General features: G+C 49.8%; 42 protein-coding genes (2 of these 42 cut by a window edge). 22 read left to right on the top strand and 20 right to left on the bottom strand.

Features of this window, described 5'->3' with window-relative positions:
* The 4 genes from gltS to KU854_RS04370 all read right to left on the bottom strand — a co-directional run.
* Nucleotides 1-586 carry the 5' portion of a sodium/glutamate symporter gene (gene gltS / locus KU854_RS04385; RefSeq protein ID WP_218357240.1) on the bottom strand. Its footprint begins 641 nt before the window's first position, so only the first 586 of its 1,227 coding nucleotides appear in the window; the start codon lies at nucleotides 584-586; the stop codon falls past the left edge of the window.
* A gap of 346 nt (nucleotides 587-932) precedes the next feature.
* On the bottom strand, nucleotides 933-2,735 hold the full coding sequence (locus KU854_RS04380) for an amidohydrolase (protein ID WP_218357239.1): 1,803 nt from the start codon (nucleotides 2,733-2,735) through the stop codon (nucleotides 933-935).
* Nucleotides 2,736-2,777: 42 nt separating this feature from the next.
* A complete protein-coding gene (locus tag KU854_RS04375; protein WP_218357238.1) occupies nucleotides 2,778-3,791 on the bottom strand; it encodes an adenosine deaminase in 1,014 nt (337 codons plus the stop codon).
* 202 nt (nucleotides 3,792-3,993) lie between these two features.
* Nucleotides 3,994-5,208: an NRAMP family divalent metal transporter gene (locus KU854_RS04370; RefSeq protein WP_218357237.1), complete on the bottom strand. Its 1,215-nt coding sequence runs from the start codon at nucleotides 5,206-5,208 to the stop codon at nucleotides 3,994-3,996.
* Nucleotides 5,209-5,482: 274 nt separating this feature from the next.
* Between KU854_RS04370 and KU854_RS04365 the strand changes: the two genes are divergently transcribed.
* The 4 genes from KU854_RS04365 (at nucleotide 5,483) to KU854_RS04350 (ending at nucleotide 11,077) form a co-directional block, all read left to right on the top strand.
* Nucleotides 5,483-6,151 (top strand): ribonuclease T2 family protein, encoded by a 669-nt coding sequence (locus tag KU854_RS04365; RefSeq protein ID WP_218357236.1) that lies wholly within the window; start codon nucleotides 5,483-5,485, stop codon nucleotides 6,149-6,151.
* Between the two features lie 77 nt (nucleotides 6,152-6,228).
* On the top strand, nucleotides 6,229-6,711 hold the full coding sequence (locus KU854_RS04360) for a GNAT family N-acetyltransferase (protein WP_218357235.1): 483 nt from the start codon (nucleotides 6,229-6,231) through the stop codon (nucleotides 6,709-6,711).
* A gap of 312 nt (nucleotides 6,712-7,023) precedes the next feature.
* Nucleotides 7,024-8,838: a M28 family peptidase gene (locus KU854_RS04355; RefSeq protein WP_218357234.1), complete on the top strand. Its 1,815-nt coding sequence runs from the start codon at nucleotides 7,024-7,026 to the stop codon at nucleotides 8,836-8,838.
* A 172-nt stretch (nucleotides 8,839-9,010) separates the two neighbouring features.
* Complete coding sequence (locus KU854_RS04350; protein ID WP_218357233.1) at nucleotides 9,011-11,077, top strand: alpha-amylase; 2,067 nt, start codon at nucleotides 9,011-9,013, stop codon at nucleotides 11,075-11,077.
* A 69-nt stretch (nucleotides 11,078-11,146) separates the two neighbouring features.
* On the opposite strand, the gene KU854_RS25025 is transcribed toward KU854_RS04350, so the two are convergent.
* Entirely contained in the window at nucleotides 11,147-12,082 is a 936-nt protein-coding gene (locus tag KU854_RS25025) for an AraC family transcriptional regulator (RefSeq protein ID WP_218357232.1), read from the bottom strand.
* Between the two features lie 295 nt (nucleotides 12,083-12,377).
* On the opposite strand from KU854_RS25025, the gene KU854_RS04340 reads away from it, so the two are divergent.
* Nucleotides 12,378-12,920 (top strand): cytochrome P460 family protein, encoded by a 543-nt coding sequence (locus tag KU854_RS04340; protein WP_218357231.1) that lies wholly within the window; start codon nucleotides 12,378-12,380, stop codon nucleotides 12,918-12,920.
* A gap of 72 nt (nucleotides 12,921-12,992) precedes the next feature.
* On the opposite strand, the gene malT is transcribed toward KU854_RS04340, so the two are convergent.
* Nucleotides 12,993-15,701: an HTH-type transcriptional regulator MalT gene (gene malT, locus KU854_RS04335; RefSeq protein ID WP_218357230.1), complete on the bottom strand. Its 2,709-nt coding sequence runs from the start codon at nucleotides 15,699-15,701 to the stop codon at nucleotides 12,993-12,995.
* Nucleotides 15,702-16,256: 555 nt separating this feature from the next.
* On the opposite strand from malT, the gene malQ reads away from it, so the two are divergent.
* A complete protein-coding gene (gene malQ / locus KU854_RS04330) occupies nucleotides 16,257-18,437 on the top strand; it encodes a 4-alpha-glucanotransferase (protein WP_218357229.1) in 2,181 nt (726 codons plus the stop codon).
* 118 nt (nucleotides 18,438-18,555) lie between these two features.
* Here malQ and malK read toward each other — a convergent pair whose 3' ends face one another.
* Nucleotides 18,556-19,680, bottom strand: a complete 1,125-nt coding sequence (malK, locus tag KU854_RS04325) for a maltose/maltodextrin ABC transporter ATP-binding protein MalK (protein WP_218357228.1) — start codon at nucleotides 19,678-19,680, stop codon at nucleotides 18,556-18,558.
* A 436-nt stretch (nucleotides 19,681-20,116) separates the two neighbouring features.
* Between malK and malE the strand changes: the two genes are divergently transcribed.
* From malE to malG, 3 genes are all read left to right on the top strand, one after another.
* The gene (gene malE / locus KU854_RS04320) at nucleotides 20,117-21,298 is read left to right on the top strand and encodes a maltose/maltodextrin ABC transporter substrate-binding protein MalE (protein WP_218357227.1); all 1,182 of its coding nucleotides are present in this window, start codon (nucleotides 20,117-20,119) and stop codon (nucleotides 21,296-21,298) included.
* Between the two features lie 64 nt (nucleotides 21,299-21,362).
* Nucleotides 21,363-22,946 carry a maltose ABC transporter permease MalF gene (gene malF / locus KU854_RS04315; RefSeq protein ID WP_218357226.1) on the top strand — a complete coding sequence of 528 codons (1,584 nt, stop codon included), beginning with the start codon at nucleotides 21,363-21,365 and terminating at the stop codon, nucleotides 22,944-22,946.
* A 12-nt stretch (nucleotides 22,947-22,958) separates the two neighbouring features.
* Nucleotides 22,959-23,849: a maltose ABC transporter permease MalG gene (gene malG / locus KU854_RS04310; protein WP_218357225.1), complete on the top strand. Its 891-nt coding sequence runs from the start codon at nucleotides 22,959-22,961 to the stop codon at nucleotides 23,847-23,849.
* Nucleotides 23,850-23,916: 67 nt separating this feature from the next.
* Here the strand turns inward: malG and glgX are convergent, their stop codons facing one another.
* Entirely contained in the window at nucleotides 23,917-25,875 is a 1,959-nt protein-coding gene (glgX, locus tag KU854_RS04305; RefSeq protein ID WP_218357224.1) for a glycogen debranching protein GlgX, read from the bottom strand.
* Nucleotides 25,876-26,284: 409 nt separating this feature from the next.
* Here glgX and lamB point away from each other — a divergent pair, with 409 nt between their 5' ends.
* On the top strand, nucleotides 26,285-27,466 hold the full coding sequence (gene lamB / locus KU854_RS04300; RefSeq protein ID WP_218357223.1) for a maltoporin LamB: 1,182 nt from the start codon (nucleotides 26,285-26,287) through the stop codon (nucleotides 27,464-27,466).
* 91 nt (nucleotides 27,467-27,557) lie between these two features.
* Nucleotides 27,558-28,427 (top strand): MalM family protein, encoded by an 870-nt coding sequence (locus tag KU854_RS04295; protein ID WP_218357222.1) that lies wholly within the window; start codon nucleotides 27,558-27,560, stop codon nucleotides 28,425-28,427.
* Between the two features lie 53 nt (nucleotides 28,428-28,480).
* Here the strand turns inward: KU854_RS04295 and uraH are convergent, their stop codons facing one another.
* Together uraH and KU854_RS04285 are read right to left on the bottom strand one after the other, a co-directional pair.
* Entirely contained in the window at nucleotides 28,481-28,831 is a 351-nt protein-coding gene (gene uraH, locus KU854_RS04290) for a hydroxyisourate hydrolase (protein ID WP_218357221.1), read from the bottom strand.
* 177 nt (nucleotides 28,832-29,008) lie between these two features.
* The gene (locus KU854_RS04285) at nucleotides 29,009-30,220 is read right to left on the bottom strand and encodes an MFS transporter (RefSeq protein ID WP_218357220.1); all 1,212 of its coding nucleotides are present in this window, start codon (nucleotides 30,218-30,220) and stop codon (nucleotides 29,009-29,011) included.
* Nucleotides 30,221-31,216: 996 nt separating this feature from the next.
* Between KU854_RS04285 and potE the strand changes: the two genes are divergently transcribed.
* The gene (gene potE, locus KU854_RS04280) at nucleotides 31,217-32,557 is read left to right on the top strand and encodes a putrescine-ornithine antiporter (RefSeq protein WP_218357219.1); all 1,341 of its coding nucleotides are present in this window, start codon (nucleotides 31,217-31,219) and stop codon (nucleotides 32,555-32,557) included.
* Nucleotides 32,558-32,792: 235 nt separating this feature from the next.
* Nucleotides 32,793-35,090, top strand: coding sequence for an arginine decarboxylase (gene adiA / locus KU854_RS04275; protein ID WP_218357218.1), 2,298 nt, complete (start codon nucleotides 32,793-32,795; stop codon nucleotides 35,088-35,090).
* A 226-nt stretch (nucleotides 35,091-35,316) separates the two neighbouring features.
* Here the strand turns inward: adiA and KU854_RS04270 are convergent, their stop codons facing one another.
* Both KU854_RS04270 and KU854_RS04265 read right to left on the bottom strand, forming a co-directional pair.
* Nucleotides 35,317-36,201 (bottom strand): sulfotransferase, encoded by an 885-nt coding sequence (locus KU854_RS04270; protein WP_218357217.1) that lies wholly within the window; start codon nucleotides 36,199-36,201, stop codon nucleotides 35,317-35,319.
* Between the two features lie 133 nt (nucleotides 36,202-36,334).
* On the bottom strand, nucleotides 36,335-37,081 hold the full coding sequence (locus KU854_RS04265) for a glutamine amidotransferase-related protein (protein WP_218357216.1): 747 nt from the start codon (nucleotides 37,079-37,081) through the stop codon (nucleotides 36,335-36,337).
* Between the two features lie 400 nt (nucleotides 37,082-37,481).
* On the opposite strand from KU854_RS04265, the gene uvrY reads away from it, so the two are divergent.
* Genes uvrY through pgsA form a run of 3 tightly spaced genes read left to right on the top strand, consistent with a single transcriptional unit; the run spans nucleotide 37,482 to nucleotide 40,562 of the window.
* Complete coding sequence (gene uvrY / locus KU854_RS04260) at nucleotides 37,482-38,126, top strand: UvrY/SirA/GacA family response regulator transcription factor (RefSeq protein WP_054778984.1); 645 nt, start codon at nucleotides 37,482-37,484, stop codon at nucleotides 38,124-38,126.
* A 6-nt stretch (nucleotides 38,127-38,132) separates the two neighbouring features.
* Nucleotides 38,133-39,968: an excinuclease ABC subunit UvrC gene (gene uvrC / locus KU854_RS04255; protein ID WP_255555413.1), complete on the top strand. Its 1,836-nt coding sequence runs from the start codon at nucleotides 38,133-38,135 to the stop codon at nucleotides 39,966-39,968.
* 42 nt (nucleotides 39,969-40,010) lie between these two features.
* Entirely contained in the window at nucleotides 40,011-40,562 is a 552-nt protein-coding gene (pgsA, locus tag KU854_RS04250) for a CDP-diacylglycerol--glycerol-3-phosphate 3-phosphatidyltransferase (RefSeq protein WP_218357214.1), read from the top strand.
* Nucleotides 40,563-40,819: 257 nt separating this feature from the next.
* Here the strand turns inward: pgsA and KU854_RS04245 are convergent, their stop codons facing one another.
* The 4 genes from KU854_RS04245 to KU854_RS04230 form a co-directional block, all read right to left on the bottom strand.
* Nucleotides 40,820-42,163 carry an ATP-binding protein gene (locus KU854_RS04245; protein ID WP_218357213.1) on the bottom strand — a complete coding sequence of 448 codons (1,344 nt, stop codon included), beginning with the start codon at nucleotides 42,161-42,163 and terminating at the stop codon, nucleotides 40,820-40,822.
* A gap of 2 nt (nucleotides 42,164-42,165) precedes the next feature.
* Nucleotides 42,166-42,840, bottom strand: a complete 675-nt coding sequence (locus KU854_RS04240; protein WP_218357212.1) for a response regulator — start codon at nucleotides 42,838-42,840, stop codon at nucleotides 42,166-42,168.
* Nucleotides 42,841-43,041: 201 nt separating this feature from the next.
* Nucleotides 43,042-44,724 carry an aspartate:alanine antiporter gene (locus KU854_RS04235; RefSeq protein WP_218357211.1) on the bottom strand — a complete coding sequence of 561 codons (1,683 nt, stop codon included), beginning with the start codon at nucleotides 44,722-44,724 and terminating at the stop codon, nucleotides 43,042-43,044.
* Nucleotides 44,725-44,935: 211 nt separating this feature from the next.
* Complete coding sequence (locus KU854_RS04230; RefSeq protein ID WP_054778985.1) at nucleotides 44,936-45,202, bottom strand: GrxA family glutaredoxin; 267 nt, start codon at nucleotides 45,200-45,202, stop codon at nucleotides 44,936-44,938.
* A 334-nt stretch (nucleotides 45,203-45,536) separates the two neighbouring features.
* Between KU854_RS04230 and KU854_RS04225 the strand changes: the two genes are divergently transcribed.
* The 5 genes from KU854_RS04225 (at nucleotide 45,537) to KU854_RS04205 (ending at nucleotide 51,767) form a co-directional block, all read left to right on the top strand.
* A complete protein-coding gene (locus KU854_RS04225) occupies nucleotides 45,537-46,718 on the top strand; it encodes an iron-containing alcohol dehydrogenase (protein WP_218357210.1) in 1,182 nt (393 codons plus the stop codon).
* A gap of 108 nt (nucleotides 46,719-46,826) precedes the next feature.
* On the top strand, nucleotides 46,827-47,549 hold the full coding sequence (gene nfsA, locus KU854_RS04220; RefSeq protein WP_218357209.1) for an oxygen-insensitive NADPH nitroreductase: 723 nt from the start codon (nucleotides 46,827-46,829) through the stop codon (nucleotides 47,547-47,549).
* 679 nt (nucleotides 47,550-48,228) lie between these two features.
* Nucleotides 48,229-49,449, top strand: a complete 1,221-nt coding sequence (locus KU854_RS04215; protein WP_218357208.1) for an L-lactate MFS transporter — start codon at nucleotides 48,229-48,231, stop codon at nucleotides 49,447-49,449.
* Nucleotides 49,450-49,717: 268 nt separating this feature from the next.
* Nucleotides 49,718-50,878 (top strand): hypothetical protein, encoded by a 1,161-nt coding sequence (locus tag KU854_RS04210; RefSeq protein ID WP_218357207.1) that lies wholly within the window; start codon nucleotides 49,718-49,720, stop codon nucleotides 50,876-50,878.
* 307 nt (nucleotides 50,879-51,185) lie between these two features.
* Complete coding sequence (locus KU854_RS04205) at nucleotides 51,186-51,767, top strand: RNA polymerase sigma factor (protein ID WP_218357206.1); 582 nt, start codon at nucleotides 51,186-51,188, stop codon at nucleotides 51,765-51,767.
* Between the two features lie 72 nt (nucleotides 51,768-51,839).
* Here KU854_RS04205 and KU854_RS04200 read toward each other — a convergent pair whose 3' ends face one another.
* The 4 genes from KU854_RS04200 to pabB all read right to left on the bottom strand — a co-directional run bounded on the left by KU854_RS04200 (nucleotide 51,840) and on the right by pabB (nucleotide 56,927).
* Nucleotides 51,840-53,201: an L-serine ammonia-lyase gene (locus tag KU854_RS04200; protein ID WP_218357205.1), complete on the bottom strand. Its 1,362-nt coding sequence runs from the start codon at nucleotides 53,199-53,201 to the stop codon at nucleotides 51,840-51,842.
* 190 nt (nucleotides 53,202-53,391) lie between these two features.
* On the bottom strand, nucleotides 53,392-54,657 hold the full coding sequence (locus tag KU854_RS04195) for a serine/threonine transporter (protein ID WP_218357204.1): 1,266 nt from the start codon (nucleotides 54,655-54,657) through the stop codon (nucleotides 53,392-53,394).
* A 200-nt stretch (nucleotides 54,658-54,857) separates the two neighbouring features.
* A complete protein-coding gene (locus tag KU854_RS04190) occupies nucleotides 54,858-55,511 on the bottom strand; it encodes a CoA pyrophosphatase (protein WP_218357203.1) in 654 nt (217 codons plus the stop codon).
* Between the two features lie 63 nt (nucleotides 55,512-55,574).
* Nucleotides 55,575-56,927, bottom strand: coding sequence for an aminodeoxychorismate synthase component I (gene pabB / locus KU854_RS04185; protein ID WP_218357265.1), 1,353 nt, complete (start codon nucleotides 56,925-56,927; stop codon nucleotides 55,575-55,577).
* A 317-nt stretch (nucleotides 56,928-57,244) separates the two neighbouring features.
* On the opposite strand from pabB, the gene KU854_RS04180 reads away from it, so the two are divergent.
* Nucleotides 57,245-57,671, top strand: partial view of a fumarate hydratase gene (locus KU854_RS04180; RefSeq protein ID WP_218357202.1) — the start only. 1,088 nt of this gene lie beyond the right edge of the window; the window shows 427 of its 1,515 coding nt (coding positions 1-427); its start codon is at nucleotides 57,245-57,247; its stop codon lies off the right edge, out of view.

Genomic DNA, 57,671 nt, shown 5'->3' with positions numbered 1-57,671 from the left:
CGTAATCGGATTTAAGCTGGTGTTTTTCAATCAGGCGCTGCGCGACCGGACTGCCGATAATGCCGCCCATGATCAGACCGAAGGTGGCGGAAGCCATGGCAATTTCGAGCACGTTTTCAAGGCCGTAAACATCCTGGAATGTCTGCGACCACGCCGCGCCGGTGCCATGTCCGCCGGACAGGGTAATCGAGCCGGCAATCAGCCCCATCAGGGGGTCAAGACCCAGTGCACTCGCAAGGGCAATTCCCACGCCGTTTTGCAAGACGATGTAGAGTGATGCCACACCCAGGAAGATAAAGACTTTGGCGCCGCCTTTGACCAACTGGGTATAGTTGGCAGCCAGCCCCACGGTGGCGAAGAACATCAGCATAAAGGTATGCTGCATCGGGAGGCTGAAACTCAGCTCAATACCGTTCAGGTGGAGCAGGGTGATTACGGTCGCAACGACCAGTCCGCCCACAATGGGTTCGGGAATGTTGAATTGCTTGAGAATGGGGATCCGGGCATTGATGAAATGACCGAGAAAAAGCACAAAAATGGCGATCAGAAAGGACTCAAGTGTGCCGACAGAAATTAGTTGATTCATAAAGCCTCTGTTATCTCATCATCGTCCATGACAAGTGAGAGTCTTCATTCTTTCATGCCCCAGAGAACGGGAATGACAGGGCGTTATCCGTCGCCGCTTACGCACGTTCGCTGAAAACAGGAGCGACGTTATCTCATAGAGTTGAAGATAATGACAAGTAAATCAGCAAAAATATTCACTTTGATTGCTTGTTACTACGGTTTTGGGGCGATTTGATAAGTTTGCATTCTATTTTGTTGACCGGCCTGTTTTCCCCTGTCAGAAGGCGGCAAGGCATTCCTGCATGGACATTGCAAAAAAGCTGCGGGTAAGCGCAGCCTTTCTCTTTATCAACTATCCACCTGTATCAATGGCGATGAGGAATAATGCCTGCAACCATCATGGTTTCTGTTGCAAGTGTCTGACACTTCTTGGATTCCGCACAGCTTATCATGGCGTTTTCATCCGGCTTTTTGGTGTATATGACCTTGCCATCTTTGATGGTGGTCAGCACCTTGATATCTGCCAGTTTCAGCGGGTCGATTTCCAGTGGGTTGTCGGACAGCACCACGAGGTCGGCCACTTTTCCTGGTTCAATCGAGCCTTTGCTGTCTTCCTCGAAGTGTTGATAGGCCGCCCAGATAGTCTGTGCTTTCAGGGCTGTCATGGCTGAAACCCGTTGATCCCGTCCAAGTACACGCCCACTTCGGGTAATGCGGTTTACCGTTGCTGAGTAAACGCGCATGGAATCTGGGAAGGCAACCGGCGCATCATGGTGTGAGGTGAATATCATGCCGCGATCGAGCGCCCAGCCGGTGGGTGAAATGTTCTCTGCACGCTCGTCACCCAGCACAGACTGTGCATGCCAGTCACCCCAATAGAAGGTATGCATCGGGAAGAAGGAAGGCATGATGTTCAGCTCGTAAAAAGACTGCACCTGATCTTCACGGGCGGTCTGGGCATGGATTGCGACAAAGCGGCGTTCCTTCGCACCATACTTTTTAGTTGCACGGGCCACGGCACGGATATATTGGTCGATGGCTGCATCTCCGTTGGCATGGGTCAGCAACTGCCAGCCATTTTCCATTGCCTGCGACACGTATTTTTCCGCTTCTTCGTCAGACATAATGGGATAACCACGGTAACCCGGCTTCTGGCCTTCCGGCGGCACCAGGTAGGGTTGCGTCAGCCAGGCCGTTTTGCCTTGCGGTGATCCGTCCAGCGTCAGTTTTACCCCGCCCACGCGGAAACCATTGTGATAAGTACCGTCGTAGTAAGGCGGCTTCATGATTTCAGTGCCGAGCTGAATATCGGTGTAGGCCACCACATCCAGCAGTAGTTTTTCTTTTTGCGCAATGTCATACATGGTTTTGACACTGTCAGTCATGGTACGGCCTTCCTGCGCCGTGGTGTAACCGTACTTGGAGTACAGCTTCATCCCGGCCTGGAACAGCATCTCATTTTCTTCAGGGCTAATCTGGGTAAACAGCGGGATAAGTGCGCCAAAGAAAGCGGATTCTTCCAATACGCCATTGGGTTCCTGGCTATCTGGCAAGCGGCGGATAACGCCTCCCGGTGGATTTTTGCTCGCGGCAGTCAGGTTCATCATTTCCAGTGCTTTACTGTTCAGGACACCAATGTGGCCAGACTGGTGGATGATGAGAATCGGCACATCTTTCGAAACGGCATCCAAATCGTAGCGGGTAGGATGGATTTGCTCTTTGAGCTGGGAGTCGTCGTAACCAAAGCCGATGATAAATTTCTGGCCTTTGTTGCCAGGCACAGCCGCCCATTTACGCAGTGCGTCCTGCAGGGAGGCAATATCTGTGACTGGACCATCCGGTGGAGAGAGCAGATTGGCTGAAACCGCCTGAAGCCCGGTATTCATTACATGGCCGTGTGCATCAATAAAACCGGGAATCATGGTCAAACCTTGCAAATCGACGACTTTGGTACGCGGGTCTGCAAATCCCATGACTTCTTTGTCCGAGCCCACGGCCAGTATTTTACCGTCGCGGACAGCAACGGCCTGCGCCTCGGGCTGTCCATCATTCACGGTAATGACCTGCGCATTGTGGTAAACCACATCAGCCACTGGTTTCGCGGGGCTGGTGGCATAGGCATGTCCTGCTACGAGAGATAACAGACACGCGGGGACGATGGCTTTCATATTTTTTCCTTGTCTTTGGCTGGGCGGGACATCGACAGTCACTTAGTGTAGGTGGTTCACCACGGTGAAATCGTCCAGCTTTTGCATCATTGCCTGTTTGGCCTCCGGAGATACGAAGGCAGCTTCAATGGCATTGCGTGTAAACTGGGCAAACTGTGACCGGGTCGGTGCCATTGCATGATAGAGCGCGAGGAAATTATCCGTCATATAGCCGCCAAAGAAAGCAGGATCATCGGAATTTATGGTTACACAAAGACCTCTATCCAACAGCCTGATTATGTTGTGGTCTGTCATGGAATCGAACACGCGAAGCTTGATGTTTGACAGTGGGCAGACAGTCAGGGGCATCCGGGAAAGTGCCAGTTCACTGACCAGTTCATCGTCCTGAACACATTGAACACCATGGTCAACGCGGCTGACGTGCAGCAGGGAGATAGCATCACGGATATTCTGGGCAGGCCCTTCTTCACCCGCGTGGGCAACGGTTTTCAGCCCCAGCGAAAGTGCCTCGGCAAAGACACGGGCAAATTTTTCCGGCGGATTGCCAAGCTCTGAGGAGTCTAGTCCGACGCCAACAATTCGGTTAAGGTGCGGTTTGGCCTGCTCCAGGGTTTCAAATGCCGCTTCTTCAGAAAGGTGGCGCAGGAAGCACATGATGAGTTGGCTGGTGATCCCCAGCTCCTTTTCACCTTGTTTGAGTGCGTGGTAAATGCCGTTAATCACAGTATCAAACGCAATACCCCGCGCGGTGTGAGTTTGTGGGTCAAAGAAAATCTCGGTATGAATCACATTATCCGCTTTACAGCGCATCAGGTATGCCCAGGTTAAATCGAAGAAATCACGTTCAGTGATGAGAACATCCGCGCCCTGGTAATAGATATCCAGAAACGATTGCAGATCCTGGAAGTGGTAGGCATTGCGTGCTTCTTCGACCGAGGCATAGGGCAGTGAGACATTGTTTCGCTGTGCCAACTCAAACATTAATTCGGGCTCCATTGAGCCTTCAATGTGCAGGTGAAGCTCTACTTTGGGCAGGCGGCGAATAAAATCTTCCATAAACATCCCTCCAGATAGATGGTGAACAACCGGAAACGGGGAAAGGGAAACGACGGCGTGATGACGGGGTCGCTGATGGCTGCTCAGATACCCACATAATAGGCAGTGGGTGTGCAATCTGTGCTGCGTATCTTCTAAATTTTGGCAGAAAGTGGGTGGGATGAAGCAAAAAGGCCGCCAGAAAGGCGGCCCTAGGGAGAAATTAACCGATGAATTTGCCGATGAAGTTCTGGATGTTGCTGAAGCTTGATACCGCCATGACAATCACAATCGCAGCACCAATCAGCGAGAGGTAAATCGGGTGTTTATAGTCACCAACGATGTCCTTGCGGCGTGTTGCAGCCAGCACAAAACCCAGTACCACAGGCAGGATAATACTGTTCACCAGACCTGCCAGCATCAGCAGCAGAATTGGCATGTTCATCATCACGGTACCCACGCTGGTGATGATAATGAAGGCGACACACCAGGCTTTTTCATTGCGTGCAACGACCGGGAACAGGGTCTTGATGAGTGAAATCGCCATGTAGGAGTTGCCTACCACTGAGGTGATTGACGCCACAAACAGCACCAGACCGAAAATGAAGTAACCGATTTCACCTGTGCCCTGACGGAACGCATCCGCCGCCGGGTTGGCTGTATCCAGCACCGCGCCGGTTGCGATAACGCCGAAGACCGCCATAAACAGCAGGATACGGATAACCACAGCAATCGAGATACCAGCCCATGCCGCTTTGTTGATAAAGCCAATGTTGTCGCGGCCTTGCAGACCCACATCCACCAGACGCTGAGCACCCGTGTAGTAGCCACCTACCGCGCCACCCACAATGGTCAGGGTTGGCAGAAGCAGGCTGCCCATGTCTGTTGGCATCACCGCGGCTGACAGGGTTTCACCCATTGGAGGCAGGCTGGTCATCGCCACATAGGCAATCAGGACGATCATGAACAGGCCAAGGTAGCGCGCCATTTGGTCCATGCGCTTGGATGCGTTGTGAACCACAAACAGCAGACAACCAATCACACCGGTAAACAAGGCGCCCCAGGTTGTGTCTACGCCGGTCAGTACGTTGATACCCAGCGCAGCACCGCTCACGTTACCAAAGTTGAATGCCACCGCGCCCAGCGCCAGCAATACACCGATGAAGTAACCGGCTCCCGGTGCAATCTTGTTGGCAATGTCCTGAATACGCAGGCCGGAAACGCCCACAATGCGCCACAGGTTCATCACGATACCGAAAGTGATAAACATGGATGCGAACACAGGGAACGCCATGTCGACTTTGTAGATGTTAGTGAAAACAGCAGTTTGAGTCAGAAAGCCCGGGCCAACAGAAGTGGTAGCCATAAGGAAAGCGACGCTGAAAATGGCTTTGGATTGCCAGTCGGTCTTAAGATGTGTGTGTGCTTTGGTGGTCATGCCGAATCTCGATTTTTTGTTGTCTCTCTCTTTATAAAAAAAGAAAAACAACTGACCGGGATCAGCTGGTAGAGAGCCGTTAAGCTCTTGAAAAGTCGGGGCCCTTGCGGCTCCGTTTTTGCTGGGCGCGAATGTTAGTGACTCGCCGGAGGATTGTCAATCACTTAATTTGATAAAATTTCCAAGGTTGCCAGGCAGTTACATTTTTTTATTGGCAATGTTATCGGTGGCGTCTTACCCTTGCAGGCAAAAACTACAACCATGGAGAAATGGAATGACCGTTTTCTTTCGCGTCATAGCAAGCTTTATTCTGCTCTTTGCTGCAGCAGCGAATGCCGCACCGTTTTCGGCTGACAGTTGCGACATTGATGCTTCGCTACTTAACAAGCGGTATGACAACGATCTCGACTACAAAAACACCCGGGCAGAAACAGACTTCTTTCTGCTTGTGTATTCAAACTCGCCGCGCTTTTGCGACTACATGGAGCGAAAGGGGCGTGAAGACAGTGTGCGTTTCCAGTGCGAATCGGACAATGATTTTGGCTGGGTCGTCCACGGTTTGTGGGGAGAGTCCCGCAAAGCTTATACATCGGGCAACTTCGAGGGACATCCACGTTATTGCAAAGGTGATTTGAAACCGCTCCCGCTTAAAACCCTTGAGCCGTACCTTTGCATGAGTCCGGGCACCCGTTTACTGCAGGGGCAGTGGGAAAAACACGGAGCGTGTGATTTCAGCTCGCCAGAGCAGTACTTTGGGACGACACTTTCGCTGGCGCAGCGTTTCAAAGTGCCACCGGAAAATCTGAACCCCAAACAGGCGGTGCGGTGGATGCGGGACAATAACCCGGCGCTCAAACGGATTTGGTTGCACCAGACCCGGACAGAATTTGGTATTTGTTTTGATAAAAACTTTGATGTGATGTCTTGCCCGAGGAGAAGATAAGCATTTATTAAAACAAACGCCATACGCATTTATATTCATTTCGTTTGTTATAAAATTTATTAAGGAGTGGACTTAACATGGATGTTACTGTCAGGCGTTATGATGAAAAAGATGAAAATGCCGTGCTGGGAATCAGTTTGGATAAATCACAAACAGAGTTTACTGTCACGCCTGAAAGCTTTTCCCAGGAAGACAGTGAAGACATTGATCGATATGTCATTGTCGTAAATGGTGCCGTTTCGGGTTATTTCAAAATAGACAAAGCGTATTCAGCCGGAAAAGTTGATTGCGAACCAAAATCTATAGGGTTGAGAGGGTTGGCATTAGACTCACGCCTTCAGGGTAAAGGCTTTGGAAAAGCAGCATTACGGGTGTTATGCCTCCAATTGCCTAAAGACTACCGCCAACACAACTGGCTATATCTCACCGTGAACTGTCGCAATCTACCTGCGTACCGTTGCTATCTTGCCAGCGGCTTCGAAGACACGGAAAATCTCTATTTAGAAGGCCCCGTGGGCCCGCAATACATTATGCGTGCGAAACTGAGTGATGAAAGTTAACGCGAAATAATCGAATAATTATTCGTGTGACGTTTATTTTTTATGTTGAAAAGCACTGGCGGTGGAGATTATTTTCCTCTAAGTGTTTAAATAATTATCTATTATTTTTTCTGGCAGTATTTTTTACATGTGTAATTTGTGGCTGAGTGATTGTCTCTTTAATGAACCATTTAATTCTATTAAATGTCATGTATCTGCTTTATTTAAAACTGTGACGCTCAGTGGTGTAATCAAAAATAAATACTTACCAAAAGTGGCAGAATAAAGTTGTCGGTGTTTGACTGAATGGGTCAAATAAGAAGGACGACAACTATGAAAATATCCAACGTTAGTGCAAAGAAAGTAATTCTTGTGGCCATGAGTGCTGCATTGCTTACTGGCTTTGCAGGCTGTGAAGACCCGCGGTGGGTTGCGAACAAAGTCAGTAAGGCGATTAAAGAGAAGCGCTTGGTTGACCATCTTGAAGCGCTGGAAGTGGCGGCAGTCCCGACGGAAGATGGCAATGCCACCACCCGTGTTGCAGGCAGCGATGGCTATGCCAACTCTGCGGATTACATCAAACAAACGCTGGAGCGCAACGGGTTTGAGGTTACCCTTCAACCTTTCGATTTCAGAAGCTGGGTTGAGCTTGAAGGCACCGCGCTGTCTGTTGGTGGCGTAACTCTGGTTCACCAACATGATGCCACTGATGATATCCCAGCCGATTACGCCACCATGTCCTATTCGGGCAGCTCAGACGGTGACATCAACGCTGAAATCGCCTTTGTAACACCCGATTTTGATTTCGACTCAGCGGATTATGATGATACCGATGGCTGTGAAGCATCGGACTTTGACGGTGTTGATGTTTCCGGAAAAATTGCCGTGATCCAGCGGGGCGGCTGTACCTTTGATAGCAAAGTAGTCAATGCGGAGGCAGCAGGTGCCGTCGGCGTGATTGTGTTTAACCAGGGCAACAGTGAAGGACGCAAAGGGGTCATCAACGGCACGTTGGGCAGTGATACACAAGCCAGCATTCCAGCGTTTGGTGCCCGCTACGATCTGGGTAAGGAATGGTATGACACGCTACAAGCAGAAATGCTTTCTGCGGCACTGAATGTCGATGTGAAAGACGAAGTGGTAGTGACTCAGAACCTGTTGGCAGAAACCAAAGGGGGCGATCCGGATCAGATTGTCATGCTGGGGGCGCACCTCGACTCGGTTGCAGCAGGGCCAGGTATCAATGATAACGGCTCAGGTAGCGCAGGTATCCTTGAGTACGCTATCCGCCTGAACAAGAAAATGAAAACCCTGCCGGTTAAACAGAAAAACAAAGTCCGCTTCGCGTGGTGGGCGGCCGAGGAAGCGGGTCTGGTAGGCTCTGACTACTACACCAACGAAGTTTTCTCCGCATACTATGACGATGCTCAGGCACAAATCATGGACGAGCTGGGTGTGACGGATCCCAATGATCTCACTGATGAACAGTGGGACATGGTCGAAGCCCGTTATCTTGAAATCAACCCGGTGAAAATGTACCTGAACTTCGACATGATCGGCTCGCCAAACTATATCTTCGGCGTGATGGATGGTGACCTTTCCGATACCAAAGACAGCCCTGACAACGCCTACCCAGGTGACTTTGAGCCACCTGAAGGCACAGGCCACATCGAAGGGATGTTCGTTGAATTCTTCACCGACAAAGATGAGGCGACAGTACCGCAGGCATTGTCAAAACGCTCTGACTACTCTGGCTTTGCTGACTGGGGTATTGCCTTCGGTGGTTTGTTCACGGGTGCCGAGCGCGTGAAGTCGGCGGAGGAGGCCGATCAGTTTGGCGGTGAAGTAGATGTCGCCTATGACAAGTGTTATCACCAGTCGTGTGACGATCTGAATAACGTCAACTTCGGTGCCATGACCACCAATGCACAGGCGCTGGCTTATGTCGCCACTTACTACGCGATGAGTGAAGATCTCTATGCGGAAGAGCAGGAAAGCAAAGCGAAAGATGCCAAATTGATGCTGCGTTCCCTGGCGACAGACAACAAGCGCAATCAACACCGTATTGGCGAGAAAATCAAAGCCGCTGCGCGTGAAGTGTCTGATCACGGCCACTTCCACGGTGACTTTGATAAAGACCGTAATTAACCGCAAAACTGAAGCACTGACCGAAGGGAGCCGAATGGCTCCCTTTTCAGTTTGAAGTCAGACAGAGTCATGAGGGTTCAGAGATACATGCTTATGGGGCGTAGGGTAAAGGAGGATGTGCCTGACAGTTCCCCGCAATAGTATGTGCGTATGTTAACGAAGGGACTCCAATATGAAGCTCAATGCCATCTCTGCGTCATTGCTGTTGTTTTCCTCAATCGCAGCAGCATCGCCAACCCTGACAGTTGCAACCACCACCAACAGTCGTGACTTTCCCTTAAATGCTGAAACACCATTGGTCATCCCACTGGTGAAAAACAGCTACATCCTAACCGTGACTGGCCTTGAGAAAGGCGACTGTGCTGTGCCCAAGGAGCAGAAAGTCCGTTTCAGCCAACCACTGGCATTGAGTTGCGCAGAGCCTAATAAGTTGCCGCTGAACATTCGTTTCACCGGGGATTATGCGTTTACTTTTGACCCGGTCGCCAAAACGTTAATGATTAAGCGGGCACCCAAAGCGACGACCACCACCTTTAAACGCAAACTGCCCAATGTCACTTGCGAGGTTTATAACGGTGGAACGGTGACTATTCAGGTCGGCAATGCTTTTGCTGAAGGAACGTTGGTGCGAGATGCCTACAGTGGTGAAACTGCAATTGTAGAGAACCACTCTGTCACCCTTACGCCTTCGCCACTCGCTGGTGGTTTGTTATTGCTTGAGAAGGCAAAACTGCCCGAAAACGTAGCAGTTTTCGATTACCGAAACGCCAGTATCTACTTCATCATGGTCGACCGGTTTAACAACGGGGATCCCTCCAACGACAGCGCTTACGGGCGCAGGAAAGATGGAAATGAAGAGATTGGCACTTTCCACGGCGGCGATTTACGGGGTGTCGCGGAGAAGCTGGACTACATCAAAGAACTTGGTGTGGATGTCATTTGGCTTTCTCCCATTGTTGAACAGATACACGGCTTTGTTGGTGGTGGCGAAAGCGGTTCATTTCCGTTTTATGGATATCATGGCTACTGGACACGTGACTTCACTAAAATCGACGAGGCATTTGGAAAGGATGACGATCTAAAAACGCTGGTTGATGGGGCACACAAGCGGGGGATTAAAATCCTGCTGGATGTAGTGATTAATCACTCAGGCTATTCCACGCTGGCAGATTTGCAGTCAGACAAGTTATCGGTACTCAGAGAAAGCGCAGAGATGCCAAAGAAATGGGGAGATTGGCAACCTCAGCAAGGTCAGAACTGGCACCATTATCATAGGAACATTGATTACTCGAGTTCAGACTGGAAGTACTGGTGGGGAGCCGATTGGGTCAGAACAGGACTGCCCGGCTATGCCAAGCCGGGAAGCAGTGACATCAGAATGTCACTGGCGGGATTGCCGGACTTTAAGACTGAATCCAGTCACGCAGTTGTACCCCCGCAATGGTTGTTAAACAACCCCGGCACCCGAGTGGAGCCGAAAGAAGGCTTCACCGTGTCGGATTACCTGATTGAGTGGCAAACAGATTGGGTAAAACGCTTTGGCATTGATGGCTATCGCGTTGACACGGTGAAGCATGTGGAAGGCGAGGTGTGGAAGCGTCTTAAAGCAGCGGCGACGCAAAGTCTGGAAGCGTGGCGTGAGGCAAACGGGGAGAGTGGCTTACCGTTTTGGATGATGGGCGAAGTCTGGGGGCATGGCGCTTATCGCAGCCCGTACTTTGATGATGGCTTTGATGCATTGATTAACTTCGACATGCAGAAAAGGATGGATCGCGCTGCCGCTTGCTTTAGCCAAATCGCAGATACTTACCAGCGTTATTCGGAAGCAATGAGTGAAGCGGCAGACTTTCTGCCTGTCAGCTATATGTCTTCCCACGATACCGAATTGTTTTTTGGACGATTTAACAATGTGAATGCGCAAAGAAATGCGGCGAGCGCTTTGCTGTTGTCTCCAGGGGCTATCCAGATTTATTACGGAGATGAAGTTGGTCGTGAAAATGGTCCGTATGCGGATGACTTCCATCAGGGAACGCGATCAGACATGCTCTGGAAGCTTGATGAGGAGCGGAACGCCTTGTTGACCCATTGGCAGAAAGTCGGGAACTTCAGAAAACAACATCCCGCTATTGGCGCTGGAAAACACGCAGTCATCCCCCAGCCAGAGGCTTATGTCTTTTCCCGCATTTTGGGCGACGATTCGGTCGTGATTGCGTTTGTGGGTGAGAATAAAAATGACTAGAGATGGTATAGCAGCAAGGTAAGAACCTTTGCATCTGATTCACCCAGAGGGAGCCGAATGGCTCCCTTTTCAATTTTGGCTCAGTTGGCGTATTTCTGCTGGCGTCAGACCGAATTCCCTCACCAGTGCGCGGCTCAAGGTGCGGCCGGAAACAAACCCCAGCGACAGGGCAATCTGCTCCACGGAGTCTTCACCATAGCGCAGGGCGTTATAGGCTTTCAGCCGTCGCCAGTGGTTAAGGTAACTGATAGGCGCTACCCCCAACGCTTCCTGAAAGTGGCGCACAAGTGTGGCTTTAGACATGCCGATTTGCTTTCCCAGCTCTTCAAGCGTCCAGTCTTTTCCGGGTTCGTGGTGGATTAACTCAAGCGCCTGGCGAAGCTGCCTGTGGTGGACGGCACGGATGAAGCTGTACTTTTCATGATTTTCGTTTAGGAACTGGCAAAGAAGCGTTAAAAACAGTGCCTCCGCCAGTTTATCTACGATGGGATTTCGCTGGATCCCGCCGAGTTTGATGTATTCATGGATAAGGGTGATCAAGCGCCATGGCGTGCTGTCTTCCGCAATGTGTTTCAGGGTGATCACAGGCGGCAAAGCCTGGAGGATAGGGTGGCTCAAGCCTTGTTCGAACGTCACCAATCCACACATCAGCTCGTGTGTGGTTTCGCCGTGTTGGAACATTGGGGCAGATAGCTCGCAGGCTTCAATCACTTCCTCGCTGGCGTATTTCTTACTACCTGTTTGATCGGCAATCCAGTGGGAAGCACCGTTCGGCAGGATGAAAATGTCCATCTCAGAAATCTGTTGCGGTGAATGCCCCTGAACACCGAGGTAACAATCACCCCGCATGGCGATATGGAAGCGCGGAAAGTCCCTTTGTTTTAGCGAGACTCCCCAAGGCGCACTCAGTTCTGAGCTGAAAAATATCGTCCCCTTAAATCGCATTGTTTCAAAAACATCGGAGAGAAACTTGAGTGTTTCCTGGGCTTTGATTCCTTGAGGCACAGATTTGATTCCCTGAACAACATCAGCAGCGCTAACTCTAGCTTAGACTCATTGAGCGCGCCCAAAACTCGGGCGATCCCAATGTCACTGAGGTGAGAATTTGGAAGTAATAGCCAAGGGTAACAGCCAAACCTTTCCCGGATGCGGCCTGTAATACCTGTCATCAAGCCACTGCAGCCGACGACTTTGTATTTACCCAATATTACCCAGTGCTGCGCTATGGCAAAGCAAAGGGTGAAGAGGCATCTGGCGGTTTTGATTCGCAACTAAGTAAATAGAAAACAGGAGTAATAATGTGAAAAGGAACGCTTTTATGGTGACCGCAGCGCTGTTTTTATTGAGCCCTGCTGCGTCAGCGGGTGATTCATTTTCTGAGTACGTGGATGATAAGGGTGTTATCTCATTCCCTGAAGATTTCCGTACTGAGATGGTTCACCTCGGCTCGTGGTTTGTACCGGAAGGCGGTGCCAGCGGTTTTCATGACGTTTATACTGAAAAATCCACTGTGGAAGCCTACCGGAAAACCGGCAAGTTTCCTGATGGTGCTACTATCGTGAAGGAATTGCGTGCAGCGAATACTGGCGACTTCACCACGGGTCAAGGGGTGAGTCATGAAACCGGCGAATTGAAGCAATGGTTTGTCATGATCAAAGATACGGAAAACCGTTTTTCAGGGAATGATGTGTGGGGAGATGGATGGGGATGGGCGTTATTTATGCCAAAAGACAAATCCCAGAATGCATCGTCAAACTACAAAAATGATTGCCTTGGCTGCCATGTGCCGGCGAAAGAGACTGACTGGGTATACACCGAAGGCTACCCCGTACTCAGTGAGTAGTTTGCCAAGTGCTTCAAGATAGAAACGGCTCATTACGAGCCGTTTTTTATTGCGCCACATATCAGGCCTTGTTCAACGGTTGGCAATTTGAATGATGCTTTCTGCGGTCACAATCGCCTCTTTCCGGTTGGTAATATCAAGTTTCTGGTAAAGGTTGCGGATGTGGGTTTTGATAGTGGTGCCAGCTATGTCCAGCTCTTGAGCGATTTGCTCGTTGCTGAATCCAGAGTAGATCAAGCCCAGCACCTGCCACTCACGCTGTGTGAGGGCACTGTTGCGAACCAGTTCAGGTACGTTGGGGTCGCTGACGAGTTTGCTAACAAACTCTTCATCGAAGTGGACAGATCGGCTTCGCTCATTGCTTGTGATCACTTTAAGCATCTGCTGTGCACGATGGCGTTCAAGTGTACCGAGTGCCCGTTGGTGCAGTAAGTCCTGAAGGGTGGGAGACAGAAGTTCACCATCAATAAGGAAGTTTGCAATCATCCCGGTCTGGTTTGTCAAAATGAGTGCATCATGCAACAGCGTTTTGGCGAGTGCAGTATCCTGATCATGTTTTGCCAAAACGGCTTCAACGATAAGGTTGCGGTTTTGGTCTGTCACCAGTTGATATTCTTTTGCCTCTTCCTGCAGAAAGCTGAGGGTTTTTCTCGCCTCTTCAAATCGTCCCAATGCCAAATTGGCACGGGCGATATTCCGCCATTGAAGCTGGGTAAAATGACTACATGCTTTTTTGGGGCGGGCAGCGGTGCGCAGCCAATCTGCAATGGCGGTGTTGTTGTTTTTGGCTTGCCAGTAGAGCAGAAGTGAAAACGACGCATTTGCTGTCCAATCCACGTGGTAAACCGATTCCCGCAGTAGGTGTTCGATTTTTTCCACGTACTTTGAAGCCCTGTCCAGCTCGCCCCGTCCAACAGCGACTCTCGCCAGCATAGAATAACTGTGCAGGTGCTTGCTGGGGGGCTGGTTCTCTAACACCACCAACCCTTTTTGTGCCAGAGCTTCTGCTTCATCAAGACGGTTCCAGCACCACAAGATCTGGGCGCGAAGACGAAGGGCGAACTCATGCAAAGGCACCTGGTGCAGGCGTTGGTCTTCAATAAGCTTGTCAGCACAGTCGAGCGTTTCAAAGGCTGCCTGAACATACCCTTTGGCGATCAGGATTTCACATTGCTGGATGATGGCCCAAAGCGCGTGATGATAGACCTGATGCTGGCGGGCAAGTTTTTCTGTTTGCTGCATCATTGGAAGCGCGCGATCCAGCTTACCGAGAACATGGTTCACTTCCCCCACCACCGACGTTGCCACAATACGTCCGCGGTAATTCGCACTCTCCATTTGGCTCAATGCGAGCTCCGCCAGTGCCATCGCCTGTTCAGGGTCATTCCTGTTTATCGCGACTTGAGCGAGTAACGCGTTGGTACTGCCTTGATAATCAATATCCAACTCAATATTGCGCGACTGATGGGCTTTGGCCGCTTTGGCGAGTAAATCTCCCACCTCTTCAAAACGGTGCTGGCTCTGTGCCAGCCAGGCTTGGAGAAGGCTGAGTTTAGGGTAGTTATATCGGATATCTTCATCCAACTGCTCAATAGCCGCCTCCAGCGTGGAGAGCTCTCCACGGTTGAACATGCGCCAACCGAATTGATTGAGAATATCAGCAATCAGTATGTCATCTTCGGCTTTGGCTGCATGGCGCAGCGCTTGGTGCGGCGTATGGAGTTTCAGCCATGCGTGTGCAGCCTGACTATTCAGTTCTTGCTGCTGATGAGGAATTCTTGCCTGGCGCTGATGGGCGAGAAACTCGCTAAACAGGTGGTGGAAGCGGAACCAGTTATTGTCGCCTTCGAGGGGATGGATAAACAGGCCATAGTGGTTGAGCGCTTCGATCATCGCCAGCGCATCTCCCCGGTTTGTCAGTGCGTAGACCAACTCGTCGTTGAACATTTCCAATACGGACACTTGCATCAGAAACTGTCGGGTCTCGCTGTCTAACAGGTCAAAAACTTCTTCGATCAGATAGTCCCACAAATGGGCGTGGTTGAAATCAGCCCAGGACTGGGCGCTTTGAGCCAGTGTACGTTTATTTTGCTGTGCCTGAATCGCGAAAAGCTGGAGCGCCGAGGGCCAGCCTTCTACATAGGTTCGCAACGCCGACGCTGTGTTGTCATCGACACCGCCTTCAAGCCGTTGGTTGAAAAAGCGGGTGGTTTCTTCATCGTCAAATGCCAGCAATTCATTGCCAATTTCCAACATTTGATCGCGGACACGCAGGTTGGCTGTGCCCAGCAGGGGGTTGGAGCGCGACGTCACCACAAGCGTCATATTGTCCGGCATGTGTTTGATGAAAAAGCGCATTGCTTCGTGCAATTCGTCGTTGGTAATTAACTGGTAGTCGTCCAACACCAGATAGCAGGGTTCATCAAAGGTTGCGATTTCAGCAAAAAGGTCACTTAACAGGGTACGCAACGTTGAGAACTGGCTTTTTTCAGCCAAGGTTATGGTGTTTGGGCAGGACTCATTGGTCGCATTGTTTATCGCCTGAACCAGGTAATTGATAAAGCGGAAACTGTCATTGTCACTGTCATCGAGGCTGAACCAGCCCACATTGGTCTGTTCAGATAACCACTGCGCTGTCATGGTGGTTTTTCCATATCCAGCGGGTGATCTGAACAAAACCAGCTTGTACTGGTTTGCTTGTTCCAGGAGTTCCAGTACGCGTGGGCGGGCAATGGCGTTATGCAAGCGACCTGGTCGCGTAAGTTTAGACGGAATCCACATAGGCTTAATCCTCTATGACTGCTGGGTTGGCGGCGGTGCTTTCCTGTTTTGTTGTTGTGATGCATTCAGGGTGAAAATAGTTTGGATTTAATCTAGATGTGTTATTTATAACTTGATGAGTCTACGCCCCATAAACGTGAAGTTGATCACTTAAAATGCATGAAAGTGTCTCAGTCTGACGGTTGGGTGTACAAGAAGATTGTAGGAGAGCCGTTTTTTTGGGTACCAACAGGGACAAAAGTGATAGGGGACGGGTTGAGTAGGCGGCCAACTGGGCAGAAGTTCTACTGAACAAGGTTGAGCGCGACAAAAGTCGAGCAGAGCCTGCCCGCGTGGCTTTCATCACTACGCCTTTACCCCTCCTCCTTTTGCATTTGTGGTAAGGGAGGATGTGAGATGGATAAATATCCGGCAAGATGATTTTATGGGCACTTTTAAAAGTTACTTGGGTTCGCTGGCTTCCCAGCCTAACCACAAAGGCGAGGGTTGGCGTCGGCAAAGGAAGTTTTGATGCCGTTTCCAGAAATTAGAAGGGATAAATCCCCGGAGATATCAATGGAACATGAATCTGCACTGAAATGCGTCACAGAAATGGCCAACCTAGCGGAAAGTTATGTCAGCGCGTGGGGGACAGAAACCCAGGTATCGGATGCTTCTTTGTATCAGTTGCTTGCCGCCCTTGGCTACGACGTGCGAAATGAGCAGTCACTGCTAGCCTCAGCCAAAAAGAAACACAAAAAAAGTGTAATGCCACCCGTCACTGTTATTCGTGATGGAGAGTCGCTGGATATTGCTCTTCACCTTGGGGTCTCTGCACGAGAGAGTGAGTTCAGCTGGCAGGTTGATACAGAACAAGGGGATAGATTCGAAGGGCAACTGCTGTCCCACATCGTCAGTGACATGAGAAGTGACGGCGGTGCGTTAGTGTTTCGGTTACCACTGGAATTACCCTGGGGGTATCACCAGCTGACGTTACAAAGAAAACGTCGCAAAACACCGTATGTGATGACACTTATCATCGCTCCCAACCGCTGCTACGTGCAACCTGAGCTTGACCAGAATAGTAAACTTTGGGGGCCTAGCATCCAGCTTTACACTTTGCGAAGTCAGCACAATTGGGGCATCGGCGATTTTGGGGATCTGAAAGAACTGATTTGTGAGCTGGCCTCGCGTGGCGCTGGTTTCGTGGGGCTAAACCCCGTCCATTCACTTTTTCCGTCGAACCCGGAAGCGGCAAGCCCGTATAGCCCATCCTCCCGTCGCTGGTTAAACCTGCTTTATATTGACGTCTGCGCCGTACCTGAATTTGCACTCAATATTGACGCGCAGCAGCTCGTTGGCAGCTCAGACTTCCAGCGCCGCCTGCAGGAAGCCCGGGACACTCACTGGGTTGATTACACGAAAGTGGCCTCGCTGAAATTCTCTGTCCTGCCTTTGCTGTTTGAAGACTTCAAATCTCGCCATCTCAACAAGCGAACCCCCCGGGGTGCCAATTTTCTTACATTTGTTGAGCAGGGTGGGGAAAGCCTTCGCCAACAAGCCGCTTTTGATGCGTTGCACAGGAAACTGAGTGGCGAGCAGGAAAATGTCTGGGGTTGGCCGGTGTTTCCTGACGAATATAGACGTTATGAGAATGTGGCGACCCAAGCATTTATAGAGCAAAACCCGTATGACATAGCGTTCTTTATGTACCTGCAATGGGTCGCGGATGGACAGATAAACGAAGCCCAGAATCTTGCGAAGGAGAAGGGCATGGTACTCGGTTTATACCGCGACCTTGCGGTGGGTGTCTCTGATGCGGGGTGTGAAACCTGGTCTGACGATAGTCGACTGGTTAAAGAGGCCAGTATTGGTGCGCCCCCTGATGTCCTTGGGCCTCTGGGGCAAAACTGGGGTTTACCCCCCTTCGACCCACATGCGTTGCAACAGTCAGGCTACAACGATTACGTCGCATTGGTTCGTGCCAACATGAAGCACTGCGGAGCGCTGCGGATTGACCATGTGATGGGAATTCTTCGCCTTTGGTTGATCCCGAAAGGTAAGAATGCCAGTGAAGGGGCGTATCTTTACTATCCGGTTAATGATCTTCTGGCCATCCTTGCGCTTGAATCTCACCGGGCGCAATGCACAGTTATTGGTGAAGATTTGGGTACTGTGCCTGCGGAAATTGTTTCGTTGCTGCGTGATGCCGGCATTTTGTCGTACAAAGTGTTTTTCTTTGAAACGTCGTTTGAGGATGGGGGATACATATCGCCCGCGCATTATTCCCCGCAATCCATGGCGACCTTGTGTACTCACGACATGCCCACGATGCGAGGCTTCTGGCACTGTGATGACCTGAAAATGGGGCACGAACTGGGACTTTACCCTGATGAAGACCAACTCAAGCCCCTGTTTGATGAACGTCTGCGTCAAAAACAGGGGGTGCTTAACAGTGTACGTTGGCACGGCTTTTTGACGGATGGGGTGGGTGAAGATGCGCAGTTTGTACCAATGGATGGTTATTTAAGCCGCTCATTGCAGCTTCATGTCGCCTCGGGGCAGTCTGCGCTCTTTAGCGTTCAGCTGGAGGATTGGCTGGAGATGGATAAGCCTGTGAACATTCCCGGTACGGTGGATGAATACCCCAACTGGCGACGTAAGTTGTCCATGAACATCGAAGCGGTTTTCAGCCTGCCAGAAATCGGGCAACTGATGCGGGATCTGACAAGGGTAAGGCAAGCGGCCAGCCGTTAGCGCTGCCGCCACTCGCAACCGTGTTTCATTAATGGAAAAACATTGAGCCCACAGAGCGTTTCCTAAGACAAAAAGACCGCCAGTTGGCGGTCTTTCTGATCAAAGTGTCCGGTGCTTTTTAGTTGTCATCGAATTGGACACCATTTTCCCGGTGTAAACGCTGGCATGCCCTGCCATCTTGATGGAATAAGTGGCACCGGTGGGCGGGGATACCGATAGAGAAAGTTTCTCCGGGCTCAATTTCCAAGGTATCCAGTTGACGGTAAATGACGTCGGCATCCGTGCCTTTGAGGTGTATGTATACCTGAGTTTCATTTCCCAGCTTTTCGACAATCGTTGCTGTGCCACCAATGGCGGCTTCGCCTTCACTTTCCGCAACAAGGTGTTCGGGGCGGATGCCTATCGACATGCGGTCACCGCGTTTTACTGTGGAACCATCAACCGGAATCCAAAAGCTGTTGGCGTTTGTGAGTTTCACTTTTACCTGATCAGCTTGCACATCCTCAATCGAAACGCTGATGAAGTTCATTTTCGGAGAGCCAATGAATCCGGCGACAAAGCGGTTTTTTGGATAGTGATAAAGCTCCAGGGGCTTGCCTACCTGCGCAACCTTACCTTCATTTAAGACAACAATCTTGTCCGCCATGGTCATCGCTTCCACCTGATCGTGAGTCACGTAAATCATGGTGCAACCGAGCTGGCGTTGGAGTTTGGTGATTTGTGCTCGCATTTGTACGCGCAGTGCCGCATCAAGGTTGGAAAGTGGTTCGTCCAGCAAAAATACTTTGGGTTGGGATACCAGAGTCCGGCCAATGGCAACGCGTTGGCGCTGTCCGCCTGAAAGTGCTTTAGGTTGACGTTCCAGCAGGTGGGCGAGTTGAAGGATTTCAGCCGCGTGGTTGACCCGCTTGTCTATCTCTTCCTTGGGTGCTTTGGACAGCTTCATGCCAAATGACATGTTTTCATACAAGTTGAGATGTGGGTAAAGTGCGTACGACTGGAAAACCATGCCAACCCCGCGTTTGGAAGGCTCGACATCGTTGATACGTTCCTCATCTATATAAAGGTCGCCATCGGTGATCTCTTCCAAACCCGCCACACATCGCAGCAACGTTGACTTCCCGCAGCCTGAAGGGCCAACAAAAACGACGAATTCTCCATCTTTTATTTCTAAGTCAACGTTCTTTGAAATCACTACATCGCCATATGCTTTTGAAACATTTTTAAACGTGACGCTCGCCATATCCCTATTCCTCGCCGTTTGGTTTCATCCCAATATTCCAGGCGACGAAAGTTTCACCGCCTGAATACAACACGTATGAGCATCTTGGGGAATGCCATTTAAGTCAGTGTGCGGCTTGTAGCGGTAAAGAACATCATCCCGAAACACATTTATAAAGGGGGGAATGGTGTGGCGTAGGTCGTTGTGTGTGACAGGAGCGCGACAAAAATATTTCTTACAGTGCCTGTCGGTAACTCTCTGAAAACACGAATTCTAATTCAATTTCCACGATGTCCCTGCGTTCTGGCGGGTGATATACATCACGTTTTACACCTGTTTCTAACAAGGGCGTAGGGGTTGGGATGATGAATTTGGTCATTGATCGACCGACTATTGACCATGGAATAAGGCTAGTTCTAAAGGAATCGTACTCGTCTCAGGAAGAAGGAAAGAGAAGATGAAACTCAATACGACCGCACTTGCCATTGGTACCCTCATCTCGCTTAGCTCATTTGGTGCTAATGCTGCGATTGAGGAAGGGCAGCTGACAATCTGGATCAACGGTGACAAAGGCTATAACGGCTTGGCTGAAGTCGGGAAACGCTTTGAAGAAGAGACGGGGATTCCCGTAACCGTCGAACACCCGGATGGTCTACAGGATAAGTTTCCTCAAACAGCATCCACAGGCGATGGCCCGGATATCGTTTTTTGGGCTCACGACCGTTTCGGCGGCTATGCCGAAGCAGGTTTGTTGGCTGAGGTAAAACCGTCAAAGCGGCTAGAGGATGGCATCGTTAATTTTGCCTGGGATGCGGTCAAGTATAAGGGCAAATACGTCGGCTACCCTGTGGCGGTTGAATCACTCTCTCTCATCTACAACAAGGATCTGGTGCCTGAGCCGCCGCAGACTTGGAAAGACGTGGTTGAAATTAACAAAACGCTCGAGCCGCAAGGTGTCACGGCCATCATGTGGAACCTCAAGGAACCCTACTTCACTTGGCCGTTGATGGCAGCGGATGGTGGTTACGCATTCAAGAAAAATGACACGGGCTACGATGTGAAAGACGCAGGCATCAATAATGAAGGTGTCCACGATGCAATGACCTTCATGAAGAAGCTGGTGGAGGGGGGCGTTATTTCCCCTGACATGGATTACTCCGTCTCTGAATCTGCATTCAATCAGGGTAAAACAGCCATGACGATCAACGGCCCGTGGTCTTGGAGCAACATTGAAAAATCCGGGCTCAACTATGGCGTGGCAAAACTACCTTCGTTCCAAGGGCAGTCATCAAAGCCTTTTGTAGGCGTGTTGAGTGCCGGCATTAGCACAGCGTCACCCAATAAAGATCTGGCGGTTGAGTTTCTCGAAAACTATCTGTTGACCGATGAAGGCCTGGCGACGGTCAACGCTGACAAGCCGTTGGGGGCGGTCGCCCTGAATTCCTATCAGGAAAAACTGGAACAAGATGACCGCATCGCTGCAACGATGACAAATGCGCGTAATGGTGAAGTGATGCCCAACATTCCAGAGATGAACGCCTTCTGGTCTGCTGCCAAAAGCGCAATCGTGAATGTGATGGATAGCCGGCAGTCTGTTTCCGATGCCTTGGCAGACGCTGAAGGTCAAATGACCAAATAACGTGAAAACGACAGGGAGGCGCTCGCCTCCCTGACTTCCCCTCCAAAACATGGACAGTATCCCTATGCAGTCAGTTCGAAAGACAATCAGCATGCATCCATCACAACCACGGCAACGCATTCAACCTACTTTAACGACATCTTATTTTAAGTGGCTGGTGCTGGGACTCGTTGGCATCGTGAATGGCTATGCGACCATCGTTATGTACGCCCGCGGCGAGACAGCCTTTGCCTTGCTTACCGTTGTTCTGACCGCGCTCGCGCTATTCACCTTCGGCAAAAAATCGATGTATGCCCACCGCTATATCTACCCAGGTATCGCGGGGATGATCCTCTTTATTTTATTTCCTTTGGCATACACCGTTGGACTCTCGTTTACCAACTACAGTGGTAAAAACCAACTTTCCTTTGAGCGCGCACAATCTGTGCTGATGGCGCGTACTTTCCAGAGCGGTGAAAACTACCCATTCAGTGTCTACCAGACAGAGGAAGGGCAGCGCCTTGTTGTCGAAACGCCAGAAGGCCAATATATGACCGCGCCGGTTGACCTGAAGTCGCTGCGTGCCAGTGCATTGGATCTTGAGGTGGCCGAATCGATAACCGGTGAGAAGTTCACTATCAAGCAGGTTATTCAGTTGCGGGACAAGATAAGTGCATTATCACTGATGATTCCTGACGGTGAAGCCGTTCGCATGAGTGGTTTACGCCGAATGGCCGCGGTAGAGCCGCTTTATACGCTGGATGCTGATGGTGAGACCCTTATCAACAACAGCAACGGCGAGATTTTGAAACCAAACTATCAAGTAGGTTTTTACCAACCCGTTAACGCGCAAGGCGAGTTTACTGGCGATACGGTTTCTCCCGGTTTTATTGTTAATATCGGTTCAGATAATTTCGAGCGTGTTTGGGAAGATGAGGGAATTAAAGAACCATTTATTGATATCTTTATTTGGACAGTGATCTTCTCTGTTCTCACTGTGGTGTTTACACTGTTTATTGGGCTGATTCTAGCCAGTGTTGTTCAATGGGAAGAATTAAAGGGCCGCTCAGTTTATCGATTGCTTTTGATTCTTCCATACGCTGTGCCTGCATTTATTTCCATCCTGATCTTTCGTGGTTTATTTAACCAAAGCTTTGGTGAAATCAACATGGTATTGGAGGCCTTATTTGGCATTAGCCCAAGTTGGTTTTCCGACCCCTTTTTAGCCAGAACAATGGTGTTAATTGTGAATACCTGGCTCGGCTTTCCTTACATGATGATTCTTTGTATGGGGTTGTTAAAAGCCATCCCGGATGACTTATATGAAGCCTCTGCGATTGATGGTGCCAGCTTTATCGATAATTTCCGGTTAATCACTTTACCCATGATGATTAAACCCCTTACACCGTTATTGATTGCAGCATTTGCTTTTAATTTCAATAACTTTGTCATGATCATGCTGCTGACTGAGGGGGGGCCAAGCCGGATCGGAACGTCAGAGCCCGCCGGTTATACAGACCTTCTGGTGAGTTATACCTACCGGATTGCATTCGAGGGAAGTGGCGGTCAGGACTTTGGTCTGGCGAGTGCGATAGCGACACTTATCTTCCTGTTGGTGGGTGCACTGGCATTGCTGAACCTACGTCTTACCCAAAAAGCGGCACGGTAAAGGAGAGATACTATGGCAATGGTACAAGGAAAATCGTTGAAGTATCGCGTGTGGGCGACTCACATTGGCATGTGGCTTTTTCTGGCAATGATTCTGTTTCCTCTATTGATGATTGTTGCGATTTCCTTTCGTGAAGGGAACTTTGCAACGGGAAGCCTTATCCCGAAAAATCCCTCCCTCGAACATTGGAAGCTTGCTTTGGGATTTACGGTGACAAATGCAGATGGCTCAGTGACACCTCCGCCGTTTCCCGTGTTGCTCTGGCTTTGGAACTCAATCAAGGTCGCGGGTGTCTCCTCTGTTTTCATTGTGGCGCTGTCCACCACATCAGCCTATGCATTCGCCCGTTTGAGATTCAAAGGCAAAGAGCCAATTCTGAAGGCCATGATGATCTTTCAGATGTTCCCTGCCGTGTTGGCGCTGGTTGCAATTTATGCTTTGTTCGACAAGCTGGGTCAGTACATTCCGTTTCTGGGACTGAACACCCACGGTGGTCTGATCTTCGCGTATCTTGGTGGGATTGCCCTGCATGTTTGGACGATAAAAGGCTACTTTGAGAGCATCGATGGCTCGCTGGAAGAGGCAGCTGCGTTGGATGGCGCCACGCCATGGCAGGCGTTCCGGTTAGTCTTGCTGCCGTTGTCCGTGCCGATTCTGGCAGTGGTGTTTATCCTGTCTTTTATTATGGCTGTAGGGGAAGTGCCAGTGGCGTCGATCCTCCTTTCTGATGTTGATTCCTATACTCTGGCAGTGGGTATGCAGCAATATCTTTACCCTCAAAATTACCTATGGGGTGACTTTGCGGCAGCAGCAGTACTCTCTGCTGTTCCCATTACTGCGGTTTTCCTGTTGGCGCAACGTTGGTTGGTGGGGGGCTTAACCGCCGGCGGTGTAAAAGGATAGCTTTCCGAAAACGAAAAACAGAGGGCAGCTCATGAGCTGCCCTTTTTGTTTGCATCAGATGCTTGATTCAACGGCAGGTAAATATTTTCAGGGTGTAAGGTTGCAAAACCGTACTTTCGCCTGTGGTTTCGGTCTCTGGCGCGGGCATGGAGGTATCGCATATACACTGCCAACTGCTGGACTCCGGCAGTGAAAATTCGCAGGTTTCCTCACTCACATTCAAGCAGTAAATCAAAGAGGTACCTTTGTGTTCGCTGTGTTTCCCTATAGTGAGCTGAAGGCGGAGCTGCCGAATGGAATGCCAAGCCACCAACTCAATGGGAGTACCATTAGGATGTGTCCAAAGGGCATGGTTTTCATGACGGTGGCGTCCACTGTAGGCACGGATGAAGGCTGGCATGATTTCTTGTCGTCGACTAATCATCTCGCTGACCCAGTCTGCAAAAGCCAGTTTTCTGTCGGAAGATGTCCAATCCAGCCAGCTGATTTCGTTGTCCTGACAATACGCATTGTTGTTGCCTTGCTGGGAGTGGGAAAGCATGTCCGCGGTGAGCAGGTGAGGCATACCAAATGAAAAGAGAATACTCGCGACCATGTTGCGTTTCTGGCGTTCGCGTTTAGCCACAATGGCGGGATCATCTGTCGCACCTTCAACACCATAGTTTGCAGAGCGGTTGTCGCCGTGCCCGTCGCGGTTATTTTCGCCATTGGCATGATTGTGCCTTTGCTCATAACTGACTAAGTCTTCCAGCGTAAACCCGTCGTGGTAAGTGACGTAGTTGACGGAAAGATGGCTTGGCCAGTGAGCACCACTGAACAGTTCGCGCGAGCCCATCAGGCGCTTGGTAAACCGGCGGAGCATACCCTCATCACCACGCCAAAGGCTTCGCGTGGTATCACGAATTTTGTCATTGCACTCATGCCAGTTAGTTGGGAAATTGCCAAGCTGATAACCGTTGGGGCCAATATCCCAGGGCTCTGCGATAAGCTTCACGCTGCGCAAAACCGGATCTTGTGCGACTGCCTGAAAAAACGCTGACCGGGGGCTAAAGCTTTGACCATTGCGCCCCAATGTCACGGCGAGATCAAACCGGAACCCGTCTACCTGGTAGTCGGTAACCCACATCCGAAGTGTGTCCATCACGGTTTTAAGTGCAGCAGGATAAGTGAGATCCAGCGTGTTTCCGCAACCGGTATAGTTCAGGTAATTCCCCTTGTCATCTTGCAGGTACATGGCTTTATCCAGCGCTTTGTAATGCAGAACCGGGCCACCTTCACCGCTTTCGGCTGTGTGGTTGAATACCACATCTAAAATCACCTCTATGCCATTTCTATGTAGCTCGCGAATGGCGGTTTTCAGCTCTGTGACGGCATCTTTTTCCGCATATCTGGGATTGGGTGCGGTGAAGACGAAGGGATTGTAGCCCCAATAATTGTTCCTTCCACCCGTCAATAAATGAGGCTCTGACAAGGCACTGGTGATGGGAAGCAACTGTAAACAGCGAATGCCCTGACGCTTGTAAAACGCCAGCATGGCCGGGGAAACCAGACCAAGATAACGCCCGCGCTCGTTCTCAGGCACATCAGTGTTCAGTTGGGTAAGCCCTTTTACATGGGTCTCGAAAATCAGGGTTTCCGTTTCAGGTATTCTTGGTTGGGAAACGCCTTGCCAGTCGAATCTAGAATCGGTCACGACACATCGCGCTAAGTTCACACTTTGGTCAGCAGAATAGGGCGGCTGATAAGGGGGCTGTTTCGATACCGCCCTGGCATAGGGGTCTGCCACGTACCATTGCTCGCCTTCGTACGATATCATGAAGGCATATTCAGTGCCCGCTTCAATGCCTGGAACATAGGTGTACCAATGTCCCATCTGGGTTTCCTGCATCTCTATGTGTTTTACATTTCCATCATTGCCAAAAATCGCTAATGAAACAGCATGCTGATAGGGGGCGTGCAGAGAAAAACCACATCCGTTTTGGTCCAGGTTGGCACCTGGAGAAAAATAAGGTTCTGAGTACAACATTTTTCTGCCTGTTCAATGGGTAAATAGGTATTTCTGCCATTAGAGCCAAGCTTGTTAAAACCTTCAAGTTTAAGGCCTGTCGCGCAGGCCTGTTCCTATGTAATTTTATTTCTTTTCACTCTGTTTGTTGGCGCTGAAATAAATAGTTGGCGACACATTGATGCTGTTTAATGAAATTAAATTACCAAATACGCCTTGCGAAAGTGATGTGCTTCCTAATACCGACTTAATTAGTGTCCACTCCTCCTTTTTATTCCTCCTTTAATTTCTTTTCTATGGATGAAGTGACCAAGAAATGACCTGGGTACGATGGCTATAGGACAAACAAGAAGGGCAAAGCACAGGCGTGAGAAGCTCAATAGGAATACGGGCATTTAACGCTTTGGATAGTAGCTTTATGGAGTAAGGTATGAAAAAAACAAATTTGGTCGCTATTGCTGTCTTCGCTGCATGTTCTGCCGGTTCTGCACTTGCGGTCGACTTTAACGGGTATGCAAGGGCAGGTACGGGTATCAGCGGCAACGGTGACGGCGACGTATCCTTTATGAAGCAAGGCGTGGGTCGTTTGGGCAACGAAAACGACAACTATTATGAGTTCGGGTTTGCCGAACAACTGCAAACCGGCGCACAAGCCTGGGATCTGGAAGCCATGCTAGCCAAAGGCGATGAAGGTCAGGTTGGCTGGGAAAGCGATAACGCAATCAATGTTGCACAGTTTTACGTAAAAGCAAAAGGTCTGTTTGCCTCAGATCCCGATGCAGTTTTGTGGGCCGGTAAGCGCTACTACCAACGTAAAGATGTTCATATCACGGATTTTTACTTCCTGAATAATTCGGGCACCGGTGGTGGTATCGAGAACGTCTCGATTGGTGAGCAGAAATTGTCACTGGCACTGGTACAGGATGGAGAAAACGATAATGCCAGTGGTTACATTTTCGACGCCCGTCTGGCGAATATCGGTCTGTGGGAAGATGCGAACCTAGAGCTGGTGGCTGCGTATAACTTCTCAACCGAAAAAGATGAAAAGGATGAAGTGGCTGATGACGGCGTTTTCCTGACTGCAATTGTTCACCAGAATCTTGATATCGGTTTCAACCAGACTGTCTTGCAGTACGGTACGGGCGGTTATGGTGACCAATTGGCCGGGTTTGGTTCCGGTGCCTGGTACCCACGGGGTCTCGATGCGAACAATGATGCTAGTGGTTATCGAATCATCAACTGGGGTGTGATCAGTTTGGGGGACGCATGGGAAGTCGGTCACCAACTCTCTTATCACCACGGTTCAGATTTAAACAACGGAATGAGTGATTCGAATATGTACACAGTGGTTGTTCGCCCGATGTACAAGTGGAATGACTCTATGCGCACCATCATGGAAGCGGGTTACTTCTCGAGAGAACAGGATGGTGTAGACGATCAGGGTGGTCACAAGTTTACCCTGGCACAAGGCTGGGCCATGGGTAACAGCTTCTGGGCACGTCCTGAAATTCGTGTATACGGCAGTTACATCACTGATGAAGAAGGTACTACTTTTGGCGCGAAAGGAGACTCTGATTTCGTCGCCGGTATTCAACTGGAGGTTTGGTTCTAATTTAACTTTGGTTCCAATGAAACTCTGTTAATCAACAAGCATTGCCAAATTTTGCCGACTATGTCGGCATTTTTTTTTAAGGATTACGATCATGATGCAATACACAAAAGGGCTTCTCTTGGCCGCTATCCTGATATCTGGCTGTTCAAGTATCCAAACACCGATCACCCGGTTGCCAGAGGGCAGTCAGGCCACGTCACCGGATGCCCTGAAAACGATAAAGCTGGCAATCCCGCAAACACTGCTGACAAAAATAGAAGAGAACACCCAGTCGCTGCTTTTCGACGGTATTGATAGCCCGGTTGCCGCATTTGAACTGCCAGTGATCCCCGCTGGTATCTCGGTTGAAATTGTCAGCCAGATCAAAGATACCGTTTTCCTGCCACAGGCTAGGGTGGTGAACCAAAATGGCGAAACCATGGTTGAATTTCCTACACAAGCGTTCCGCTATGTGAAACCCAGACTGGCGGAAGGCAACAGATTGGTAGCGGAAAAGCTGGTTTTTCCTACCGCAGATACCAAGACGCTAACGTTGTTGGTGTTTACAGACAAATCTCAAATGGATGGAGTGACGCCCGTTATCCATCCTGCCAGACTGGATGCCGAAGCGCGCGGAAACTATCTGCCAGAAGTAAAAGATATCCAGATCCCTCACAGTCTGACAGGAGAGTTGAGTGTTTCTGTCCGTCCGCCAAAAAGTGGTTGGTTTTCGAATACGCAGGCAACGCCAGCACCATTACCTGTGCTTTCAAGCGAACAAACCGCAGTAACAAAACAGAAGAAGGTATCGACGTTAACGCCACAACAGACTACCCGCGACTATTACTACAAAGCGATAAAAACGGCGGTGGACGATGGGAACATTGATAAAGCATTGGCGTTATTGGACGAGGCTAAAACGCTCAATGTGGAAGGGGCGCAGAAAGTTTTCACCGAATCGATAGAATCGCGTTTCCAATAGCGAGTAAAACGCATTGCTCACAAACAACCAGTCGGCTCATCTCGGGTTGATACTTATTCCCGGTAGATAGAATAGCCGTAAGGGGAAATCATCAGGGGAAGGTGGAAATCCTGCGAATGGTCTGCGACACCGAAGCGGATAACAATGTCGTCAAGGAAAGGGATTGGCGCAAGGGGCGTGTTGGATCTAACAAAGTAGGCCATGGTGGAAAACACCAGTTGGTATTGGCCGGAGGTAAAATTGGCACCTTCCAACAGGGCGCGGTCAGTCGTGCCGTGGATGTTGCTGACGGTGCTGTGCAACGGCTCCAGTCCATCTTCGCCGATACGATATAGCGCAATTTTTACACCACTGGCCGGGAGTCCTTTGGTGGTGTCTGTCACACGTGTCGTCAGTTTTCCCATAACCATCACTCCGGAGACAATTGTCGACGTCCTTTATTTGTACCCTAGCACTGGTTTGCAAAAATACAGAATACCGGATGGTGAAAGTTTGAGCAGTCTCTTGTGTGTTAAATTTGTTTTGCAACCAAAAGGATAAAGCGGGCAACCGAGATCTTTTTCTCTCAGTTGCCCCATTTGTTATGCGGGTTGGATGACAGGACGGGTTACTGGCTTGTCATTGATTGGCAAGTGAAGCAATGCCGCGACGATGGCAAGAATCACTGTCGTCCACCAAATAGGTGTGTATGAGCCGTAGTGGTCGAACACGCGCCCACCGACCCAGGCACCAAGGAAACTGCCTATCTGGTGGGTAAAAAAGACCAGTCCGTAGAGGGTCGACATGTATCTTGCCCCGAAGATCTGGCGTACCAGTCCAGAAGTCAAAGGTACGGTGCCGAGCCAGCAAAAACCGATAGCAGCACCGAAGACAGTCGCACTTTGGGTGCTCAGTGGCACAGTAACAAAAAGCGCCAACACGATTGCACGCATGGTGTAGAGCGACGTCATTACATAGCGCTTGTTAAAACGGTCTCCCATCAGCCCCCAGAAGTAAGAGCCGAAAATATTGAAGATACCGACGTAAGCCAGCGCCATGGCAGCAGTGTTACCGGGTAACCCTTTGTCGGCGATATAGCTTGGCAAGTGAGTGGCAATGAACATGACCTGGAAACCACAGACAAAAAAGCCCGCGTGGATCAGCCAGTAGCCAGGATGACGGAATGCTTCTGCCAGTGCCTCGCGCAGCGTCTGGTTGTCATTCGATGCTGCGGCAACCCCGGCGTGTTTGTTTGCTGTGTTAACAAATGCAGAGAAAGCCACGATAAGCGCCGCTGCCATAGCAAATACCTGCATGGCGGTCTGCCAGTCAAAGTTTGCCAGCAGGCTTTGTGCACCAGGGATGACGGCAAACATACCAAACGAACCGGCGGCCGTTGTCAGACCAAAAGCTTTGGCGGTGTGTTCTGCAGGCACTACTTTGGCGATAGCACCCAGCACAATCACATAGCTGGTGGCACTAAGGCCAAAACCGACCAACATACCCATAGAGAGATAGAGAATGCTGCTGTCGGTGGCGATGGATGTCAGGTACAAGCCCAGCGCATACGCAACACCGCCGAGGGCGACAACACGTTTCGCGCCAAATCGGTCTGCTGCCATGCCAACGAAAGGTTGGAATGCACCAAAAAGAAGGTTCTGCACGGCAATAGCAAGGCTGAAAAACTCACGACCGGATTGGAATGTGTCGCTGATTGGCATCATAAAAATGCCGAATGATTGCCTGATCCCTAGGCTGATAATCAATATCCCTATCCCCAGCCAGACCAGAGGTGGGAATCGGAAAATACTCATGGTGTTACCTTAATTGTGTGTGAAGCCGGGTTTGTGTGAGAGGGGGCAGTGTGTCCGCCTGAATTGTGCTGGTGACATCCCCCGTCAACGGCGTATGCGCTCAATGCCTGCTGCAAGGGTGTGCAGTGATGCACGACAACCAGCACAGTGATCAGCAGTAAAAACCACCTAACCAGTTGTGCGACCAAAGATTGGGAGTACATAGCATCCTCACATGTAGAAAGGCGCGTAGGGTAGTGAGTCAGGCAATATGATGCAAATGAATTAAATGCAAAACATTCATGCGTCATGCGCATTTTAAAGATGCTTCGCTATGCACGCTGTTGAGTTACTACACAGGATACGTTTTAGGAATCGGGAAGACATGCCGTTTTTCATTGGCATATCTGGTTGATATTTAGGCAGTGAAATGGAGGTGTTCGAATAACAAAGATCAAAATTGGAAAATTCGCAGTGCATAAAATTGCAATATAAGTGCGTATGCCTTGTGTGTTTTGTGCTTGTTAATCTGGTTGAGTTATTGCTGCTTTTATCTGTAACTTACTGATCTTTAAAAATTGCGTGATGTGAATCACATTTTGTTGGGGTGGTTTTTTGTCATGTTTGAACGAATTGTGAAATTGAATAGAGATTTAGATTGCATAAATCGCCCGGATTTATGCAACGGATGATTTCATTTTTGGGGGTTTAAAAAAATCTAAAAAAGACAAAAATAGCGCTCACCAACAGGGTGGAACCCATCCTTTTGGTTTCATGAATATTCTGCGGAGTTTCAGGGTATTCACCGATGGACATATTCACGTTGTGGTTGATGTGAATATCACTGAATAAGAGCGTTTTCGTAATTTCTGTATATACCCAAGTTACCTTATCTTCAGGTTGTTTTGGTATATCACCAATTTCAATTCTTGCCCTATATATCAGATGCCAGGGACTTGGCTGGTTATATCGACTTTTTAATCAAAATTTGTCTTATCTGAATTAAGGGTTATTAAAATGTCTTCGGATGCCAGTAGTAAAAAAATGGGATTGGTTGGCCTAACCGTTCTCGTTGCAGTAAATATGATGGGTTCCGGTATTATTATGTTACCGGCGAGTTTGGCACAGGTTGGTGCTATTTCACTTCTTTCATGGGTAGTAACGGCACTAGGTGCAATGTGTATTGCCTATACCTTTGCGAAGTGTGGTGCTTTTTGTAAACGTTCAGGTGGTATGTCTGCCTATTCTGAAGAAGCGCACGGAAAATCTTCTTTTTTCATTTCTTCATACACCTATTACGTTTGCCTCGTAATTAGCTGTGTCGCCATTGCAGTATCAGCGGTTGGTTACATCAAACCGTTTATGCCTTGGCTTGATACACCAATGCACACCTTCTACGGCGTTGTTGCTATCCTGGTTCTGACCATGGTAGCGAACTTCGGTGGCCCTAAAATTACCGGTCAAATCTCCTCTGTGACTGTATGGGGTATCATCCTGCCAGTATTGGGTCTGTCTCTGATTGGCTGGTGGTGGTTCGATCCACAAACCTTCATGTCAGCCTGGAACCCACACCATGACACAACCATTCACTCAGTGTCTTCTGGTATCGCATTGACCCTGTGGGCTTTCCTGGGTATTGAATCAGCCGGTGCAAACTCGGATGCAGTAGAAAACCCAGAACGCAACGTCCCACTGGCAGTGCTGTTCGGTACAGGTTTCGCAGCAGTTGTGTACATCCTGTCTACCACTGTTATCCAAGGTATTATTCCAAACGCAGAACTGGCTAACTCTACAGCGCCATTTGGTCTGGTATTGAGCCACATGTTCAACCCAACCGTTGGTAACATCGTTACCCTGGCTGCAGTAACCGCATGTATCGGTTCTCTGTTGGGCTGGCAGTTCACTAACGCCCAGGTTTCAAAAGCAGCAGCGGAAGAAGGTCTGTTCCCAATGATCTTCGCGAAAACCAACCGTTTCGGTGCACCTATCATGGGTATGCTGATCATGTTGGCGGCAGAGCTGGTACTGGCAGTGATGACTATCTCTCCAGACCTGGTCAACCAGTTCAACGCATTGCTGAACCTGGCGGTATTCGTAAACATGGTGCCTTACATCCTGTCTATGACTGGCCTGGAAGTGATGCTACGCAAGAACCACGTTACACCTGCCCAATATAAACTGGGTGCGACAGTCGGTACTTTGGGTGTTATCTACAGTATCTACGGTGTTTATGCCTGCGGTGCAGATGCAGTATTCGGCGGTACTATCCTGACTCTGTTCGGATATATCTTCTACGGCTTCATTGCAGCACGTGATGTAAATAAAAAAATCACTAACGAAACAGAAGTTAAAGCATAAGAAATAAAAAATAAAACAAACTCTGTACCCTAAAGAATTAAATGGCCGACCTTAATGTTCTCTCCAGTTATTGGGGTTGGCCATCCTTTATCCAAAAGAACTGAATAAGATTTATTTTATTCGAAATTGAAATATTAATTAACGTTAATCACTCTGCCTGACTTGTTTATTTCTCAATAAAAAAGCCATCCAAAGCGTTGACGCTGAAAAGCAAACAGCAGATTAGGTAATTATTATGAGCAACAACTTCAGCAAAATGCGGACTCTGGTTGTAGAGCCACAAAATATTGATCCAAGCAGCTATGCAGCGCGCACTACCCGTGCACTCGTCGAAGAATTAACAAACCGTACGATTGAAATTATTTCAGCGACCTCGTACGAAGATGCCAAAGCGGTCATTTTGGCTTCTCAAATCGACAGTCTGGTGCTGACTCTGGACAAATCTGAAGAACAGATCATCGATTCCCAGGAAGAAGTTGACCTGCTCAACATGTTGAAAGACCGTCAAAGCGAAGTGCCTGTATTCCTGCTGGCAGAACGTGCGCGTACTTCAATCCTTGCCAACCGCAAACTGATGGAACGTGTAGACGAATGTTACTCCGTTCTTGAAGACACCGCAGACTTCGTTGCAGGCCGTATCGTTGCTGCAATGAAACGTTACCGCGAGCAAGTGCTGCCACCGCTGATGAAAGCGATGATGCAGTACAACGATATCCACGAATATTCATGGTCAGCGCCTGGCCACCAAGGTGGTATCGGTTTCACCAAAACCCCTGCGGGTAACCAGTTCTACCAGTTCTACGGCGAAAATCTGTTCCGTACCGATATGGGTATTGAACGTGCCGCTCTGGGTTCACTGCTTGACCACACCGGTGCATTCAAAGACAGCGAAGTGGAAGCGGCGAAAATCTTCGGTGCTCATGAGTCTTACTCTGGTATCGTCGGTACTTCCGGTTCAAACCGCACCATCATGCAAGCGTGTTTGAAAGATGACGATATCGCGATCATCGACCGTAACTGTCACAAATCCATCGAGCAAGGCCTGATCCTGACCGGCGCACGCCCTGTCTACATGGCTCCAACCCGTAACTGCTACGGCATCATCGGTCCTATCAGCCAATCCACCATGGCTGCTGCAAACATCGAGAAGAAAATTGCAGAAGGCAAACTGACCAAAGACGCACGCAACAAAAAACCAAAATACGCGGTTGTGACCAACTGTACATATGACGGTATGGTGTACAACTCAGAGCACGCAGAATCACTGCTGAGCGAAAGCTCAAACCGCATTCACATGGATGAAGCATGGTTTGGTTATGCGCGCTTTAACCCTATCTACAAAGGTCACTACGCAATGCGTGGCGATGCGAAAGACCACAAAGGTCCAACAGTATTCGCGACGCACTCAACCCACAAACTGCTGAACGCCCTGTCACAGGCTTCATACATTCACGTTCGTAACGGTGAAGATGCTATCGACTTCGATCGCTTCAACCAGGCGTACATGATGCACACTTCAACGTCACCACTGTACGCTATCTGTGCGTCTAATGACGTTGCTGCGAACATGATGAAAGGCCAGAGCGGTCTGTCCCTGACCAGCGAAGTGATCCGTGAAGCGGTTGTGTTCCGTCAAAACGTTCGCAAACTGTACAACGACTACACCGCTGACGGTGACTGGTTCTTCAAACCTTGGAACGCTGAGGTTGTGACCGAAACCAACGGCGACAAAGTGAAGTTCGAAGATGCCTCTGTTGAAGCGCTGATGACCGTTCAGGACAACTGGATCCTGCATCCAGAAGACAAATGGCATGGCTTCGACAAGATGGATCACGACTGGTGTATGCTTGACCCAATCAAAGTGAGCCTGCTGACTCCTGGATTGGATGACAAAGGCCAGTTCCTTGAGAAAGGTGTACCGGCAGCACTGGTGAGTGCTTACCTGGGCCGCTTTGGTATCGTCCCAACCCGTACTACTGACTTCCAGGTGATGTTCCTGTTCTCTATGGGTATCACCAAAGGTAAACGCGATACCCTGGTTAATACTCTGCTGTCGTTCAAACGTCACTACGACAACAACGCATCACTGGATACTCTGCTGCCAGAATTGGTTGAGAGTGCACCTGAAGTGTACAAAGGCATGGGCCTGCGTGACCTGGGTGACCGCATGTTCCAATACCTGGTTCGCCACAACCCAGCACAGGTATTGAACGAAGCGTACTCAACACTGCCAGAAGTAGAGCTGAAACCACGTACTGCTTACCAGCACATTGTGGCTAACGAAGTGGAACTGGTCCCTTCAGACAAACTGGAAGGCCGTGTGGCTGCACACTCAGTGATCCCTTACCCACCAGGCATCCCAATGCTGATGGGTGGTGAAAACTTCGGTCACGAAGACAGCCCACAAATCCAGTACCTGAAAGCACTGGAAGCATGGGATGACGAATTCCCAGGTTTCGAACACGAAACTGAAGGTGCGGAAAAAGAACACGGTAAATACCATGTTCTGTGTATCAAACAAGACGCGCTGTAATCGTTAGATACAAGAAGCGAGATAAGAGAAATTAGACAGGAGACAGGAGACAGGAGACAGGAGACGGGAGATAGAAGATGGGAGACAGAAGATGAGAAACGAGTCTCTAATCTCTAATCTCTAATCTCTGGTCTCTGGTCTCTGGTCTCTGGTCTCTGGTCTCCGATCAGACAACGCCTTCCACCACTTGGTAGAAGGCGTTTTTTCATTCAGGCTTTCGAAGTGGCTATGAAGCTGGGCACCAGGTGTAAACCGTGTTGATGTCGGTGGCAGGCATTTTGAGTACCTTATTGCTGCAGCGGATGTCGTTGTGCGATAACGCCGCTTCAACCGAGGCATCCGGCGCCAGTCGGGCATGATCAAGAATCCTTGCCATCACCATTTGTGGGCTGGCGACGAAGTCTTCGTAATTCACTGTCAGTAAATCAATCCCCAGTTCGTCCGCTTCGAGTTTGGTGGTCTGGATCAGCTTGTTGAGCTGGAAAGCGGTGCCAGCCACGGCATGGTGCCGCAGTTGATCGTACATCGCCAACTCCTGCAATGAGTATGCGCCGCGCCACCACAGAAGGTGCTTACCCAGATATTCCCACTCTTCGGTGGAGATCATCGAGTGCACCGTGGATGCAGGGTCACGCACCACATGCACAAACCGCGCATCGGGAAAGATGCTGTGCAAAAAGCAAAGGCGGCTTGGGCCGGTAAAACGCAGCGAGAGTTTGGATTTTCCGGACAAGTCTACCCGGCGGGCAAGAGTTTCCTTGATTGCAGCAATTTCAGCCGGGGTAGCGTGCTTTCCGCGCAGAAAGCCGCGGTGGAAATCAATTTCTTCTCGGGTTATGTCATCCCAGAAATTAATCGCTTCTGTTGGGGCAGGAGAGAATTCACGGGATAACGCGCCAAGCAGGGGAGAGCGCTTGTAGGCATTACTGCGCCATGAGGATGCACGTTTGAAAAGCCGGTGTTGAAAATCAGAGCGGGGATGCTTTTCAAAGTTCTCATCCAGCCAGCACAGGGCGTTGTGGTGGAACACGATATCAGAAATCAATGTCACGCCGGAGCGTGGCGGCCCCACAAAGATAAGAGGCTGACTTAACGTAGCTTGATGTGACATGGCAGTGCTCCCTTCACGGTTTCTAACCTGAAGGGAGCAAAATCAATGCCATTAAAAAGGATGTTTTAACTCAAGGAGTTAATAGCGCGCTTTGTGCGGTAAGCCATCTTGGGTTGCAATTTGAAAATGCAAATTAATAGACGGCATTACGATTTATTGGATAGCGAGACTCAAGCTGCTGGCAAAATTCGAAGATGAGGGAGATTGCCTGGCAACGGTCGCCTTCACCAAAGTGATGGACACTGTCGATAGCGCGATCAATGACATCGTTGCCTGCCTTTTCACGTAGCCGGTCAATCAATTGCAGAATAAAACTGGGAGTGAATTCAGGGTGGCACTGCATGGTCAACACTTTGCCTTGCTGGTGGGTAATCGCGACAGGACAAAACGTTGAGCCTGCGACGACAGAAAGGGCGGGGGCGGGTTCGATCACCTGATCCTGATGACAGGCAATCAGGTTCAGGGTTTGGTTATCCGGTACTGAAAACGTTTCTGCAGTGCCCTTGGTTTTGATGGGGTAAACCCCCATTCCCCAACCCTTGTCGGATTTTTCAACCGTGCCGCCCAGTGCGTGGTGAATAAGCTGGTGGCCAAAGCACACGCCGAGAAGGGGAACGTTTTCCTGGTAGCAGGTTTGAACAAAAGCGGCGGCTTGGGAGATCCAGGGATCCTGATCGTATACCCCCCATTTGCTGCCGGTAACCAGCCAAAGGTCGCAGGCGTGTGGCGAGTCAGGAAACTCGTTTTCGAAACAACGGTAGGTGTCGACAGCGGTGATCAGACTGCCTTCAAACATGCGCTTGAAGGCGTCGTCATAGTGCCCATAGACCGGGATCGAGTCCGGATAATGGTCGTCACAAAGCATAATTCCAAGTTTCATCATTTTGTTCTTATCGTGAGAATCTGATGTAGATAGTGGTGATTTTTCTGTGCTTTAAAGTGTAAGCAAAAACGAATGTCAGGGTGGGCGGACTTGTTATGGTCGTGGTGCATATCGTTTTGTGTATTGAAAAGTGGATATGTTGGGAAAATGTCGATTGCTAGAGATAAAAACTAAGCATAAGTAAATTAAGAAAATTTTGTTTAACTAACGGGTGGTTAGACTAATTTTACCTACCTGTGTGGTTAAAATCTGACTAAATGCCTGTAAAAACATGCTCTCTTACACAGAATCAATGTGTTCGGTCTTTTATTGTTGGGTTAAACTCAAGTAATATGCAGCGAAAAGTCGGGCGCCATTCAGGCGCATGGCGAGCCAAAATCATAGTGGAGAAACAAGCTTGATTAGTGTTTTCCTTGTAGATGATCACGAGCTGGTTCGCACAGGGATACGTCGTCTTCTTGAAGACGTACGTGGTGTTAAAGTGGTAGGGGAAGCCGAAAGCGGTGAGGAAGCAGTCAAATGGTGTCGTAGCAATCATGCCGACATTATTTTGATGGATATGAATATGCCCGGTATCGGCGGTCTTGAAGCGACTCGGAAAGTGCTTCGCTATAATCCCGATGCAAAGATTATCGTTCTAACTATACACACAGAAAACCCGTTCCCGACCAAAGTGATGCAGGCCGGTGCTGCGGGGTATCTGACCAAAGGCGCTGGTGCCGATGAAATGGTGAATGCTATCCGTGCGGTTAACAGCGGTCAGCGTTACATTTCTCCTGAAATCGCCCAGCAGATGGCACTTAGCCAGTTTTCACCTGCACAGGAAAATCCGTTCAAGAATCTCTCCGAGCGTGAGCTTCAGATCATGATGATGATCACCAAAGGACAGAGAGTGACTGATATTTCAGAGCAGTTGAGCTTGAGCCCTAAAACCGTGAACAGCTACCGTTACCGTCTGTTCAGCAAATTAGGGATCAACGGCGATGTTGAATTGACCCACTTGGCGATTCGACATGGTATGCTGGACACAGAAGCACTCTAATTACCTCTGTTCGCTGTGTTTGATGCCAAAAATTTCTTAAAAACCGTTTCAGATAAGCCGGGCGTCTATCGAATGATGGACGCCTCCGGCGAGATCATTTACGTCGGTAAAGCCAAGTCGCTGAAAAAGCGGCTTTCGAGCTATTTCCGCCAGAATGTGGCGGGCGAGAAGACCCGGGCATTGGTGAAGAATATCGCCAATGTTGAAGTCACCATCACACACAGCGAAACAGAAGCGCTGATCCTCGAGCATAACCTCATCAAGCAGCACCTGCCGCGTTACAACGTGCTGCTGCGTGATGACAAGTCTTATCCGTACATCTTCCTTTCTGCCAGCAAACATCCAAGGCTTTCGGTTCACCGTGGCGCGAAAAAGCGTAAGGGCGAGTATTTCGGCCCGTTTCCGGATGCCAGTGCGGTGCGGCAAAGCCTCTATTTGCTTCAGAAGATTTTTCCCGTTCGCCAGTGTGAAGATTCGGTTTATGCCAATCGCACCCGCCCTTGTTTGATGTATCAAATCAAACGCTGCGCTGGACCTTGTGTGGCAGGTATTATCTCGGATGAGGATTACGCTGAGCTAGTGAACTTCACCCGCCTGTTCCTTCAGGGGAAAGACAGACAGGTGATTTCGACGCTGGTGGAAAAAATGGAAGTGGCAAGCCAGTCGCTGGCCTTTGAAAAAGCCGCGTTATACCGTGACCAGATCCAGGCGTTGCGCCGCGTACAAGAGCAGCAGTTTGTCTCCCAGAACAGTGATGACGATCTGGATGCCATCGGGGTGTCGATAGAAAACGGCATCGCCTGTATCCACGTGCTGTTTTTGCGTCAGGGCAAGGTGTTGGGTAGCCGCAGTTATTTCCCGAAAATGCCTGCCGACACGGATATCAACGAGTTGGTCTCGAGTTTTATCGGCCAGTTTTATGTCAACCAGGCGGAAGGCCGCACAATTCCAACCAGTATTCTGGTAGGGCAGGATTTGGGTGATGAACTGGATACGCTGGCGAAAGCGTTGTCAGACATTGCCGGCCGTAAGGTTTCCCTGCAGTCCAAGCCTCGTGGTGCACGTGCCCGCTTTCTGAAGCTGGCACAAACCAATGCTGCGACAGCGTTGACCAGCAAAATCAACCACAAGATGACCATCCACAACCGCTTCAGCGTGCTATCGGAAACGCTTGAGCTTGATTCTGTCAAACGGATGGAGTGTTTTGATATCAGCCACACCATGGGTGAACAAACCGTCGCGTCCTGCGTGGTGTTCAACCAGGATGGCCCACTCAAACAAGAGTATCGCCGCTATAACATCACGGGTATTACCGGCGGTGATGACTATGCTGCGATGGCGCAGGTTTTGGAACGCCGTTACAGCAAACAGGCTGACCCAGAAAAAATCCCGGACATCATTCTGATCGATGGGGGTAAAGGGCAACTTAACCGCGCCTGGCAAGTGGTAAAACCCTTGATGGCAGACTGGCCGAAACACCCTCTGATGCTGGGTGTAGCAAAAGGCACCACACGTCGCCCAGGGCTTGAGACTCTGATTAAAGTCAACGGTGAGGAGTTCTCGCTGCCGAGTGATTCACCCGCGCTGCACCTTATCCAGCATATCCGCGACGAAAGCCACAACCATGCGATTTCCGGTCACCGTGCTCGCCGTGCTAAAGCACGTAAGAGCAGTGTGCTGCAGGAAATTGAAGGGGTGGGGCCAAAACGACGTCAGGCGTTGTTGAAATATATGGGCGGAATTCAGGAGCTTAAGCGCGCTTCTGTTGAAGAAATAGCCAAAGTGCCCGGAATTAGCCGTGTTTTGGCTGAGAAGATTCATTCCTCATTGCAACAGCAATGACTTTCAAGCACCATAGGCCGTCACTCACGAAAAATTACAACTATGCGACTGAACATCCCGATTATTCTGACTCTGGCACGCATTGCATTAATTCCTGTTTTTGTTGTCGCGTTCTACCTTCCATACTCCTGGTCAGCCTTTGCAGCCGCCCTGATTTTCGTTATCGCCGGCTTTACTGACTGGCTTGACGGTTACCTTGCCCGCACGTTGAAGCAAACCACCCGATTTGGTGCTTTCCTTGACCCCGTTGCAGACAAAGTGATGGTGGCTATTGCCCTGGTGCTCATCACCGAGCATTTCCACTCCGTGTGGGTGACCATTCCAGCGGCGACCATGATTGCCCGTGAAGTGATTATTTCGGCCTTACGTGAGTGGATGGCAGAACTGGGTAAACGCGCCAGTGTCGCAGTTTCATGGGTCGGAAAGTTCAAAACGGCAGCACAGATGTTCGCACTGACGATGCTGTTGTGGCGTGACAGTGAGTGGATTATCTATATCGGTTATGCTGCGCTCTACGTTGCTACCGCGCTGACCTACTGGTCGATGTATCAGTACTTGCTGGCAGCAAAAGACGATTTGCTAAACGCAGACTAATAACCGATTCAGTTCAGTTTCTGATTAAAGGCCGCGAAAGTGGCCTTTTTTGTGTCTGGCGAATATGCGCCAGACAATGGCCAGGAAAAACAACGCCAAAGGCAACCCTGGCCTAAGCGTCACTGAATGATGTTTGGCAGGGGGAGTTTGAACGTTGATGCAAGACTAAGCCGGAATGGGTATTGTCTTGCTACAGTTGAATGTCGGGCAAATAAAAGCCCTGCCAGAGCAGGGCGTCAGTCAGGGAAAGCAGTGCTTTATTTTGGGAAGGTCATGACAAATGCTGCGCCTTCCAGTTTGGAGTCAGTAACCCAAATGGTACCGCCGTAACTGGCGACAATTTCGCTGCAAACTGCAAGGCCAATCCCTGTTCCGGGGTTGAGCTGGTCTGCCCGCACACCACGCTGGAATATCGATTCCCGGTGTTTTTCAGCAACCCCCATGCCGTCATCTTCAACGGTCAGCACAAAGGCATCCGGTGTATTGCGGCAGGTGATATGTACTTCGCTGATACAAAAGCGGAATGCATTCTCCAGAAGGTTACCTAACAGTTCGGTCAAGTCAGCTTTATTCAGCGGCAGTGAAGGCGCTTCCTGCAATCGGGAAGTAATGGTTACCGGCTTGTCGCTGTAAATCTTTGCAAACATGCCCGTCAGGCTGTCGACGATGGGCGCGAGTTCCGATTTGTCCCGCACCAGACCGCGTTGGCCGACCAAGGCGCGTTTCAACTGATACTGCACCATGTCATCCATCTGGCTGACTTGTTCCACAATGCGTTTACTCATGTTTTCGCGGCTGAGTGAAGCGTCATCCAGCAGGGCATTGGTGGCCGCAAGGCGGCTTTTCAGGCTGTGGGCAAGGTCATCCATAGCATGACGGTAGCGCAGCGTCTGTTCTTCACGCAGGGTGATCATCCTGTTCAGCGCGTCTGTTACTTCTCCCAGCTCTTTCGGGTAGTCCTCATCGAGTTTCTCACGGCGTGATTCTGCGATTTCATTCAGCTCATCAGCCAGTTTTCGCAGTGGACTGAAACTCCAGTAAGAAGCGGCATAGATAAGGCCTGTGGCAGTGAAAAACAGCAATGCGGTATAGAACCAGGTTTTGCGCTTTATGTGCGAAAGTTGCTCAAGCTGGTGGGAAACTTCGCGAATAACAAAAAACTGTTTGTTATCGGACTTTGTCGCTTCTGAGATGATGTGTACCACGTAGGATTTGCCGCGGTAGTGGATTAAATCCGGCTCATCGAGTTCATGGGGAACATAACTACAGATGTCGCGCATGCCTGCCTTGCGCGCTTGATAGGACATCCAGTTGGCGACACCGCCCTTATCGCAGACAAAAGCAAGATAATTGGTTTGAGCCATGGAAGGTGGCGGTAAGTCAGAAGGTGCGCGTTCGCCCAGTTTGAGCACTTTATCGCGGCGTAGTTCGCCAATGATCTGTGGTACTGCCGTAACAAGATCAGCAGAGTACATTGCAATGTAGCTCTGCACATACAATTGGTTCAGCATGAAGCCAAACACAATGGAGAATCCGAGGATGATCGCCACGGATGTCATGATCACCCGCTTGTGCATCGGCGGCTTCATTTTGCCTTTCATGCTTAACTCACTTGAAGCTCGAAAATATAGCCCTGACCGCGAACGGTAGAAATAGGGTTGTCCTGACCTGCCTGGGCCAGCTTTTTACGCAGACGGCTCATCATCACCTCGATGGTGTTTGGGTCGCCTTCCTGATCCTGATAGAGCACGTCCAGCAAGCGCTGTTTGGAGACAACCTGGCGGTTATGGCGTACCAGATACTCCAGCAAATCATATTCAAACGCGGTCAGGTCTACAGGTTTGTCCTGAATAGTGACCTTCTTTGCCAGCAAATCGATCACGATATTGTCAGCCTTGATCTCAGGTTTGACGAAACCGGCACTGCGTCTGACCAGAGCATTGAGCCGGGCAACCAGTTCTTCTTTCTGGAACGGTTTCACCAGATAGTCGTCAGCGCCGGCATCAAGGCCAGAGACTTTGTCCTGCCAGTTGGCGCGGCCGGTTAAGATCAAAATAGGGGTGCGGATCCCTGCCTTGCGAATATCGCGAATAAGGCTGAGGCCATCCCGGTCTGGCAGGCCAAGGTCGATAACGGCAATATCATTGGGGTAGTCTTTGGCGACAAAAAGCCCTTCCGATGCGGTCTGGGCGCAATGCACCTGGTTCCCGAGTTCAGACAGTTCCGTTTTTAAATGGTGGCTCAATAAAGGGTCGTCTTCGACGATGAGAATTCGCATCTAACGTTACCTTACCGTTCTGTATTACCTGATAATACCGCCGAAGGCTGCGTTTGGTGAGCGCAGTTTGCGGTTGTTCCTGACCGCGTTAGCGTATTGGCAGGTAGAGTTTTGGCTGCTTCAAACCAGTTTAACGTCAGTTTGCTGAATCATTACTGACTGAATAAACAAAAGCTGAACCCGGAGGTTCAGCTTTCAGTGTTATGTGAGAATAACGAGGAGGGTACCGGCAAACGTAAGCAGGACGTTGGCGATGGCATACGTACCGGCGTATCCCAGCGCGGGCACGGTACTACGCGCATGTTGGTTGATCATGTCCATTGCCGGCGCACAGGTACGGGCACCTATGATTGCGCCGAACAGCAGGGCGCGGTTCATGTTCAAAACGTAGGCGCCTACCAGATAAGCCAGAATCACTGGCACCACACTGACAGCCAGCGCGCCCAACATGATCACCAGACCCATCTGTTGCAGGTATTCCACCAAATTGCCGCCGGCACTGAGGCCGACACCGACCATAAAGGTCATCAACCCCAGCTCTTTGAGCATGTTGATAGCACCCTGTGGTACGTAACCGAAAGTCGGGTGGTTGGCACGCAAAAAGCCCAGCAATATACCGGCGATCAACAAACCGGATGCATTACCCAGACCCAATGTCATCTGGCCGAAAGTCATGGTAACCAGACCGAAGATCAGGCCGAAAATAAAGAATGAGCAGAACGCCAGCATGTCAGAAACCTGACTGTGGATAGAGATAAAACCAATGCGCTCGGCCAGACCCATTACACGGCGTTTTTCACCACTCACCTGAAGAACATCACCCTTGGACAACATGATGTTGTGGTCCATTGGCATTTCAATCTGGGAGCGGATAACACGGTTGAGGAAACAGCCATATTCCGCCAGATTCAGCTCTGAAAGGCGTTTGCCGATAATGGCATCGTTCTTAACCACGATCTCTTCTTCAACCACGCGAAGGTCGAGCAGGTCGCGGTCAAATACCTCTTTACCGTTTCGGAATGAAGGGTCGAGGCGCGCGTGGCTGTCTGGGTAGCCCACCAGGGCAATTTCATCGCCTTCCTGCAAAATGGCGTCACCATCCGGGTTGGCAAGAATACCGTTACGGCGGATACGCTCAATGTAACAACCGGTCTGGCGGTAGATACCCAACTCGCGCAGGTTACGGCCATCCACCCAGTTGATAAGCTCTGGGCCGACGCGGTAAGCACGGATGATTGGCAGATAGACTTTGCGTTGTGAAGAGTTGCCCAGCCCGCGTTCCGCAGCGATTTTCTGTGCAGAATGCTCCAGGTTCTCTTTCTGGAATTTAGGCATGAAGTTCGCCAGCACGATAAGGCTGACCAGGCCGACCAGATAGGCCAGCGCATAACCGACACTCAGGTTATCAATCATGCCTGCCAGTTGGTCTGGCGTGAAGTGTCCGCCAAGTCCGGCATTGAGTGCATCTTTCGCGCCAACCAATACCGGTGTTGCGGTCATCGCACCTGCCATCATGCCAGTCGCAATGCTGCCATCCACACCAAACTGGTATTTCATCAGCAAGGTGATGCCGACAGACGTGCCGAGCACGGTAAAGGCCAGGACCAGATAGGATTTGCCATCACGGAAAAAAATGCCGAAGAAATTTGGGCCAGCCTCGATGCCGACACAAAAAATAAACAGCATAAATCCGATATTCAACGCTTCCGGGCTGAAGCTGAAACCGGCATGACCAAAAGAAAGGGCGGTGATGAGAACACCGATGGAGTTACCAAACTGGAAGCCGCCAATTCTAATTTTACCAATGGCAAGACCAATGGCGAGCACGACAAAAAGCAGCAGTATGTCGTTATGGACGAGCAGTGAGTATACGTCTATGTTCACGTAGCCAATATCCGCAAGCAGCGAAAGGGAAATTCTGGGCGGGTATTATACGCAATTGCAATGAAATGTAATGGAAACTTACGCTGTTTTTAGCATTTAATTTTGCTAAATCTTTGTTGAGTAAAGAATTATAGGTCTGGGTTGTTAACCCTGTGTTGCGGATAACAAAAAGCCAGCACGAATGCTGGCTTTCAAGCGCGAAACGTAGCGATCATTCCTGGTATAGACCCAGATTTTCTTTCGCGTAAGCTTCGAAATCGGTGAAACCACCTACATGCTCTTGGTCAACAAAGATTTGTGGAACGGTTTCAACTGGCTTGCCAACGGTTTTTTCCAGGTCTGCCTTGCTGATGCCTTCTGCGTGAATGTCTACATAGCGGAAGTTGAAATCATCGCGCTCTTCTTTCAGTTTCTCTGCCAGCTCTTTCGCACGTACACAGAATGGGCAACCAGGACGACCAAAAATCACTACGAACATAATATGAAACCCTATTTTGTTGTTAATTGTTGAAGGGGGAAGCCATCAGTCCATGCGACTTCAACGCCTTACTTGATGGACTCACTATGCCTCAACCCTTTCACAGATAAAAGACGGTTTTATCTTTTAATTCAATCGAAAATATCTATCAATCTGGAAAGTGCAAGATTCACACCCGGCGATATCGATTTTCAGTGAGTGTGATGTGACAGGCACAAGTATCAAGCGGTCTGATTTGTCTGCAATGTCCCTGTTTTGCATCAAACTTTGCATCTACAACTTGCGTAAAGCTGATAGCCATTATCGGTTTAAGCTATTGGTTTCAGGAGGCTCCATGTTTCAGTTTATGACCGCCACCCGGATAATTTTCGGGGAAGGTGCATTGAATAACTCCTTATCGCTTATCAACAACTACGGCTACAGCGTACTGGTTGTAACAGGGAAAGATGACAAAAGGGTAGAGCCTCTGCTTGGCTACCTGAAACAGCAAAATATCCGTTACCAGCGCCTTGCTGTTCACGGTGAACCCTTGATCGCCATGGTGGAAGAAATGGCGGCAGCAGGGCGCTTGTTTAAGCCGGACATGGTGGTGGCGATTGGCGGTGGCAGTGTAATGGACGTGGGCAAAGCGCTGGCAGGCCTGATCCCCAACCAGGGTAGTGTTTATGATTACCTGGAAGTGGTGGGGCGTGCGTTGCCACTGACTGCGAAACCGTTGCCTTGCATCGCGATTCCGACAACCGCAGGCACAGGGTCTGAAGTGACGCGCAATGCCGTTTTAATTTCTGCCCAAGAGAATGTAAAAGCAGCGATCCGAAGCCCGGATCTTATCCCTGATGTGGCGATCATCGACCCCACGTTGACTTACGGCACAGAGAAATCCCTCTCTGCCCGCTGTGGTATGGATGCCTTTACGCACCTGATGGAAGCCTATGTATGTGGTGAGCCCAACCCGCTGACAGACATGATCTGTGAAGAGGGTTTGCGACGGTTTGCGACTGCCATTATTCCCGCATGCGAAGAAGATGATCCAAAAGCGCGCGCAGACATGGCGTTTGCTTCAATGCTCGGGGGCATGGCGCAGTCCAACGCCAAGCTGGGTGCGGCGCACGGCCTGGCTGCTGCGCTGGGTGCAGTGCTGGAAGCCCCGCATGGTGCGATTACTGCGCAGCTTGCCCCTTATGTGATGGCAGAGAACATTCTTGCGGCGCGGGAAGCAGGGCGTATCACTTTGCTCAACCGTTATCGTCAGTTAGCCTGTATTTTGACCGGACGCCATAACTCTGAACCCAGCGACGGTATTGTGTGGGTACAGAGAACCCTTAAGCGCTTGGATTTACCGTCACTGCCTTCACTCGGTTTGTGCAACACGCTGTTTGAGGAAGTGGCAACATCGGCGCTGCGTTCAAACTCAATTAAAGGCAACCCGCTCCCTTTAAGCCGCGAGCGACTGTTGCATATCCTTGAGCGGGTCTGTCAGGCTGAAAACCTTGCCGCAAGCCCGGATCTTCACTAGCACTTTTCCGCGAACTTTTACCTCCTTTATTGCATACCGACCACCTGCATCTGCAGGTGGTTTGGGTATACTGGTTCCATCAAACCAATGCGATACAAGGAAAGGGAAATGAATTCTGTCGTTGAAACGTTATTGTCCCACCGCTCCATCCGCAAATTTACCGAACAGCCAATTTCAGATGAACAGCGCACGGCGATCATTGATTGTGCCCGTGCGGCGTCGAGCTCCAGTTTTATCCAGTGCACCAGTATCATCCGTGTTGTGGACAGGGAAAAGCGTCAGCTTCTAGCTGAATACGCAGGCAACCAAGCCTATGTGGCGTCGGCGGCGGAGTTCTTTGTGTTCTGCGTTGATTTCAATCGTCATTCGCAAATCAAACCGGATGCCAAACTGGGTTTTACCGAGCAAACCTTGATTGGAGCAGTGGATACTGCATTGATGGCACAAAATGCCTTGGTGGCAGCAGAGTCGATGGGGCTGGGTGGTGTTTATATCGGCGGGCTTCGCAATAACCCTGACAAAGTCGCCGATTTGCTGAACTTGCCCTCTCATGTATTGCCGCTGTTTGGCCTCTGTCTTGGCTACCCCGCGCAAGATCCAGAAACAAAACCGCGCTTACCCGCAGATTTGGTGGTTCACACCGACAGTTACCAGCCGATGGATAGCGACAAGTTGCAAGATTATGATGCGATCGTGCGCGAATACTACCGCACCCGTACCGGCGGTAATAAAGAGATGAGCTGGAGCGAACAGATCGCCGACACCCTGGGTAAAGAAGCGCGTCCTTTTATGAAAGCCTTCATCGAGAGTAAAGGCTTCAGCATTAAGTAACCACATAACTAGGGTCTGTTGATCTTTGATGATGATTTTTGCAGCAGTTTGTGGGGATTTTATGCAAGGCAGAGGCTTCGATGTGTAGCTAGCCTACATGAGAAGCCGATAACACAGCAGAAATTCTCCACAAACGCTGCCCGAAGGGTTCGACTGCGCGTCCCGTACCCTAAACGTTTTATGCTTTGTTGAGGTGTATTTGCTTAGAATAACTAGGCGGTACACACCTCGCCGCGCCTAAAACGCTTATGGCTAGAACAAAATTTAACCACCAAAGGTCAACAGACCCTAGGGTGATTAACCCATAAACAGTGTGTGACAGCTTGTAACTAAATATGTCGAAAGCCCCAGACCTTGTGATACAGGGTGTTGGGGCTTTTTCTATGTGTAAGAAGTGATGAGATTGTTACATTTCATGATTAAAAAATGACCAATTAAAACTTTTTTCGCGTTAAACAAAAGTAGATTTTGATCACTTAATCATTCCCTGTTAGACTCCGCGCGCTTCTGTCATTCTCAACAAATTTGAAGAATGCCAAAAATAATTTATACCCAAACCACTTAAAAGTTTATGTCTCTGAAAAACATCGCTTTTAGGTAGTTTGGGTGTTGGGTTGGGTGGCGCAGCTAGGGGATTTTCCGGCGACACCTTTTTTAAGTGATTTTATTGAGTCGTAACATGAAAAAAATGAACAAAGCTGCGGGCGTTCTAGCTGCGGGTTTCTTTATCAATATGTGTATCGGCATCCTGTACGCATGGTCTGTTTTCAAACAGTCTCTGGTTGAGCAGGGTTGGTCGAACGCAGATGCATCTATGCCATACACCGTCGCAACTATCTGTTTTGCACTTTCTCTTCTGGTTGCCGGTAACCTGCAAGACCGTATGGGTCCACGTAAAGTACTGATCCTGGGCACCATCATGTGTGCGATCGGTATGATCGTTTCCAGCTTTGCGACTTCACCTATGACTCTACTGCTGAGCTTCGGTGTGATCACCGGCTGTGGTATCGGTTTCGGTTACGCATGTCTGGCACCAGCGGCTATGAAGTGGTTCCACCCATCTAAGAAGGGTATGGTTAACGGCCTTATCGCTGCAGGTTTCGGTCTGGCTGCGGTATACCTGGCACCTCTGACAACGATGCTGATCAACGACTACGGCGTTCAGCAAAGCTTCCTGATCCTGGGTGTTGGTATCCTGGTTCTGGCAGTGCCACTGGCTTGCACTATCAACAACCCACCTGCGGATTACACACCAGAAGCACCTGCTGGCTACGTTGCCAAATCGGGTGGCGACAACAACATGGGTTGGCGTCAAATGGTTAAGACTCCACAGTTTTACTCACTGTGGCTGATGTACGCACTGGCGTCTTCTGCAGGTCTGATGATCATCGGTAACATCACTTCAATCGCGATCAACCAGTCTGACCTGACTCAAGTTGCATTCCTGGTTGTTGTACTGTCTATCTTCAACTCTGGCGGCCGTGTTGCAGCAGGTATCCTGTCTGACAAAATCGGTGGTCTGAAAACCCTGATGCTTGCGTTCATCATGCAAGGCATCAACATGATGATGTTTGCAACCTACAACACTGAGTTCACTCTGATGGTAGGTGCGGCAGTTGCAGGTGTTGGTTACGGTACGCTGCTGGCAGTATTCCCATCAATCACTGCTGACTACTACGGCCTGAAAAACTACGGCGGTAACTACGGCGTGCTTTACACTGCATGGGGTGTGAGTGGTTTCATCGGTCCTGTTGTTGCAGCAACTGCAGTAGACATGACGGACAACTACGTAATGGCTTACACCATCTGTGCAGCGATGCTGGCAGTAGCGGTTGTTCTGTCTATCATCACTAAACCAGTGAAAGCGGAAGCAGCAGACGCGCAAAAAGCGACTGCGTAATCGCACATTAATCAGTGATTCAAAGCCCGCTTTTGCGGGCTTTTTGCTGTCTGAAACCACGTCAATAATGGTGCAAGCCACCGTTAAGAAGTAGACAAAATTCTCACACCTAAAACTGCCTGCGATAAATGACATCCTGCCGTTTTTTCTAGTGACGTAGTGTGACTTACATCAGTCATCACTGTACCCGGTTAAGCATTACGGGACGTTGGAAGCCACGTATGACTTTCGACATCTTTCTAATTAACTAGGTATTCAGGAAGAGACTATGAAAAAGCACGTGCACTCTTTAATTGCGACCAGCATTTCGCTGTCCTTTGCCCCCTTTGTGCTCGCAGAAGCGCCAGTCACTATGTATGACTTTGATGAAGCGACATCGGCCTATGAGGATGCGTACCTGGATGCGCAATTTAACTTAAACGGTGGTAACCAAGATCAGACCAGCTATAACGGTTACATCAACCTCGACTATGAACAAGTGTTTGATTCTCCGGATCGGACAACCAAACTGGACTTTGTCGGTACGGGGTCACGTTCGCGTGGACCTAATGCGACAGATGACAGTGTGTCGAACTACCAGGCACTGGGTGCCATCACCAATGATATGTATTTCCAGCCCAACAGCGACGGAGCCTTCTGGTACGGTAAAGGCGAAGTTGGTGTTCAGAAAGGCATGGAAGACCCTTTCACCAAAGTCACGGTGGGTGTGGGTTACGGTCGTGTGGTCAACGCCACACCAATGGCGAAATCCATTCGACTTGTCGAAGCGCTTCAGGAGCGTGGGCTTCTGGGCAGCGTAGGGAAGGATACCTACATCGCGGTGGCTGATGTCATTTCCCGTGAGGAGGAGTACAGGAGTCGGTACGGTCTTGAAGACTATCTGGAGTACTGGATTCAGGACATTGATGCGCTGTTGGGTAACGTCGGCGCGCGTGGTGCAATCCGTTCTTATGACGTATTGGAGAACGAACGTATTTCTACCCGTAAATACGGTTGGTTGGTGCGTGCCGGTGTCGGTGCTGTGATTTCGAACTATGACGGTTCAGACAGCAAGCCTGTGCTGGAGATTGGGGCAGAGTACCACCTGCCAATTAATAACCTGCTTCAATTCTCTGAAGAGGCAATTTTCACCGCAATTCTTGATGACAACGACAATGGTTATGTCTTTGCCAACGATATGTCGCTGACTTATGAGTTTTCAGACAATATCGACTGGGAAAACGGGTGGTTACTGACCCATTCCGAATACGAGCACAGCAATGACATCACCACCAATACGGTGGCGTCGACATTCCGTTACTACATTTCCAACTCCTTGAGCCTGTCGCTCACGGGCTTGCTGGAAGATACGGAAGATAACATCGACAACAACGGCAATGACGAAATTGACCGCGCCTTGCTGTTTGGTGTGACTTACCGCCTCAAATAATCACATCTTCAAAAGCCCTCTTTTATAGAGGGCTTTTTCTAAAAACCGTCAATCTTGGATATCAACTTGTTCCACCCGTGAGAATTTCTGAGACATTTAAATGCACAGTTTTAGTGCATTAATTGAACGCTGTTTTAAATGGGTGCAGTTAAGTGTTTGATAATAAAACACTGTTCAATAAAATGGCTAAAACTTCTGGCTTAATTGTTGAAATTTATTTGCGGTTTTGGATAGAAAACAGTGTTTGATTGTTTGAAATGCATTGGCTAGGTTGTATTCACCACTCGAATACCAGGAGGGTATTAACATGCATTCAGTGGATTCAACCTGTATTCAAAACAGCGAGCGTGAACAGATTGCTAAGATTCAGGCGGGGCATCCTTTAGCCCGCAATTACTTCGACCAATTGGTCGCTAGTTATCTGTCACCATTACATCGTCGATGCATGGCTTGGTTAGGGTGTCCTCATGACGCGGATGACGTGTTACAGGAGACCTTGGTACGGATCTACCGCTACATCCACGCCTATCGCGGCGAAGCAGCATTCAGAAGCTGGCTTTATGCCATTGCAGACAACCAATGCCGAAGCTACCTGAAAAAACGGGCGACACTGGCGCAACGTTTTGTCTCAGATGAGCTTTCGGAAGAAGTTGGAACCGAAGAAAAATGTCCGGTGACCACCGGGGAAGGCATTTCACAATCGGTGAAATCTCTGGCCAAAACCGCGCAGGAAATCCTTGTGCTGCGGTTTGAATATGACCTCTCACTAGAAGAGATCAGCAACGTGCTTGGGCTTGGGCTCAGTGCCACCAAAATGCGCCTTTACCGCGCCATTGATGCGGCAGAAAAGCACGTGATGACAGAGGAGGGCGAATTCGCACCGGCCTAATGAACCCAGATTTCAGACAAAAGAAAACCGCCATTTCGGCGGTTTTCTTATATTCAGTGCCTGAATCAGTGATTAGCACAGAACCTTGATTGCCAGACCACCCTGAGAGGTTTCACGGTACTTGGCGTTCATGTCCTTACCAGTTTCCAGCATGGTTTCGATAACTTTATCCAGAGACACACGTGGCTCAGAAGAGCGGCGCAGTGCCATGCGGGTAGAGTTGATCGCTTTCATTGCAGCAATACCGTTACGCTCGATACAAGGAACCTGTACCTGACCCGCAACAGGGTCACACGTCAGACCCAGGTTGTGCTCCATGCCGATTTCAGCAGCGATACACACCTGTTGTGGGCTTGCACCCATCAGTTCAGCCAGACCAGCCGCCGCCATTGAACACGCCACGCCAACTTCACCCTGACAGCCAACTTCTGCGCCAGAGATAGATGCGTTTTGTTTGTACAGGCCACCAATCGCACCAGAAACTGCAAAGTAACGGGTGTATTCACGTGGACCAACGTTCTGGATGAACTTGTCGTAGTACGCCAGAACCGCAGGGATGATGCCACACGCACCGTTAGTTGGTGCAGTTACTACACGGCCACCAGCTGCGTTTTCTTCGTTCACCGCGAACGCGAACATGTTTACCCAGTCAACCACAGCCATTGGGTCGTTAGAGGATTTTTCAGATGCGATAAGTTGTTGACGCAGGGCTGCAGCACGACGTGGAACACGCAGTGGACCAGGCAGTACGCCCTCGTTGCTCATGCCGCGATCCAGACACTCACGCATGGTACGCCAGATGTTACCGAAGTAAGTCTGGATCTCTTCTTCAGAGTGCATCGCACGCATGTTTGACATCACAACTGCACTGATAGACAGACCGGTTTCTTTACAGTGGTTCAGCAGCTCTTCTGCGCTGTTAAACGCGTAAGGCACTTTCACTTTGTTTTCGTCGTCTTTACCGAAGTTCTCTTCGTCAACGATGAAACCACCACCGATAGAGTAGTAAGTCTTAGAGTAAACTTTCTCATCACCAACCCACGCGTGGATAGACATGCCGTTCTCGTGCAGCGGCAGGTTAGTGGTGTGGAAGTTCATACCGCCTTCACGAGGGAAATCCACAGTGTGGCAGTGCATACCAACAGGCAGACGCTCAGTTTCTTCAACGCGAGCGATAAAACCAGGGATGCTGTCGATATCAACGTGCTCTGGAGTGTTACCTGCCAGACCCATGATGATAGCAACGTCAGTGTGGTGACCTTTACCGGTCAGAGACAGTGAGCCGTAAACATCAACGGTAATTTTGGTTACGTCACGCAGTTTATCCATGCTGCGCAGATCGTCGATAAAAGATTTACCGGCTTTCATTGGACCCACAGTGTGGGAGCTCGACGGTCCAACGCCGATTTTATAAATGTCAAAAACGCTGATCATTTGTCATACCTCAATCAATGCCCGCAAGTGTTGAGCTTTGCGCGCATTTGGATTCATTTAAAAGTGATCCATCCGTGGAGGCGACCAGATACCGAACCGGAGCTTGTCCTTGGTTCGGTCTCGGAAAGCAAAAAAGAGCAAGGACAGTTAGCATCCTTGCTCTTGAATTTTCGCTATTCTACACGATTTATTACGCTACGAAACCGTACATAATCGCTGAAATCGCTACCATACCCATGAAAGTCACGAAGATGTTGCTTGGCTTGCCAGCGTACTTCTTCATTGCCGGTACTTTCTTGATAGCGTACATCGGCATGATGAACAGGATAGTCGCGATGATTGGGCCACCCAGTGATTCAATCATACCCAGGATGCTTGGGTTGATAGTCGCTACGATCCAGCTGGTTACGATAACGAATACCACAGTGAACATGTCGATTTTCTTCATATTCACTTCTTTGCCGCGAGAGCGCAGTTGCTTGATGATGATACCGTTCAGACCTTCACGAGCACCCATGTAGTGACCGAAGAAAGAAGACACGATAGCAACGAATGCAACAACAGGGCCCAGGTAAGAAATGAATGGGCTTTCGTGTTTGTTCGCCAGGTAAGACAGAACCGCCAGGTTTTGTGCTTTTGCTTCTGCCAGGTCAGCAGGCGTCAGGCTCAGAACACAAGAGAACACGAACAGCATAACGAAACCAAGCAGCATGCCCGAAGTACGGAACAGGATTTGGTTTGATTTACGCTCAGCGTTTTCACCGTAGCTGCGGGTTTGCGCCATAGAGAACGCAGAGATTGCAGGGCTGTGGTTGAACGCGAAAACCAGAACTGGGATAGAAATCCAGATGGTGGTCATGAAGTCACCAACGGTTGGGATTTGCTGCAGCGCAGACATGTTCCAATCCGGGATCAGGTAAACAGACATGAACAGCAGGATAGCAACCAGTGGGTAAACCAGGAACTGAGTCACTTTCAGCATCAGTTTCTCACCGGCCAGCATCACTGACATCATACCCATGATCAGGATGATAGACAGAACAGAGCGTGGCAGAGATTCCATGCCAAGTTGGTTAACCATGAAAGAGTCAACAGTGTTGGTGATACCAACGCCGTAAATCAGAACGATTGGGTAAATCGCGAAAAAGTAAAGCAGAGTGATGAGTTTACCCGCAGTCGCGCCGAAGTGCTCTTCTACAACTTCAGTGATGTCGCTACCTGGTTTTTTAGATGACAGAACGAAACGTGCCAGACCACGGTGCGCCAGATAAGTCATAGGACCTACCAAAATCGCCAGTGCTACCAACGGCCAGAAGCCATTCAGACCAGCGTTGATAGGAAGGAATAGGATACCTGCACCTACTGCAGTGCCGAAAAGGGAAAGCATCCAGGTAGTGTCTTGCGCAGACCACTTCATTTTTTCTGCGCTCGAAGTCGTGGTTGACTGAGTTTGCATCGTTTAATCACCAAAAAAATACGGAACGGATCAGGAACTGATGCGTATTCTTTACATTTTTGCACTTCAAACTGCGATCTAGATCACTTTTGTGGCAATAAAATTTCGTGCAACGAATTTATTTGAAGTTGGTACATTCACAATTTTTATGGTTTAAAAAACGTGTTTAAAGACCCTAAAAAATGTTGATGTATTAAAAATTAGTTGAGGGAAAGTTGCTGTCCGAGGGCATGAAGTATCTGGGCTGTGACACCCCAAATCAGGTGTTGTTGATAGCTCATTGCGTATATGTGGTAGGTTTTTCCCCGAACAAGGAAAGGTTGAGTGGTGATGGCATCGCGTCTCAAAAACTGAGCAAGTGGCACTTCAAAGAGCGAGTCCACTTCGTTGGGGTCGAGCATTGGGCGGTATTCAGGATCAACAAACGCGACAACAGGTGTAACCAAGTAGCCGCTAACGGTAGGAAGTGGTGGCAAGCAACCTAGCAACTCATCCCGCTGCACGGAAACTCCGATTTCTTCAACGGTTTCGCGAATAGCCGCTTCAACGATATCGGCGTCGGATTTTTCCACTTTGCCGCCGGGAAACGCAATTTGACCGGGATGGTGTTTCAGGTGGGAAGCACGTTTGGTTAACAAAACCTGCAATTCGCCATTGCGCTCGGTGAGCGCAATCATGACGGCTGCAGGGCGAAGGGTTGGGTCACCAAGATGTTTTATGGCGTCTTTGGCACGTTGAATAACGCGTTTGTCGTAACGGAAGCTGGGAGAAAGGCTGAAACGCTGAACCAGCCATTGGCGGGAAAGACGGGCACGCATGACAGAACGGCGGGATGTTGAAGCAGGGGTATCCATATACCGCTTCGAACCCTTTTCCCATTCCTTCGCTTTGTGTATGCGTCCTTCCACTGCTTACCTCTAAGCCGATAGCACCGGCAAAATTCTGCTGAGTTTATCCAACGTTTCCTGATACTCCGACGCAGCGCTGCTGTCAGCGACGACACCTCCGCCTGCCCACGCATAAATGCGCTGCTTGTGGCACACCAGAGTGCGGATAGTGATGCTGGTATCCATGGTTCCACATCGGCTGATGTAGCCAATACTGCCGCAATACACGCTGCGGCGGTGTGGCTCCAGTTCTTCTATGATTTCCATCGCGCGCACTTTCGGCGCACCGGTAATGGAACCACCGGGGAAACAGGCACGAAGTAAATCCTCACCGTGTTTACCGTCAGCCAATGTACCTGTCACTGTACTGACCATGTGATGGACGGCAGGAAACGTCTCAATATCGAAAAGTTTAGGCACATTTACCGAACCCGGCGAGGCGACACGGCCAATATCGTTGCGAAGTAAGTCCACGATCATCAGGTTTTCGGCGCGATCTTTCTCTGCCGTTTGCAGGCAGCGGATGTTTTCTGCATCCACTTCGGCATCCGCATTTCTTGGGCGGGTACCTTTGATGGGCTTGGTTTCGATTTTGCGGCCATGCAGCTGCAGGAAGCGCTCCGGTGACACGGAAAGAATGCTCGCGTCCTTCAGGCGGATAAAACCGGAAAACGGCGCACCATTCGTTTCAGCCAGCTTTTGGTAGGCTTCCCACTCACTGCCGTGGTATGGCGCTTCAAAACGTTGCGCGAGATTGATTTGGTAACAGTCGCCGGACTTGAGATACGCCTGAACCTGATCAAACTTGGCTTCATAGCTTTTTGGCGTCATGTTCGCCTGCCATTCACCCAGCAAAGAGAAGCTGGGTGTTTGCGGCTGATGATGGCTTTCCAGCCATGCCATCCGGTTTTCCCCTTCAGGCTGTATCAGTACCAGTTTCTGCTCTTTATGATCGGCAACGATCGCCCAGTCATAAATACCCACCGCCATATCTGGAATATCGATATCACGGATGGCCAGTTCAGGCAGAGTTTCGACTTGTCGGCCTAAGTCGTAAGAAAAATAACCCAGCGCACCGCCAACAAATGGCCAAGGGGCGATAGGGGCAAGGTGTGGCAACAAGGTTTGTTGCAGGGCATGTAACTCTTCGAACGGATCCGTTTCTGAAGCTGCGCTGCGACCATCCCGGTAATCAATGCGATTGACACCCTTGTCACTACAGAGCGTTGCGATAGGATCCGCCACCAAAATATCGAAACGGTTATCGGGGTGATTTTCCGCGGCAGATTGCAACATCATCGCCCAAGGCTGCGATTCAATCCTGGAAAAAAGTGAAGTGAGTGCTGAGGGCGAGTACTCAAGAAACTGCAGGGTGATAGGCATTCGTCTCGATTCGGTCATTTTGGTGTTTTTGTGATCGGTATTGATGCGTCTGTTGGCGCTAAAACGGCCGTAAGAGTATCATATTCGCTGTGTTTATGGCTAAACGTGGAAAGTTTAATTCGCGCCTACACCCACCTTGGGTAACGCGAAATTGCCAGATGGTCGCGGGCTAGGTTAAAACACCGAAACCGGACATGTTGACCCGAGATTTAAGTAAAAAACGAAATGAGTAAAACGCTTAACTGGACGCTCTTGTCAGCCCGCATTCATAGGCTTTTGAGCGGTGCCAAGGAATCATAACTATTAAAGAGGCAATTATGACTGTCATTCGTAAGGAAGATGTCATCGACAGTGTCGCTGACGCCCTACAATATATTTCTTACTATCATCCTCTCGATTTTGTTCAGGCCCTTGAAAAGGCATACGAAAAAGAACAAAGCCAAGCGGCTAAAGATGCCATCGCGCAGATCCTGATCAACTCCCGCATGTCGGCAGAAGGCAAACGCCCAATCTGTCAGGACACCGGTATTGTGACCTGTTTCGTCAACATTGGTATGAATGTTCAGTGGGAAGGCGACATGACGGTTCAGGAAATGGTGGATGAAGGTGTTCGCCGTGCTTACAACAACCCGGATAACCCACTGCGCGCGTCTGTTGTGGCAGACCCTGCGGGCGCACGTAAGAACACCAAAGACAACACGCCAGCGGTTGTTCACATCAACATGGTGCCGGGCAACACAGTCG

It is taken from the genome of Enterovibrio paralichthyis (assembly GCF_019209835.1).
GTDB classification, from domain to species: Bacteria; Pseudomonadota; Gammaproteobacteria; order Enterobacterales; family Vibrionaceae; genus Enterovibrio; species Enterovibrio paralichthyis.
This window is presented reverse-complemented; position numbering and strand designations above follow the sequence as displayed.

What these genes read in the sequence shown, in the direction of transcription:
- KU854_RS04380 (WP_218357239.1), bottom strand. Translation starts at nt 2,735, where the DNA reads ATGAAAGCCATCGTCCCCGCGTGTCTGTTATCTCTCGTAGCAGGACAT.
- KU854_RS04375 (WP_218357238.1), bottom strand. Translation starts at nt 3,791, where the DNA reads ATGGAAGATTTTATTCGCCGCCTGCCCAAAGTAGAGCTTCACCTGCAC.
- KU854_RS04370 (WP_218357237.1), bottom strand. Translation starts at nt 5,208, where the DNA reads ATGACCACCAAAGCACACACACATCTTAAGACCGACTGGCAATCCAAA.
- KU854_RS04365 (WP_218357236.1), top strand. Translation starts at nt 5,483, where the DNA reads ATGACCGTTTTCTTTCGCGTCATAGCAAGCTTTATTCTGCTCTTTGCT.
- KU854_RS04360 (WP_218357235.1), top strand. Translation starts at nt 6,229, where the DNA reads ATGGATGTTACTGTCAGGCGTTATGATGAAAAAGATGAAAATGCCGTG.
- KU854_RS04355 (WP_218357234.1), top strand. Translation starts at nt 7,024, where the DNA reads ATGAAAATATCCAACGTTAGTGCAAAGAAAGTAATTCTTGTGGCCATG.
- KU854_RS04350 (WP_218357233.1), top strand. Translation starts at nt 9,011, where the DNA reads ATGAAGCTCAATGCCATCTCTGCGTCATTGCTGTTGTTTTCCTCAATC.
- malT (WP_218357230.1), bottom strand. Translation starts at nt 15,701, where the DNA reads ATGTGGATTCCGTCTAAACTTACGCGACCAGGTCGCTTGCATAACGCC.
- malQ (WP_218357229.1), top strand. Translation starts at nt 16,257, where the DNA reads ATGGAACATGAATCTGCACTGAAATGCGTCACAGAAATGGCCAACCTA.
- malK (WP_218357228.1), bottom strand. Translation starts at nt 19,680, where the DNA reads ATGGCGAGCGTCACGTTTAAAAATGTTTCAAAAGCATATGGCGATGTA.
- malE (WP_218357227.1), top strand. Translation starts at nt 20,117, where the DNA reads ATGAAACTCAATACGACCGCACTTGCCATTGGTACCCTCATCTCGCTT.
- malF (WP_218357226.1), top strand. Translation starts at nt 21,363, where the DNA reads ATGCAGTCAGTTCGAAAGACAATCAGCATGCATCCATCACAACCACGG.
- malG (WP_218357225.1), top strand. Translation starts at nt 22,959, where the DNA reads ATGGCAATGGTACAAGGAAAATCGTTGAAGTATCGCGTGTGGGCGACT.
- glgX (WP_218357224.1), bottom strand. Translation starts at nt 25,875, where the DNA reads ATGTTGTACTCAGAACCTTATTTTTCTCCAGGTGCCAACCTGGACCAA.
- lamB (WP_218357223.1), top strand. Translation starts at nt 26,285, where the DNA reads ATGAAAAAAACAAATTTGGTCGCTATTGCTGTCTTCGCTGCATGTTCT.
- KU854_RS04295 (WP_218357222.1), top strand. Translation starts at nt 27,558, where the DNA reads ATGATGCAATACACAAAAGGGCTTCTCTTGGCCGCTATCCTGATATCT.
- uraH (WP_218357221.1), bottom strand. Translation starts at nt 28,831, where the DNA reads ATGGGAAAACTGACGACACGTGTGACAGACACCACCAAAGGACTCCCG.
- KU854_RS04285 (WP_218357220.1), bottom strand. Translation starts at nt 30,220, where the DNA reads ATGAGTATTTTCCGATTCCCACCTCTGGTCTGGCTGGGGATAGGGATA.
- potE (WP_218357219.1), top strand. Translation starts at nt 31,217, where the DNA reads ATGTCTTCGGATGCCAGTAGTAAAAAAATGGGATTGGTTGGCCTAACC.
- adiA (WP_218357218.1), top strand. Translation starts at nt 32,793, where the DNA reads ATGAGCAACAACTTCAGCAAAATGCGGACTCTGGTTGTAGAGCCACAA.
- KU854_RS04270 (WP_218357217.1), bottom strand. Translation starts at nt 36,201, where the DNA reads ATGTCACATCAAGCTACGTTAAGTCAGCCTCTTATCTTTGTGGGGCCG.
- KU854_RS04265 (WP_218357216.1), bottom strand. Translation starts at nt 37,081, where the DNA reads ATGAAACTTGGAATTATGCTTTGTGACGACCATTATCCGGACTCGATC.
- pgsA (WP_218357214.1), top strand. Translation starts at nt 40,011, where the DNA reads ATGCGACTGAACATCCCGATTATTCTGACTCTGGCACGCATTGCATTA.
- KU854_RS04245 (WP_218357213.1), bottom strand. Translation starts at nt 42,163, where the DNA reads ATGAAAGGCAAAATGAAGCCGCCGATGCACAAGCGGGTGATCATGACA.
- KU854_RS04240 (WP_218357212.1), bottom strand. Translation starts at nt 42,840, where the DNA reads ATGCGAATTCTCATCGTCGAAGACGACCCTTTATTGAGCCACCATTTA.
- KU854_RS04230 (WP_054778985.1), bottom strand. Translation starts at nt 45,202, where the DNA reads ATGTTCGTAGTGATTTTTGGTCGTCCTGGTTGCCCATTCTGTGTACGT.
- KU854_RS04225 (WP_218357210.1), top strand. Translation starts at nt 45,537, where the DNA reads ATGTTTCAGTTTATGACCGCCACCCGGATAATTTTCGGGGAAGGTGCA.
- nfsA (WP_218357209.1), top strand. Translation starts at nt 46,827, where the DNA reads ATGAATTCTGTCGTTGAAACGTTATTGTCCCACCGCTCCATCCGCAAA.
- KU854_RS04215 (WP_218357208.1), top strand. Translation starts at nt 48,229, where the DNA reads ATGAAAAAAATGAACAAAGCTGCGGGCGTTCTAGCTGCGGGTTTCTTT.
- KU854_RS04210 (WP_218357207.1), top strand. Translation starts at nt 49,718, where the DNA reads ATGAAAAAGCACGTGCACTCTTTAATTGCGACCAGCATTTCGCTGTCC.
- KU854_RS04205 (WP_218357206.1), top strand. Translation starts at nt 51,186, where the DNA reads ATGCATTCAGTGGATTCAACCTGTATTCAAAACAGCGAGCGTGAACAG.
- KU854_RS04200 (WP_218357205.1), bottom strand. Translation starts at nt 53,201, where the DNA reads ATGATCAGCGTTTTTGACATTTATAAAATCGGCGTTGGACCGTCGAGC.
- KU854_RS04195 (WP_218357204.1), bottom strand. Translation starts at nt 54,657, where the DNA reads ATGCAAACTCAGTCAACCACGACTTCGAGCGCAGAAAAAATGAAGTGG.
- KU854_RS04190 (WP_218357203.1), bottom strand. Translation starts at nt 55,511, where the DNA reads ATGGATACCCCTGCTTCAACATCCCGCCGTTCTGTCATGCGTGCCCGT.
- pabB (WP_218357265.1), bottom strand. Translation starts at nt 56,927, where the DNA reads ATGCCTATCACCCTGCAGTTTCTTGAGTACTCGCCCTCAGCACTCACT.